This window comes from Anoxybacillus sp. FSL W8-0104 (assembly GCF_038004465.1).
GTDB classification, from domain to species: Bacteria; Bacillota; Bacilli; order Bacillales; family Anoxybacillaceae; genus Anoxybacillus; species Anoxybacillus flavithermus_G.
Genome location: NZ_JBBOQU010000001.1, coordinates 2207381 through 2265051, shown reverse-complemented (window position 1 = coordinate 2265051; position 57671 = coordinate 2207381). Strand labels below are relative to the sequence as shown.

The following is a 57671-nucleotide window of genomic DNA, read 5'->3' as shown; positions in this document are numbered from 1 at the left end:
AGCTCCGTGTTCGGACATGCCATCTTAGAGCTTCTTCTCGAGTCGTTTAGCTTAGACGAAATCAGTCAGATGGACGTGCAACAGCTCGCTGACTTCTTGCGCCAAAAAGGACGCAATCGCTTTGCCGATCCGGAATGCATCGCCAAGTCCATTCAAAAGGCGGCTCGTTCGTCGTATCGGCTTTCCAAATGTGTCGAGGATTCCATCGACTTGCTTTTAGGGCTATCGATTCAATCCATCCGTAGCCTTCAAGCGCAAATTAAAGAGCTAGATAAAGCGATTACTCGCCATTTGGAAGGCATCCCAAATACGTTACAAACGATTCCCGGCATTGGTCCGGTCTACGCCGCTGGCATCTTAGCCGAAATTGGACAAATCGAGCGCTTTGACAACCAAGCCGCCTTAGCAAAGTATGCAGGTTTGACTTGGTCTAAGCACCAGTCCGGTCGGTTCCAAGCCGAGGAGACTTCCCTCATTCGTTCCGGCAATCGCTATCTCCGTTACTACCTAGTGGAGGCTGCCAACTCGGTACAACGGCATGATGCGTCGTTTCGCACCTATTACCGGAAGAAGTATGAGGAAGTACCAAAGCACCAACACAAACGAGCCCTCGTCCTCACCGCTCGAAAACTCGTGCGTGTGATCGATGCGCTGCTACGCAACGGTCAAATCTACACGCCAAGAAAGGGGGAAGATCGATAGGGGTATCGATCTAACTGATTTTGCATTAAAACCCAGTTAATGACATAAGACAAGACTGGGCTTCTTAAGTATTGCCTTTTTTCGGGTCATCGGACAATCGAATTTCCAATTTCGATGATTTTTCACCTTGACATATTACCGCAGGACTTATGACAATGTATGAGCGAGTGCATCATTTGATACGTCAGGAATAATTGATTGACTTTATATTTTCTTTCGTTTATATTTAACTATGTTAAATATTTATATCGTTAAAAAGGTGGGGTGTGTATGGAGCGGACGCCGTTTACTGTACTCGTTGAGCGATTAGAGCATGCGTTTTCGTTAGCCCTTCGCAAATTGGCCGCGGATTTAGCAAAGGAGGAAATCGGCTTAACGAAACCGCAGTTTTTTATTTTAAATTTGCTTTCAAAGCGCGGGAAATGTACAGTAAGTGAATTAGCGGACGAAATGTTTGTTAAACCGAGCGCCATTACTACGATGATCGATCGCTTATATAAAAGTGGGTTTGTATTGCGTGATCGAGATGAAGAGGATCGGCGTGTCGTGTATGTGCAATTGTCTGAAAAGGGGAAAGAAATGCTTCAGCATGCACGAGCGGAGCGAAGAAAAATTATTGAGCGTTATTTAAGCCGATTACAATTTGATGAGCTTGAACAGTTTGTCTATATTATCGAAAAAATTGCTGCGATAAACGAAAAAGAGGAGAAGTGAGACGTATGAAAGAACAAGCAGCGATACAAACAAGTGTTGCGAATATACAACAAAAACGAGGTATTTTAATTACGGGGCTTCTTGTTGCCATGTTGTTTGGTGCACTCGATGGAACGATCGTTGGCACAGCGTTGCCGCGCATTGTCGGAGAACTTGGGGGACTGAGCATGATGGCATGGCTAACAACGGCATACATGCTCACATCAACAACGATTGTTCCCATTGCGGGAAAACTTGCCGATTTGTTTGGTCGAAAGTCGATTTATATTTCGGGACTAGCGATTTTTATCATTGGTTCTGCGCTATGCGGCATGGCGGATACGATGACCCAACTCATTATTTTCCGTGCTATTCAAGGAATTGGCGCGGGATTATGATGCCAATGGCGATGATTGTCATTGGTGATTTGTTTACAGGAGCAGAGCGTGCGAAATGGCAAGGCGTGTTCGGCGGCGTATTTGGATTAGCATCTATTCTTGGGCCACAAGTGGGTGGATGGATTGTCGATTCGTTAAATTGGCGTTGGGTATTTTACATTAATCTTCCTGTTGGTATATTAGCCATTGTTCTCATTTCGCTCGGTTTGCATAATCATCGCGTCGCTGAGCGAGTAAAGCTTGATTTGGCAGGCATGTTTACGATGGTTGTAGCCGTTGTTTCGTTGTTGCTTGCCTTAACGTTCGGTGGCGATAAATACGATTGGCTATCGTGGCAAATTATTTCTTTACTAGCTGGCTCGGTCGTTTTCTTTAGTTTATTTGTATTTGTAGAGCGAAAAGCAGAAGAGCCGATTATGCCGATTCATTTATTAAAAAATAAAACGTTTGTTGTGCTTAATAGCGTCGGGTTTTTTATGTCTGTCGGCATGTTTGGAGCGATTATGTTTGTACCGCTCTTTATGCAAGGCATCATTGGCATGAGCCCATCAGAATCAGGAACGATGATGTTTCCGATGATGTTTGCGCTTATTATCGCAAGTATGATCGGTGGACGACTTGTACAAAAAATCGGTGTTCGCCCGCAAGTGATTGTTGGGATGGTGCTTGTGGCGCTTGGCTTTTTCTTATTGTCAACGATGGATGTCAATACGAATAAATGGACAGCGATGTCATTTATGGCGACGCTCGGTTTTGGGTTAGGATTCGTCAACCCAGTTATCACGCTCGCGTTGCAAGAAGTATTTCCGAAGTCGCAGCTTGGCATTGTAACATCATCAAGCCAGTTTTTCCGACAAATTGGTGGAACGTTTGGAGCGACGTTGTTAGGAGCGATTATGAATCATCGTTCGAAAGATTTATTAGAAGCGAAGTTTCTTCCGTTGTTAGAACAATTGCCAGCGCAAGCGCAAGCGATGACAGATTCATTTAAGCAACTTGTTGAATCGAACCCGCAAAGCGTATATTCCGTCATTTTAAATCCGGATACGTTAAAAAAAATTCCTGAACAAATGCAACAAATGTTTGTGCCTATATTAAAACAAACGCTTGTTGATGCGTTGAGCGATGTATTTTTATATGGATTGATCTTCGTTGGCATCGGCTTTATTTTTGCGATGTTTATCGGTCGCATTACAATTTCAAATCGGACGAATAAAGTGAATGAAATGGAATAAAATTATAAGTATATAACAGGCAACGATGATCAATCGTTGCTTATTTTTGTTCGTATGTAAACCGTTTGCACACATAAAATGAAATTTTTTATGAAAAAGTGCAACTTCCTCTTTTAACGAGAGCGTTTGTGTATTAACATGAAAGAGTAGAGATTATTGAAAGCGATTTAGTTTGAATGGATTGAGGAGGTTTTTACGTGAAAAGAGCTTGGTGGAAAGAAGCGGTTGCATATCAAATATATCCGAGAAGCTTCATGGACTCGAACGGAGACGGGATCGGAGACTTACAAGGAATCATTCAGAAGCTTGATTATTTAAAAGACCTTGGAATCGATGTCATATGGATTTGCCCGATTTATAAATCGCCGAATGCCGACAACGGCTACGATATTAGCGATTATCAAGATATTATGGAGCAGTTTGGCACGATGGAAGATTTCAATCAACTGCTTGAAGAAATTCATAAGCGCGACATGAAAGTCATTTTAGATCTCGTTATTAACCATACGAGCGATGAACATCCTTGGTTTATTGAATCGCGTTCGTCACGCGACAATCCAAAACGCGATTGGTACATTTGGCGCGATGGAAAAAACGGCAAAGAACCGAACAATTGGGAAAGCATTTTTGGTGGCTCGGCATGGGAATATGACGAGGCGACGGATCAATATTATTTGCATGTGTTTGCAACGAAGCAACCGGATTTAAATTGGGAAAATGAAGATGTTCGTCGTGCGTTATATGATATGATTAATTGGTGGCTCGATAAAGGCATTGATGGGTTTCGTGTTGATGCGATTTCACACATTAAGAAAAAAGAAGGTCTCCCTGATTTACCAAATCCCAAAGGGCTTGACTATGTCCCTTCATTTGACGGACATATGAATCAAGAAGGGATTATGGACTATCTTCGTGAGTTGAAAATGCAAACGTTTGCGCGTTATGACATCATGACAGTTGGAGAAGCGAACGGAGTAACGGTCGAGGAGGCAAAAGATTGGGTCGGTGAAGAAAACGGCATTTTTAATATGATTTTTCAGTTTGAGCATCTTGGACTTTGGCAAAAAGGAACAGATGGCGGTGTTGATGTTCGGAAATTAAAACGTGTATTAACGAAATGGCAAAAAGGATTAGAAGGTGTTGGCTGGAACGCACTATTCCTTGAAAACCATGACCAGCCTCGTTCCGTGTCGACGTGGGGAAATGACGAAAAATATCTTGTTGAAAGTGCCAAAGCATTAGGAGCATTATATTTCCTTATGCAAGGAACGCCGTTTATTTATCAAGGGCAAGAAATTGGCATGACGAACGTCCGATTTGAAACGATTGATGAATATGACGATGTCGCCATCAAAAATTATTATCGTATTGAACGTGCTAAAGGGCGTTCACATGAAGAAGTGATGCAATGGATTTGGAAAAACGGCCGCGACAATTCACGCACGCCGATGCAATGGTCGGATGAAGAAAACGCCGGATTTACGACAGGAACACCGTGGATTGGTGTGAATGAAAATTATAAACAAATTAATGTCAAAAAACAGTTGCACGACCCGAACTCTGTGTTAAACTTTTACAAACGCATGATTCAACTAAGAAAACAGCATGACGTATTTGTTTACGGAACATACGATTTAATATTAGAAAACCATAAAGCAATTTATGCGTATACGCGCACGTTAGGTGATGAAAAAGCGATCGTCATCGTGAACTTAACAGACCGAAAAACAATGTATCGTTACGATTCATTGAAATTAAATAGCGAGCAACTTGTGTTAACAAACTACGATGTAAAACCGCATAAACATGCGACACGCTTTACATTGCGTCCGTATGAAGCGCGTGTATATTTGGTGAAATAATGAAAATCCCCTTTTCCGACATGGAAAAGGGGATTTTCACGTTTATTTGCGTGAATGCACTTCGTAAATGGCAAATTTCAAATAATCGCCTTCATCGGCGGCAAGTAGTTTTGGATGGTCATATCCTGCACCGCTCCAATGAATTTGACGTAAAATTTTCTTCGCATCAAACGCTGCTTCCGTAACCATCGCTTGGAACATATCAGGGTGCACATGGTACGAGCAGCTTGCGGTCACGAAAAAGCCGCCGTCTTTCACTAGCTTTAAGCCGTTTAAATTAATATCTTTATAGCCAGCAAGCGCCTTTGGCACCGCATGAGCGGATTTTGCAAACGCTGGTGGGTCAATAATGACGACATCCCATTTTTTCCCCTGTTGTACGCATTCGCGTAAGTAGTCAAACGCGTTCGCAACGACGAAATCCACATTTGTAAATCCGTTTAACTCTGCGTTTCGCTTTGCTGTTTCAATCGCATGTTCAGAAATATCGACAGCGGTCACATGTTTTGCTCCGTATAAGCAGGCGTTTAACATAAATGAACCTGTATGCGTAAAACAATCGAGCACGGTTGATTCGCTTGTAATCAGCGGCTTGATGGCAGCACGATTTTGACGTTGATCGAAGAAAAATCCTGTTTTTTGTCCGTTTTCGATATCGACAATGTATTTCACGCCGTTTTCTTCAATTTGTACGTTCGTATCGCACGTGCCGTACCAAAATCCTTTTTCTTGTTTTAATCCTTCTAATTCGCGCACGTGAACGTCGTTGCGCAAATAAATCGCTTTCGGTTGAAAAACGTCAAGAAGCGCTTGTAAAATCCATTCTTTTCTTTTTTCCATGCCGAGCGATAAAATTTGCACAACGAGCACATCTTCGTACTTATCAACGATGAGCCCAGGTAAAAAATCGGCTTCTCCATAAACGGCGCGACATGAACGAACGCCCGGAATCATCCGTTCGCGATACGCCCATGCTTGACGAATACGGTTCATAAAAAATTGCGCGTTTAATTCGTCGTTTGGATTTTGCGTTAACACGCGCACGATCATTTGTGATTTTGGATTAATGTATCCTTTCGCTAAAAAGTGACGTTGATGGTTATATACGTTGACGAAATCCCCCGGTTCAAAATCTCCTTCAATATAATCGACTTCGCTTTGAAACACCCACGGATGTCCAAGCTCGAGCCGCTTTTTTCTTTTTCGTTTTAAAAATACATTTGCCATACATCCCACTCCTGACTATATATTCGCTACTTTAGCATACAGGAAGAACACGATGCGCGCAAATGGTGGAGAAAAATATTTGACAATTCCATGAAATATGCTAATATTAGTGACAAAGTGAATGATGCAAATGTATTCCACTAGGGGGGCCTTTAGATAGGCTGAGATCAAAGTGTGCCTTTGAGACCCTTAGAACCTGATCTGGATCATACCAGCGTAGGGAAGTGGAAACGGTGCGAAGTGTGTCTTTTATTAATTTCCATCGTTTACAACCACTTTCTTTGCGCAAAGAAAGTGGTTTTTTATTTTTCTTAAGGGGGAGAGGTTATGTTGTTTTCAGAGCAGTTGCGCAAGGCTGTCGATCCGATTTGGGAAGCGAGCTTTCATCATCCGTTCGTGAAGGAGATCGGGGAAGGAACACTTGATTTACGTTGTTTTCGCTATTATGTATTACAAGATTCATATTATTTGACACACTTTGCAAAAGTGCAAGCGCTTGGCGGGGCGATGGCTGATGATTTACAAACGACCGCAAGCATGGCGCATCATGCGCAAAGTACGTATGAGGCTGAGCTTCGTTTACATGAAACGTTTATGAAAGAGCTCGGCATTACAGAAGAAGAAAAGGCTTCGTTTGTTCCTGCTCCAACTGCGTATGCGTACACGTCCCACATGTATCGCGCGTCGTTTGCAGGACGTTTTGGCGATGTATTAGCTGCCATTTTACCGTGCTATTGGTTGTATTACGAAATTGGTGAGCGGTTAAAACATTGTAAGCCGAATCATCCAATTTATGCACAATGGATTGAAGCGTACGGCTCTGACTGGTTCAAACAGCTTGTCGAACAACAAATTGCGCGTTTAAACGACATCGCAAAAACAGCTAGCGAAAAAGAGTTAGTGCGGATGAAGCAACACTTTGTGATCAGCAGTCAATATGAATATTTATTTTGGGAAATGGCGTACAAATTAGAACGTTGGCCAATTGAAGAGGAGGATGTTTATGCAAACGAAAGGGCTTAAATTAACAGACGTATTAACGACCGTTGTGGTGGCGATTGTGTTTGGGATTGTGTATAAAGTGTGGGGACCGCTTTACTATGCGGTGAAACCGCTTGGACTTCATCTTGATCAACTCATTTATGGCATGTGGTTTATTGCGGCAACTGTTGCCTATTTATTAATTCGTAAACCAGGAGTGGCGCTACTTGCGGAGGTGGCTGCGGCATCAGGAGAGTTTTTAGCTGGTTCTGAATGGGGGCTTGAGGTGCTATTTTACGGCTTTGTGCAAGGGTTACTCGCCGAGCTTGTTTTCGCTGCTTTCCGCTATAAACGTTTTGATGTGGCGGTTGTGTCGCTTGCAGCGGTTGGTTCAACGATCGCTTCATTAGTGCTTGATTTTTACAAAGGATATATCGACCAATTAGCATGGTGGAATTTAACGTTATTTATCGGTGCGCGTTTCATTGGAGCGATCATCATTGCTGGTGTATTTGCTTATTCGCTTGTGAAAGCGCTCGAAGCGACAGGTGTGACGCAATTGTTGCGTCCGACGACAAAAGAAGATTACGACTCACTTGATAAATAGGATGTGACATCATTGATCCATATCGAACAATTGCGCTTAAAATTTCCGGGGGCAGAAAAGCGGTTATTTACCGATGTATCGCTTTCGATTAAAAAAGGAGAAAAAGTGTTGCTTTTAGGCCCATCGGGATGCGGAAAATCCACGCTTTTGCAAGTGATGGCGGGCATTATTCCGCGCTCGATCGATGTGCCGATGAAAGCGAGTAAACTGCACATTCCAAATCGTGTAGGCTATGTGTTTCAAGATCCCGATGCCCAGTTTTGTATGCCGTATGTTGATGAAGAAATGGCTTTTGTTCTCGAAAATCTCGGTGTGCCACGTGCAGAGATGGAAGAAAAAATCGCGCGCATGCTTCGTCTTGTGCGCCTCCGTCTCCCGCACGTTCATGTACCGATTCAAACATTATCTGGAGGAATGAAACAGCGGTTAGCGATTGCGTCAGTTTTAGCGCTTGAACCTGATGTGTTATGTTTAGACGAACCGACAGCACTTCTTGATGAAGAAGGAACAAAAGCGGTGTGGGAAACGTTAAAAGAAGTGGTGGAGGATCGAACCGTTGTCATTGTTGAACATAAAATTGATCACATTCTCGACTTTGTCGAGCGCATCATTTTATTTAACGAACATGGTGAGATCATCGCTGACGGCGGAACGAATGAAATTTTTTCAACGTATCGTTCGTTTATTACAGAACAAGGGATTTGGCATCCAGACGTGTGGGAAACGTATAAAAAGCCAAAAACAGCGCAACAACCGTATGCACATGGGGATGTTCTTTTACATGTACAGTCGCTTCGCGGCTTTCGACAAAAAGAAGAAAAAATAGCGGTCGAAGAGTTAGTGATTCATTCGGGTGAATGGATTGCGGTTACAGGGGAAAACGGTGCAGGGAAAAGTACGTTGTTGCAAAGCTTAATGAAACTTATTCGAACAGAAGGTGATATGTATTGGCAAGGAGAGCTTGTCAAACATGAAGAATTGTTATATGACAACATTGCTTTTGTGTTCCAAAACCCCGAGTTTCAATTTGTTACAAATCGTGTAGATGATGAGTTAGCGTACTCTTTCCGTCTTGAAAAACGTCCAGAACATGAAGTAGCCGAGGAAGTCGAAAGATTGCTTAAACGGTTTCATTTGAGCGCGCAGCGTCATTTGCACCCGTATCAATTGTCGATGGGGCAAAAACGGAGGTTGAGTGTTGCTGCGTCGGTGACGGAGCAACATCGCCTATTGCTTCTTGATGAACCGACGTTCGGGCAAGATGCAAAAAATACGTTTGCGCTGCTCGAATGGCTTGAAGCATACCGGCAACAAGGAAAGGCAATTGTCATGGTAACACACGATGAACGTATCGTGTCTGAATTCGCGACAAGACGATGGATCATTGAAAGCGGAAAGCTTGTCGCTGATGAAATGATTGCACCGCGGATGCTTGTACGAGGTGAAATAGGATGAGATGGAGCATTGACCATCGCGAAACATGGTTGCATCAAACGAATCCGACAGCGAAATTGCTTTTCTTTTTGCCGATGTTTGTTGTGATTGTTTTTGTCCATAATCCGAACGTACTCATCAACTGGACAATCGGATTTACCGCCTTATTTATGTTGTTTAGCGGTTATCGGATGAAGCATATGCTTCTATTTTTTGCTCCGTTTTTGTTCATTTTCATTTCTACGTCGTCGTCGATGATTTTGTTTGGAAAAGGGGAGACGACGTGGTTTCATTGGGGGCTGATTCATATTACCGAAGAAAGTTTTTACCGCGGCGTTCACCTCGGCTTTCGTACGCTTTTGTTTGCGATTTTCGGATTAATGTTTGCGCTCACGACAAAGCCGGTGCTTTTATTTTACTCGCTTATGCAACAAGCGAAAGTGAAACCGAAATATGCGTATAGTTTTTTAGCAGCTATTCGTTTATTGCCGATCATGTTAGAAGAATTTCAAACGGTTCATCAAGCGCTAAAGGTGCGACGGGCTGCCAAAGCGAAAGGATTTCGCGGTAAACTTGAACTCATGAAACGATATGCCATTCCGCTTTTATCGCAAAGCATTCGCCGCGCTCAACGCATTGCGGTGGCGATGGAAGCGAAAGGGTTTACGAATGAGCGGACACGGACGTTTTATTATGAAGTGACGCTCGGAAGATATGATGTGTATTTATTTGTTGCCATGTGTGTCATTGTTGCTGTTGGCTACTACATGGCAGATGTGTTCCCATACGTTGCGATCAAGGATGTGCGGTAAGATGAAAGAACTTCATCTCATCTCAACAGGCAATCAGTCGATGGACACGTTTGTTCATATTTCATCGCTCGTCCATTCATATGTCGATTACATTCATATTCGTGAAAAGCATCGCTCAGCGAAAGAAATTAGCATGATTGTGGAAAAGTTGCTTGAAGCAAATGTGCCAACACAAAAAATTATCGTCAATGATCGAGTGGACGTCGCAGTCGTTTATGGCGTTGGCGGCGTTCAGCTCGCTCATCATAGTTTGGCGCCTAAACGAATAAAAGAGAAGTTTCCATTTTTGCGTGTCGGCCGATCTGTTCATACGTTGGAAGAAGCAAAACAAGCGGAAGACGAAGGAGCGGACTACGTCGTTTTCGGACATATATACGAAACGAATTGTAAAGAAGGCTTGAAGCCGCGCGGGCTTTCATCGTTGCAGCAGTTGGCGAGTTACATATGCATTCCTGTTGTTGCCATTGGAGGCATTAAACCTTATCATGTTCGTGATGTGTTCATGGCGGGGGCAAAAGGGATTGCGGTGATGTCTACTGTATTTGACGCGGATGATCCGCTGTATATGGTTCAACTATATCGGAAACAAATGGGGGCGAATACATGGACGTTTTAATTATTGGGGGAGGCATTATTGGCAGTAGCATCGCTTTTGAGCTAGCAAAAAGAGGAGCGCGTGTTGTCGTCATTGAACGAGGGGAATTGGCACAAGAAGCATCATCGGCGGCAGCTGGTATGCTCGGTGCGCACTCTGAGTTTGCGACAGATCATCCCATCATTCCGCTTGCTTTAGCGAGTCAGGCGTTATTTCCGAGCGTCATCGCTGAGTTGCAAGAGTTAACAAATATAACCGTTGGATGGAATGAAGCGGGAATGTTAAAAATGGCAACCACATCGGAAGAGTATAGCGAATTAACGAAACATTATGAATTTTGGAGGCGAATTCAACCGCAACACGTTCGCTGGCTAACCTCCGATGAAGTGACGCAACTCGAACCGCACGTACGAAGTGAATATGGGGCGATGTATACGATCGATCAACAAGTGGACGCAAAACAGCTTTCGCTTGCTTTCGCTCGGGCAGCGATGGCAAAAGGGACAAAGTTTTTACCGTATACGGAAGCGTACGATTTTATTGTTGAACAAGAACGTGTTGTAGGGGTAAAAACAACGAGTGGTTCGCTATATGCAAAGCGTATCATTATTGCGTGCGGGGCATGGACGCCAATGTTAGCTGAAAAGTTGCGGTTATCGCTACATATGTATCCGGTCAAAGGAGAATGTGTTTCGGTGATGACAGAAACCCCTCTTTTACAAGCTACTGTATTTGCGAAAAACGGCTGCTACATCGTGCCGAAAGCGAATAATCGACTTGTCATCGGAGCTAGTGCGATTGCACATTCATTTACGAAAAACGTGCAAACATGTAGTGTGCATCAATTGTTAACACGCGCAATGCAAATCGTTCCGGCTATTGCCCATTGCACATTCGAGAAAACTTGGGCAGGCATTCGTCCACAGACAAAAGACGGAAACCCTTATATCGGGGCTCATCCGCAGTATTCAAACGTGTTTGTTGTGACAGGGCATTATCGAAACGGCATTTTGTTAAGCGCCATCACAGGCCGATGCGTGGGCGATATGCTAGAAGGAAAAGAAGTTCCATTTGATATGACGCCGTTTTCGCTTACAAGAAAAGGGGGGGCTCATGCATTGCATCATTAATGGCGAGACAATCCATTTGCCGTCTCATGTGCGTACGGTCGCCCAATTGTTACGCCATTTTCACATTCATGAAAAGATTGCGATTGTTGAAATCAACATGGATATCGTTCCGAAAGAGGCCTATGAGAAAACAACAATTGCAGATGGTGATCGCATTGAAATCGTTCATTTTGTAGGGGGAGGATAATATGTTATAAATCGGGCCATATACATTTCAATCTCGCTTATTGCTTGGTACAGGGAAATATCCAAATATCGACATTCAAAAAGAAGCGGTTGAAGCGTCGGGGGCAGAAATTTTAACGTTTGCGGTAAGACGGATGAACATTTTCGCACCCGATCAACCGAATTTTTTAGAAAAAATAGATGTAACGAAATATAAACTGCTACCGAATACGGCAGGAGCAAAAACAGCAGAGGAAGCGGTGCGCATCGCTCGTTTAGCGAAAGCTTCTGGGCTTTGTGATATGGTGAAAGTAGAAGTGATTGGGTGCGATCAAACGTTGTTGCCTGATCCTGTCGAGACGTTAAAAGCGACAGAAGTGTTATTAGAAGAAGGATTTATCGTTTTGCCGTACACGTCAGATGATGTTGTGCTAGCGAAGCGACTGCAACAACTCGGTTGCCATGCGATCATGCCCGGCGCCTCACCGATCGGATCAGGACAAGGAATTATCAATCCGTTAAACATTCAATTCATTATTGAACAAGCAACCGTCCCTGTGATTATTGACGCAGGCATTGGCGGACCGGCAGATGCGGCATTGGCAATGGAATTAGGGGCGGATGGAGTATTGCTAAATACAGCTGTTGCTTCTGCGAAAGATCCGGTAAAAATGGCGAAGGCGATGAAGCTTGCGATTGAGGCAGGGAGACTTGGATATGAAGCAGGGCGCATTCCAAAAAAGAAATATGCTACAGCGAGTAGCCCGAGCGAAGGGATGAGCATCGTCTAATGGATCGTTATTCACGCCAACAACTGTTTGCTCCCATTGGGGAAAAAGGACAACAACACATTCGTGAAAAACATGTGCTCATTATCGGTGCTGGGGCGCTTGGAGCGGCAAACGCGGAGACGCTTGTACGAGCAGGGGTTGGAAAAATAACGATTGTTGATCGCGACTATGTGGAATGGAACAATTTACAGCGTCAGCAGCTATATACGGAAGAAGATGCAATCAAACGCCTGCCAAAAGCGATGGCGGCCGCTACGCATTTGCGCGCGATAAATAGCGACGTTGTTATCGAGCCGATCGTGGCGGATGCAGATGCGCGGTTGCTTGAGTATCTTGTGGCACACGATCGCCCTCATGTTATCATCGATAGTACCGATAATTTCGATGTGCGGATGATCATTAACGATGTTTCACAAAAGTATGCTGTGCCATGGATTTATGGGGCGTGTGTAGGTAGTTATGGATTAAGTTATGTGATTATCCCAAATGAAACGCCATGTTTACGTTGCTTTCTCGAAGATGTGCCACTTGGTGCTGCTACGTGTGATACAGTCGGAATCATTAGCCCTGTCGTCCATATGGTTGTTGCACATCAAACGGCTGAAGCATTAAAAATTTTAGTAGGTGATAAACGTATAAACCGCAAGCTCGTTTCGTTTGATGTATGGCACGGACAATATCGGATGATCGATGTGCACAAGTTAAAAAAAGACGCTTGTTCGTCGTGTGGTGAAAAACGAATATATCCAGCCCTCCAATATGAAAATGAAACGAAATTTGCGGTATTGTGCGGACGTGAGACGGTACAAATTCGCCCTGCGCAACGAGGGGAGCGCGAATGGACAACACTCATTTCTTTTTTACAGCAACAAGGCATTCGTATTGAACAAAATGAATATTTACTTGCGTTTACCATTCATCCTTATCGTTTTGTCGTCTTTTCCGATGGGCGTGTATTCATTCATGGGACAAATGATATTCAGGAAGCGAAGAGACTATATTATCAATATTTGGGGTGAAAGAATGGTATATAAAGCATTGACGATTGCCGGTTCCGATAGTGGAGGCGGAGCGGGCATTCAAGCGGATTTAAAAACATTTCATCAATTACACGTGTTTGGCATGTCAGCCATCACAGCTGTAACGGCGCAAAATACGCTCGGTGTACAAGGAGTGTACCCGCTCCCTCTTGAAGCGATTGAAAAACAAATGGATTCGGTTGCTGTCGATTTGCCGCCAGATGCAGTGAAAACAGGCATGTTATTTAATGAAGAAATTATTGAGCTAGTTGCTCGTAAAATAAAACAGTATGGCTGGGTTCGTGTCGTTGTCGATCCGGTGATGATTGCAAAAGGTGGTGCCCCATTGTTAAAGGAAGAAGCGATTGAAGCGTTCAAACGTCATATGTTGCCACTTGCTTATGTGTTAACGCCAAACATTCCAGAAGCGGAAGTGTTAACGAATATGCGAATTGAAACGTTAGAGGATCGAAAAGAGGCAGCAAAAAAGCTTCATGACATGGGCGTTCGGCACGTTGTCATGAAGGGTGGACATGGGGAAGGCAACGAACTTGTCGACATCTTATACGACGGTGAACAATTTTATGAATGGAAAAGCAAGCGGATCGATACAAAACATACGCATGGAACCGGCTGCACATTTGCCGCAGCGATTACAGCACAACTTGCAAAAGGAAAAACAATATATGAAGCAGTAGATGTGGCGAAACGATTTATCCACGCAGCTGTTGAACAAACGTTACAAATTGGCAGCGGGCATGGTCCGACGAACCATTGGGCGTTTCATGAATCAGAAAAATGTTCACATCATTGACAAACAAAATCGTTCCTACCATTGTTAAAATAAAAATGGGGAATATATTGATGGAGGGGACGAACAAGTGGAAGAACTTTCAATTACACTAAATATTACGTACGTATTGCTTTTAACTTTTTTTATCGGTACAATGTTGATCGAGTCATAATGAACGACTGCGCGTATGTGTGGTCGTTTTCTTTTTCAGTTAAATTTGGTATGATAAACGTATATATTTATAGTGAATCCATTTTTTTCATTAGGAGCGTGAATGTTCGTTGGGAGATCTGCCTCTGAGTTTAATTTTTTTACTCATTGTTTTAATTTTATTATCCGCTTTTTTTTCAGCTTCAGAAACAGCGTTTTCAAGCGTCAATAAAATTCGTTTAAAAAATTATGTCGATGAAAAACGACGCGGCAGTAAAAAAGCACTATATATTGCAGAAAACTTCGATCAAGCGCTCTCTACTATTTTAGTCGGGAACAATATCGTGAACATTGCCGCAGCATCTATCTCAGCTAAAGTGGCAACCGATTTGTTTGGTGGCAGCACAGGACTTGTCATTAGCACGGTTGGTATGACGATTTTAATTTTAATTTTCGGGGAAGTGTTGCCAAAGTCATTGGCGAAAGAACATGCCGAGTCGTTTTCGCTTCTTATTTCTGACGTGCTGTATATGTTAATCCAACTGTTTACTCCCGTTACAGCGCTACTTGTTATGTTGAAAAAAGTTGTATCGAAACTTGTTGGTCAGCGAACAGATGTACCTTCTGTGACAGAAGAAGAAATTAAAGTGATGGTGAACTTAAGTGAAGAAGAAGGAGTAATCGACAATAAAGAGAAAGAACTTGTTCATCGTTCGCTCGATTTTAACGACATTTTAGTTGGCGAAATTTTCACGCCACGTATCGATATGGTTGCAGTAGAAGTGAATCAACCAGTTGAAGAAATTCGCGATATTTTTTTACGCGAACGATATTCGCGCGTTCCTGTATATGAAGGAGACATTGATAACGTCATCGGAATTTTATCGGAAAGCGACTTTTTCAGTCAACTCGTACAAGGAAAAGAAGTAAACGTGCGCCAATTGTTGCGCACGCCGCTATTTGTCGTGGAGTCGATGCGCATTTCCACTTTGTTGCCGGAATTGCAAAAAAGTAAAGTGCATATGGCAATCGTCATCGACGAGTTTGGCGGTACGTCCGGACTCATTACGTTGGAAGACATTTTGGAACAAATTGTCGGCGAAATATGGGATGAACATGACGAAGCAGTGAAAACGTTTCAAAAAATTAATGATTACGAATATGAATTTAATGCAGAATTGCCGCTTGATGAGTTTTGCGACATTTTGGGCATTGATGAGTTAGAAAGTTCTTCCCATACGCTCGGCGGCTGGGTGTTTGAAATGTTTGAACGCATCCCTACCGTCGGCGAATCATTTGAATATGAGTCATTAACGGTCACTGTCCGTCAAGTTGAAAATCGGCGCATCCGAAAAGTGCTCGTCCGCATTCGTGAACCGATTGTGGAAAACGTGTAAAAAGGGAGCAATTTGCTCCTTTTTTTATGGGAAAATCGAACAACGGTTAATACGTCGTGCGATAAACGGATAAGGAGAGCTACAATGTTAGTTGTTGAAGGGTTGCGTAAAACGTTTGGAGATCGTCAAGTATTAAAAGTGATGAAAGATTTAGCGAATGAAGGGATGACGATGGTCGTTGTGACCCATGAAATGCGCTTTGCTCGTGAAGTGGCTGATGAAGTCATCTTTTTTGACGAAGGAATGATTATTGAGCGTGGTCATCCGGAGCAACTATTTACACATCCGAAACACGAGCGGACGCAACAATTTTTGCGACGTATTCAGTAAAACCCCCAAGCGAAGTGCTTGGGGGTTTTCAGCCATGTTATTTAGTTGTGTAAGATCCACCTAATTGTTGTTGCGCCATTGCAACAAGACGTTTTGTAATTTCGCCACCAACTGAACCGTTTGCGCGTGATGTTGCATCTGGTCCAAGGTTTACACCAAATTCTTGAGCGATTTCGTACTTCATTTGATCAATTGCCTGTTGTGCACCGTATACTAATAATTGGTTTGTTTTTGTGTTTGCCATGTTCAATCATCTCCTCGTTACATTTTTTTATGGTTGGGTTAGCTGGATTTGCACCAGCAACGCGTGATCGTTTTTCACGCTGCCAAGCTTGGCTTAACCCATCGAATGTTGTTTGCTTGCTTGTACTACTATTTTGGGGAAAAAACATGTTATTATTCTTTTTTTTATGTGGTAATTTTTTGTGTAGCGGGAAAGATAATGGAAAATAGCGAAGCGAGGGATGAAAATGAACATTTGTCCGTTATGTAATGCCTTGCGGACAATCGTTTTTTATTGTGATCAATGTGGGGAAAAATTAAAAGACGAAGGGAAATTAACAGATTATTTTGATGATTATAGTCCGTATATGGATGCAGATGTGATGAAAATGGTCGATGGATACGCACATACGAGAAAAAGACACGTATGTGTTCATTTGTTTCATTGTCGCCATTGCGATGATGATGTTGTTCGGTTTATTCAAGAATAAAAGCCCGCTCAAGCGAACGGGCTTTCCATTTATTTTTCACTATTTGAACGAATGCGCAATTCTGTATTGACATCGAAGAAATGTGCTTTATTCATATCTAACGCAAGGTCGATCGTTTGACCTGCTTTTACGTCTGTGCGCGCATCAACGCGTGCAACGAATTCTTGGCCGCTAATTTGTGAATATACCATAATTTCTGCGCCAAGCAATTCTGCGACTTCGACATGAGCGCTTACCTTTGTGTTTTGTGATGCTTCAAGAAATACAGGCTCATCATGGAAGTCTTCCGGACGAATACCTAAAATAACTTCTTTGCCCACGTAACCTTGCTCACGAAGCACTTTCATTTTTCCTTCTGGCACGGCAATTTTTACGTCACCGATCACGAATACGCCGTCTTGTAGGACGCCACGCAAGAAGTTCATCGCTGGTGAGCCGATAAATCCGCCGACGAAAATATTTTCCGGCTTTTCATACACTTCTTTTGGTGTACCGACTTGTTGAATGACGCCATCTTTCATAACGACAAGGCGCGTCGCCATCGTCATCGCTTCTGTTTGGTCGTGTGTGACATAAATAGTCGTTGTGCCTAAACGTTGATGAAGTTTTGCGATTTCTGCGCGCATTTGTACACGCAACTTTGCATCTAAGTTAGAGAGGGGTTCGTCCATTAAAAATACTTTCGCATCACGTACAATCGCACGTCCTAATGCCACGCGTTGGCGCTGACCGCCAGATAACGCTTTCGGCTTGCGGTCCAAATATTGCTCAAGACCGAGAATGCGTGCAGCTTCGCGAACGCGACGATCGATTTCATCTTTTGGGAACTTGCGTAATTTTAATCCAAACGCCATGTTGTCATATACGCTCATATGCGGATAAAGCGCATAGTTTTGGAATACCATCGCGATGTCACGATCTTTTGGTGCTACATCGTTCATCCGTTTTCCATCGATGTAAAAATCACCTTTTGAAATTTCCTCAAGTCCCGCAATCATCCGAAGCGTTGTTGATTTTCCGCAACCGGATGGACCGACGAATACGATAAATTCTTTATCTTGAATGTGTAAGTTAAAGTCTTTTACAGCTGTGACGTTGTTGTCATAAATTTTATACACATGTTCTAAACGAAGCTCAGCCATATGTATGCCTCCTTATGCAATCGATTTCATTTGATTTAAGCATATAGAAAAACGAACGAAGCGTAAATGGACAACGTGCACAAAAAAAGAAAACGTTTTCGGGCAATGTGCCTAATGGTGTTCGTGAAGCAAAATCGCTAAATATACAGTCAGTGCCCCTTTAAACTGTTTGATATCAATACTTGTTTTTTCGATAAACTTATCGATACGATATTGCAAACTATTGCGGTGCATATGAAGTTTTTTCGCTGCGAGCGAAACGTTTAAATTGCATTCAAAAAACGTCTTTATTGTTTTCAACATGTCGTGCTCTCGTTTTACCGCCTGTAAAAACATCGTCGCATATGTCATCTCCTCACCGCTAATAAGCAGAAGAGGAAAGATGTCTTCAATACAGTAAACACGTTGAGCGGGATTGTGTTTCAGCCCGACGTGAAAATATCGTTTTTCCGCTGCGAATATACGAGCAAGTTCAACGGAATGGAGGCATTTTTGTCCAATATATGCTCGCAATTGAATGTAAAAATCACTGCATAGCGTGTCGATCCATTCGTGAAGGGTAGAGGCAACGCTTTCTTCTTTTTGTTCAATCACGATCCATTGTTGTTCTGTTTCTGAAATAATCGTCACATCGTAAGGGAAAAGCGACTGGATCGCTTCCGTAAAATCACGTGTGTCAACTGTTCCTTTTTGTATGTAAAAGTAAATAAATCGTGTATGTGTCGAGGGAGGTAATTGTTCAAAAGCATGTTCCGCACCATGAATTAAAAAACGATACCATGCTTGTTGTTGTTTGTTCATCTGAGCAGTTACGGCTTCATACGGTGTAAACAATGTGGCTAATAGTGCACGTTCTTTTTGCGTGAGCATTTCTTTTTTGATACCGAAAAGCTCACCATGTTCTGTAGAAAACCACTCGTACGCATGTCGTTCATTCACTTGTCCATATTCAACAAGCGCATCTCGATAATATGCTCGTAATTTTTCTAACATGTATGTCCATTCCTTTCGTCTCTCCTCACGACTATTATACAAAAAGCGGCGAGAAAATGCTCGCCGCCTCATTTTACTTCATGTGGTGGTTGTTCCGCATAGCCATCAAGTTAAGCATTTGGGCCTTTGTACACCGTTAAAAACATGGTATCCTTTCTAGCGAATACTCTTCGTTAGAAAGGATTTTTTCTATGGAAAATCAAATGCAAGCATGGATGAAAACCATCCGCCAACTTTTCTCGCCTGAGACATTGACTCATCTTGCTCAAGAAACAGGATTTATCCAACGAAAACGAGCATTAACGGCAGAAGCATTTTTGACTCTTTGTGCATGGGGAGATGGCTCACTGGCACAACAATCACTCCAACGGTTATGTACGTCTCTCACGCTCCGCCATGACTGTTCCCTGTCCAGCGAAGGATTGAATCAGCGCTTTACCGAGCGAGCCGTGGCGTTTTTGCGAGAAGTGTTTTTCCTTCTCCTCCAACGACAACGCCCATTGCTTTGGTCCACCATCCAAACCTACCGGACGTGTTTTACTCGCTTGCGGATTTTGGATTCGACCAGTTTTTTGGTTCCTGCCGACTACGGGGAGGACTACCGAGGTTCCGTCTCATCAGGAGCGAAAATTCAGTTTGAATATGACTTGTTGTCTGGTGCCTGTCTTCAACTATGCGTTCAATCGGCCAATGACTCGGACGCCCGTTTTGCCTATCATGCCCAGCACACGATTTTGCCGAATGACCTATGTATTCGGGATTTGGGCTTTTTCTCCGTTGCCGCACTAACCGAGATCGACGCCCGAGGAGCGTATTATATTACTCGGCTCCGTTCCGATATGAAAGTGTATATCAAAGAGAATAGCCAGTGGAAGGAATGGGATTGGGAATCTCTTGGGAATCAATTAAAGGAAGGGGAATCAGTAGAAATGGAACATGTATACATCGGGCATGAGCGTTTGTATATCCCACGCTTGATTTTTCGACGTTTGACGGAAGAAGAATGGCAAAAACGGATGGCGTATGTGCGAAAAAGGGAAAAAAGAAAAGGGAAGGCGCTGACACGCCAAACCCTCGAACAAAAGAAATACCACATCTTACTGACTAATTTACCACAAGAGTCGTTTGATGGGCAACAGGTTTATGGGCTTTATTCTTTGCGGTGGCAAATTGAACTGCTGTTTAAAGCGTGGAAGTCCGTTTTTGATTTGGAGAAAGTGAAGAAGATGAAGAAAGAACGGTTCGAATGCCATGTATATGGGACGTTGATTGCCATTTTGGTGACTCAAACCTTTCTGTTTCAAGCTCGAACGTATTGGCAACAAACAGAAGGGATTCAAATCAGCGAACGGAAAGCACTAGATGTTCTCCAATCCTATTGGCAACAACTGCTTTTGCGCCTATCCAAGGAAGAAATCAGCCTTTCTTCTCCCCTCCTTCTATTGAGAAAACATGGAAGAAAGGATCGAAGGAAAGGAAAAGAAACGGCATCGGATCTCTTGGTTAAATTGGGTATTTATTGATTAGATTCATAAAAACGCCAAATAACCCTCTCCAAGAGGGTTATTTGGCATGCCTAAAACATGTGGTATTCTTTTTCTTCAGCTAATGATCACAAACATTGCGTATGGACACAACGACCCTTAACACTAAACTTGACGGGTATGGTGGTTGTTCCGTTTGTACATCACGCGCTTCTTCAATATTCGTGGCGCGATGGCATGAATATACATAGCCTCCCGCCATGCCTTCATTGATCATACGATCGATGTCCCATTCATAATTATCGCGTTCTTTCATCATACATGCCCCCTTATTCATTATTTTGTATGAACGGAAAAAAAGTATACATCATTCACGTTGTGCGCACATATATTCATAACGAGAGGTGAAAATGATGATTGTTCAGCTTTTACATGCATTGACGAATTACGATTTAGATGAAGAGGAAGAAGCGCTTATTCGTTATTTATATGTACTGCACATCGGAAAAGAATGGGATAGAGAAAAGAAAGAGAAAAAAGATGATTGGCGACAACAATTTGAGAAAATGAACATATATAAAGAAGCATGGTGTGCATCAGAACATGCGACAGAACGAGAAGTATTCCGGTTGTTGTTATGTAAATGTTTGAAACAGTTGCATAAGCAGTTATCGCACATTTGCGCTCATAGCGGACAAGCCCTATAATGAATGGTTAGAATAGCTTATTGGCAGAAGGGAGATCGTTATGGGGCTTTTTCTTTATTTATTATTTATGATCGTGGTTGGAGCATTTATTGGGGGAATGACAAATTCCCTTGCGATTAAAATGCTTTTTCGACCGTATCGTCCGATATATATTGCAGGAAAAAGACTACCATTCACACCTGGACTTATTCCGAAACGGAGAGAGGAATTAGCGGAACAACTTGGACGTATGGTTGTGGAACATTTATTAACAGCGGAAGGGTTGCGTCGAAAATTAAACGACCCATCGTTCGTTCAAGATATGACGAACTACGTGCAAGAAGAAGTAGAAAAATGGCTACAATCAGATCGAACTGTTGAACAATGGCTGAAGCAATTCGGGATGCCAGATCCGAAACAAACGGCAGAAACATGGATAGAAACGAAATATAAAACGTTCATGTCGCAATATCGTCAACGTTCGCTTCATGAAATCATTCCAATTGAGGTATTACAAAAAATAGATCATGCTATTCCTTCGATTGTCGATCGCTTATTGCTCCGTTTGCGCACGTATGTTGAGAGTGAGCAAGGAGAACGTCAAATTGAGCATATGATCAATGAATTTTTACAAAGCCGAGGCATGTTTGGCAATATGCTTCAAATGTTTCTTGGCAACGTTAGTTTGGCGGAAAAAATTCGCCCGGAAATCGTGAAATTTTTACAAAGTGAAGGAGCAAAACAGCTGCTTGTGCAACTATTCATAAACGAATGGGAAAAAGTGAAGGAGATGCGTATACATGAGGTGGAGCAAATAATCGATCAAGAAAAAATCGTCGTATGGGTGAAACGTCTCACCGCATTCATTGTACAAGAGCCGCTCCAAAAACCGCTTGGTGCACTCGTTGCACCTTATGTGCGGCATTCATTACCGACGCTCGTTCGCTTCCTTTTACAATTTGCTTCCGAACGCATCGAACGATGGATGAAACAGCTTCATTTGCAAGATATCGTTCGTGAAGAAGTCGCATCGTTTTCTGTTGAACGGCTAGAAGAAATGATTTTAACAATTTCGCGCCGTGAATTTAAAATGATTACGTATTTAGGGGCTTTGCTAGGTGGGATCATCGGGCTCATTCAAGGTTGTATCACGTTTTTCGTTCAAATGTAGACATACAGCGGCCGCTTCGATCATAGGGTAAAAAGAAAAGGAAAATGAGAGGAGTGTGCCGCATGGACGTCCTTCAAGCCATTCACGAGCTTTCAATAGCGATTCGTACAAGTGAGCCATTTGCCGAGCTTCGCCGCGCCTACGAGCAAGTGCAGCGCGATCCGACAGCGCATCAGTTATTCACGAAATTTCGTGCGCTACAAAAACAGCTCCAACAAAAACAAATGAGCGGATTCCCGGTCAGCGATGCAGATGTCGAATTGTTGCAACAACATTTACATATTATTGAAATGAATGAAAACATTGCGCGGCTCATTCATGCCGAAGAACGTTTAAACGAGTTGTTTGCCAAAGCGATGAATGCGATGATTCAGCCAATTGACGAACTATATGACGGACACTCATAAAAATGGGTGTTCTTTTTTTTCCCCCCTTGTCATACGTATGAATGAAGCCAAGACATCGAGGGGGGACGTTCATGTATAAATTACTTGCGCTAAATATTGACGGAACATTATTAAAATCGAATGGCAAGTTGGAGAAAAAAACGAAAGAAGCGATCGATTTTGTGAAGAAAAAAGATGTGTATGTGACTTTGATGACGTCAAGAAACTTTTTATCAGCGAAAAAAGTAGCGAAGGCGTTGAAGCTAGATTCGTATTTAGTGACGTTTCGAGGGGCGCTTGTTGCAAAGTCGTTAGAAGAAAGGCTACACGCCTCTGTCATTCCAGCGCAAAAAACGTTCGATATTGTACACGTGCTTGAGCATTTCAATTGCAACGTACGCTTGCTTCACGAACGGTATTCGATCGGAAATCGAAAAAAAATAAAAAACAACATGATTGCGAAGACAATTTTAGGAGATCCATTTTTTTATCCGGCACAATTTGTTGACTCGTTAAGTGACGTGTTGCGCGACGATCCGATTGATGTAATGAAAATCGATGTGTTTTACTCGAAAGAAGATGAATGTGATGAAATTGTTGAAACGATCACACATGCATTTCCAGACGTTTCTCTCAGCGTGAGCGATGGAAAAATTGAATTGTTGCCAACAAACGTTTCAAAACTAAATGGGTTAATTCGGCTTGGAAACGAGCTCGGCATTTCGTTAAAAGAAATGGTCGTCATCGGTGACCATTTGGACGATATGCCAGCCATTGAAGCGGCCGGTCTTGGCGTTGCGATGGGAAATGCTTCAAAAGAAGTCAAAGCTGTTGCTGACTGGGTGACGCGTTCAAACGACCAACTTGGTGTCGCATATATGATTAAAGAACATTTTCGGAAACAACATCGTCCTCAGTTTTTACGTCAAATTCGCACAATCGAGAAAAAATAATTTCCGTTTCTTGACGAGCTTTTCGCTTCTTCTGTACACTTAAATGAGTTTAATACTTCGAAGCGAAAGGTGATTTCATTGCGTATTCATATTTGCGGACTTGAGCCGGTGGATCGTTTTCAACGTTCCCTTGAGGTCATTACCGGTTTATTTTTTGAAGAGGCAACGCTCTCTTTTATGGCGACAGAAGAAGCGGAAGTACGTGTGACGATGGATATACAACAAGGAGACCGCCTTGTTGTTAGTGGTACGTTGCAACATGAACACGGTCGCACGTATGAGGCTTATCACGCACGATCGTGGAAGACAGAAGAAGAAAAAGGACGCATGAAACAAGTGAAACATGCGGTTTCCTATATATATTTATCTCTTATGCAGCAATATACAGACTTTGTGCAACAATGGGGTATTTTAACAGGTGTTCGTCCAGTGAAATTATTGCATCAAAAATTGCGCTCTGGCTTAACGAGAGAAGAAGCACATCGCGAGTTGCGCGAAGATTATTTAGTGACGGATGAAAAAATTCAGCTTATGCAACAAATTGTTGATCGTCAGTTGACAGTTGTTCCAGATCTTTACGATTTATCGAACGAAGTAAGCATTTATATTGGCATTCCGTTTTGTCCGACGAAATGCGCGTATTGTACATTCCCAGCCTACGCGATTCAAGGAAAACAAGGATCTGTTGATTCCTTTTTATTCGGATTGCATTACGAAATGGAACAAATCGGGAAATTTTTAAAAGAGCGCAACATTCCGATTACGACTATTTATTACGGTGGCGGCACGCCAACAAGCATTACGGCAGAGGAAATGGATGCACTATATGCGCACATGTATCGTGTGTTTCCAAACGTTGAACGCGTACGTGAAATTACAGTTGAAGCTGGAAGACCAGATACAATTACACCGGAGAAGCTTGCGGTGTTAAAAAAATGGAACATCGACCGCATTAGCATTAATCCGCAATCATATATTCAAGAAACGTTGCGAGCAATTGGGCGTCATCATACGGTGGAAGAGACGATTGAGAAATTTCATCTTGCCCGCGAGGCAGGGATGAACAATATTAATATGGATTTAATTATCGGCTTGCCAGGAGAAGGTGTTGAACAGTTTTGTTATACGCTTGAGCAAACGGAAAAGCTCATGCCGGAGTCGTTGACGGTGCATACGTTGTCGTTTAAGCGTGCGTCGGAAATGACGAAAAATAAGGAAAAGTATAAAGTAGCGGATCGTGATGAAATTAATGAAATGATGAAACGTGCGGAACGATGGACGAAAGAAAAAGGGTATGTGCCGTATTATTTATATCGCCAAAAAAATATTCTCGGCAATTTAGAAAACGTCGGTTACGCTTTACCGGGTCAAGAAAGCATTTATAACATTATGATTATGGAAGAGCAACAGTCGATCATCGGGCTGGGATGTGGAGCGTCAAGCAAATTCGTGCATCCAAAAACAAAAGCGATTACGCATTTTGCCAATCCGAAAGAGCCGAAAGCGTATAATGAAAATTACGAACATTACACAAACGAAAAATTAAAAATGATGGCACAATTATTTTAGCCCCGAGATGATCGGGGCTTTATCGATGAAATAAAATCAATTTGCCGCTCGATGTTGTACAGCGATGCGTTTTATGTTCAAATTGTTTTTCTTTTAATTTTTGCTCGCCGATTCGTTTTGCTTCTTCATCATTTGCGGCAGTAAATGTTTCATCAAGCAGTTTTTCTCCTGTTTTTTCAAAGACAGTAAGCGTATATGTCTTCATCTTCCCCACCCCTTTCCTTTGCATGTATTCGCTCATTCACGCTTATTTCCTTCTTTATACGTCTATTTTTCTAGTTGTTTGCATATGTGTAAAGTAAGACAAGCTTAAAGGAGGATGCACATGCTTATTACATTGCTTCTTGCAGGCATTATCATTAGCGGATATATGGCGATTCGCACAGCAAGAGAAGAAAGGAAAATAGATGAAAAGCTGTTAGAAAAAGAAGGAGAAGTGTATATGGAGCGCATTCGGCAAGCGCGCGAGCAACGTCAGAAGGCCTTGGAATAAACAAGGTCTTTTATTTTTTTAAAAAATTCACAAAAATTTTTCTTCATTTTTTTATGTTTCATGTTAGGATATATATTATTACATATATGAGGGGGAGAAAGTCGTGAAGCGAGCGTACAATTTTAACGCAGGACCATCTGCTTTGCCGCTTGCTGTGTTAGAGCGAGCGCAAAAAGAATTGCTCAACTTTCAACAAACAGGTATGTCTATTATGGAGTTAAGCCATCGAAGCAAAGAATATGATGCGGTGCATGAGCGCGCAGAAACGTTGTTGCGCAAACTGATGAACATTCCTGATACGCATGATGTGCTTTTTTTACAAGGAGGAGCTAGTTTGCAATTTTCGATGGTGCCGATGAACTTGTTAAAAGAAGGGGAAGTCGGTAACTATGTGTTAACAGACTCATGGTCGGATAAAGCGATGAAAGAAGCGAAAAAAGTAGGGGCAACGCACGTGGCAGCTTCGTCGAAAGAAGAACAATATACATATATTCCGACGAATATCGAATTGTCTGAACGCGCTGCGTATTTGCACATTACATCAAACAACACGATTGCAGGGACACAATGGCGTGAATTTCCTAATGTAGCTGTCGATTTAATTGCAGATATGTCGAGCGATATTTTAAGCCGCAATATTGATGTAAGCCGTTTTGCTCTTATTTATGCGGGGGCGCAGAAAAATTTAGGCCCTTCAGGCGTGACGGTTGTCATCATTCGGAAAGATTTGCTCGCAAAAGGAGACGATCATTTGCCGACAATGTTAAACTATCGCACATATAGCGAAAGCCGTTCGTTATATAACACGCCACCAACGTTTGCGATTTATATGTTATCGCTCGTTCTTGAATGGGTAGAGGAACAAGGTGGTGTTCAAGCGATTGAAAAGAAAAATGCGGAAAAAGCTGCGATATTGTACCGTTGTATTGATGAAAGTGAAGGTTTTTACAAAGGGCATGCAAAAAAAGAAAGCCGCTCGCATATGAACGTAACGTTTACGTTGCCGAATGAGGAGCTTACAAAGAAGTTTTTAGCGGAAGCGAAAGAAAAAGGATTGATTGGATTAGCTGGTCATCGATCTGTCGGTGGATGCCGGGCATCTATTTATAACGCAGTAGATATGGAAGCGTGTGAAGTACTTGTACAGTTTATGGAAACGTTCCGAAAAAATATTTTTTGAAAATTTTTATTTTACCTTGGCACTTTAAAGTGCTATAATGTTATTAAACTTGTTTACAAGCTGAGAAGAGAAAAGAATGAGATGAGGAGAGATGAGAAATGAATACGAGAACGTTAGTATTGTTGTCGCTTTTTGTAGGCATTGGCGCAGTGTTGCATACGGTTATTCCGGGGTTTTTCTTCGGGATGAAGCCAGATATGATGTTGACGATGATGTTTTTAGGCATTATGCTTTTTCCGAACAAAACAGCCGTTAGTTTATTAGCTATTGCCACAGGCATTATTTCTGGAGTGACAACGAGTTTCCCAGGAGGGTTTATCCCGAACATCGTTGATAAAGTTGTGACGGCTGCGATCTTTTTCGGCTTGTTTACGTTACTAAAGGCGAAAGCGACGCCAATAAAGGCGGCATTGCTTACGGCTGTGGGCACGTTCATTTCCGGTGCGACGTTTTTAGCTGTTGCGCTAATCATTGTTGGGTTGCCGGGAGGAGCAACGTTTGGCGGGCTGTTTATCGCTGTTGTCATTCCGACAGCGTTTGTCAATACGATTGCAATGATCGTCATTTATCCGATCGTACAGTCGCTCATGAGACGAACATATACAGTTCCGCAACAATAATAAAAAGAACCCGATCGTTTCTGGTCGGGTTTTCCTTATATCGTTCTTACTGTATACGCATGAGCAAAAGAGTGACAGCGATAAAAAAAATAGCAAGACTTCCGAACACGCTTATGCGTTGCTTTAACACTTTTTTTGGGGGATACATGCGTGCTCTATTCAACATAGAAAACGTGGCAATCGTCAAATATAAAAAAATGAACCCAATCGTCGCCATCGCGATGATCATGTTTGTTCCTCCTAATTTGAAAAGTTATATATTTCAATTTATTAAAAAATTTTAATATTTAACACTTTATTATTTATTGTTTTACTGGCATAATAAAAGATAAAAAGAAGGAAATACGAAAAAGTGGGTGGAGAGATGAAAAGCACGGGACGACATTATTCTGTTAAAGAGGCGATGTTATTTAGTCAAAGGGTTGCCCAGTTAAGTAAAGCGTTATGGAAATCAATCGAAAAAGATTGGCAACAATGGATTAAACCGTTTGATTTAAACATTAACGAGCATCATATTTTGTGGATTGCCTACCATTTGAAAGGGGCTTCCATTTCTGAAATCGCCAAGTTTGGTGTCATGCACGTATCGACGGCATTTAACTTTTCAAAAAAATTAGAGGAACGTGGCTTGTTGTCGTTTTCGAAAAAAGAAGACGATAAACGAAATACGTACATTGAACTGACGGAAAAAGGAGAAGAAGTTTTATTAAAATTAATGGAGTCGTACGATCCAAAACGGACGTCTGTGCTCCAAGGCATTCAACCTTTATATGAATTGTATGGTAAATTTCCAGAAATGTTAGAAGTGATGTGTATGATCCGAAATGTGTACGGGGACGATTTTATGGAAATTTTCGAACGTTCTTTTCAAAACATCGAGCAAGAGTTTGTTGAAGAAAGCGGGAAGTTAAAAAAGAAAGATGAGCAGCAAAAAGAAGTAGCTTCATTCGTTGAGCGTATGTAATAAACGTTGAAACTCTGTCATAAGCGGAACGAATAGCTGTTGTTGTTTTAACGCATCAATCGTCTCAGCAAGGGGAAGGTTCGGATGAAGCGCATTCGCAAACTGTGTAAAAAGCGAGGTGAAGATGACGAAACCTTCCTCTTTTTGTTGTTTATATTGCTCGCTTAGTTGTTCGCACAGGCGCAATATGCTTTCCACTTCTTCTTTTGTTAAGCCATAACGGATGACGAGCGCGTAAAACGGCTTTTTTTCCGGTGCGATCATGTCTAACATGAGCGAACAGTAATACTCCAGCTTTTCAATACGTTGTTCAATGCTCATCTTTCGAAACTCCTTTAGCGTACTTATGTGTATTATTTTACAGGAATTGTTGCATAAATGAAATGTCCATTATTGATTTATCGAAAAAATCGTTGTAAAGTAGGGGAGTAAATACATAAAAACAGGAGGGGACTCGTTTGGCGCTTTATTTTATACCCCTTGCGACAGTTATTCTTTTTATCATTAATCAGCTAACAAATACGCTTTGTATTCAAAAAGAAATTCCAGAAGAGAAACAGCCAAAAGTATTTCGTACCATTAATGTCCTTATTACCATTTTACTTATTTCTTCCTACGTCGAAGTGTTGTTTGCGTAAAGAAGCTGACAGTGTCCCTGTCAGCTTCTTTCATTTAGTATAACCAAGCGGCACCAACGATAATTAATAAAATAAACAACACAACGATTAACGCAAACCCGTTTGCATAACCTGCTCCTGCACCCATAGACGACACCTCCTTTCGTATATGAAGGCGTTGCGACGCTTTGACAATGTATTGTATGTCAAAAGGAGCAAAAAGGTATGGGCGCAGCTTGCTTTATTTTAGCTTTCGGAAAAAATATGGTATAGTATGTTTTGTGTATATTTAAAGATAGGAGTTGTGAGAACATGAAAAAATGGACAGTTGCCATGTCGACGGCAGCGATGCTTGCGCTTTCGGCTTGCAATAACGGATCAGAAGTTGTTGTTGAAACGAAGGAAGGCAACATTACAAAGGAAGAATTGTACAACGAAATGAAAGAACGTTACGGCAAAGACGTGTTACGCGATCTCGTACATGAGAAAGTGTTAAGTAAAAAGTTTAAAGTAACGGATGAAGAGCTAAATAACGAGATCGAAAATTTAAAAGAAATGTACGGTACGCAATATGATTTAGCGGTGCAGCAAAATGGCGAAGAAGCGATTCGCGATATGGTAAAGCTTGATTTGTTGCGCCAGAAAGCAGCGATGGAAGACATGAAAGTAACCGATGAAGAATTGAAAAAATACTACAATGAATATAAGCCGAAAGTGAAAGCAAGCCACATTTTAGTCGACGATGAAAAAACAGCAAAAGAAATTAAAGCAAAGTTAGAAAAAGGTGAAGACTTTGCGAAATTAGCAAAAGAATATTCAAAAGATACAGGTTCAGCACAAAATGGCGGCGATTTAGGCTGGTTTGGTCCTGGAAAAATGGTGGAAGAGTTTGAAAAGGCAGCGTATGCGTTAAAAGTCGGTGAAATTAGTGATCCAGTGAAAACACAATTTGGCTACCATATCATTAAAGTAACGGATAAAGAAGAGAAAAAGTCATTTGACGAAATGAAAGAAGAAATTGAATTCGAAGTGAAAAAAAGCAAACTCGATACATCGAAAGTACAATCGAAGCTTGATGAGCTGATGAAAGAAGCAAATGTCGACATTAAAGACAAATCGTTAAAAGACGCATTAAAAAGCGAGTAATAATGACGAAAGAAGGTGTCCGCGCGGGACACCTTCTTTTCATAAAGCTTGTTTGATTTGTGCAGCGATGTGTTGTAACTCATCAAACGTATAGTTGCTTTGATTGGATTTCCACACAGCTCCAAATCCGTCTCCTTTACTGTACCGCGGAATGATATGCATATGATAATGGAAAACGGTTTGGCCTGCAATTTCTCCGTTGTTGTTTAAAATATTGATGCCTTCTGGGGAAAACTGTTCACGAATCGCGTTGGCGATTGTAGGAACAACTTCAAATACACGTTGCGCAAGTTCAGGTGTTAGCTCGTAAATGTTTTCTTTATGTATTTTCGGTACAACGAGCGTATGCCCCTTTGTCACTTGACTAATGTCTAAAAAGGCGATGACATGTTCATTTTCAAATACTTTTGCACAAGGAATGTCGCCGTTTATAATTTTACAAAAAATACAGTCGCTCATGTTGATGCCACCTTTCTTTCCATTTTGTCTTTATTTTACCACACGATCGTCGTTTCGAAAAACGGAAAGAGCAGGATGCGTATCGCATCCTGCCCATTGAAGAGGGATCTTTATGATTACGTGTCTTTTGGGAACACCTCATTTACGAGTAGAATCAGTTACGCGTTTGTGAGTGCGACATTGTTCAAGATGACCATCCCCTTTTCAAGGGAGTGCTTTCGTTGTTACAGGCTAGCTAATGTGCGGCCCGTAGACACCTCATTTCATCATGTTCTTGAACTTGCTTTGTTGCTCACTGCGACTTGCTACTTGTTTGTCCCTCTTCGCTACTTATCATAACCCGTTTTTCTTTTTATTATTCATTTGTTAAAATAAAAAATAATGACGGAAGAAAGGAAAGCGATGATGGCACTATTACAAGTTCAGCATATATTCGGGGGCTATACGAACAAAGATATTTTAGATGACGTATCGTTTACCGTGCAAAAAGGGGAAGTTGTCGCGCTGATCGGGTTAAATGGAGCAGGAAAAAGTACGACAATTAAACATATTATCGGATTGATGCAACCGCGTAAAGGAACAATTACAATAAACGGTATGACGTTTCAAGATGATCCACAAGCATATCGCACACAATTTACATACATTCCGGAAATGCCTGCGCTATACGAAGAATTGACGCTTGAAGAACATTTACGTCTCACCGCCATGGCGTATGGTGTGACGGATCGAGCATACGAACAGCGCGTGCCACAGTTGTTGAAGGCGTTTCGGCTTGAGAAAAAGTTAAGTTCGTTTCCTGCATTTTTTTCAAAAGGAATGAAACAAAAAGTAATGATTATGTGCGCTTTTTTAGTCGATGTACCGCTTTATATTATTGATGAACCATTTGTTGGATTAGATCCGCTCGCCATTCAAGCGCTACTTCAGCTTATTGAGGAAAGAAAAAAGGAGGGAGCGGGTGTGCTGTTGTCGACGCACATTTTAGCGACAGCCGAGCGGTATTGTGATTCGTTTATCATTTTACATGATGGGCAAGTGAAAGCAAGCGGATCATTGCCAATGCTTCAAGAGCAGTTACATATGCCTCATGCTACGCTTGATGATATATATATCGAATTAACGAAGGAAGAGACGAACGATGATTGATGGACAGCAGTTATGGAAAAAGCGGATGATTGCTCATCTCGCCGAGGTGAGACGGTACGGTCGTTATATGTTCAACGATCATTTGTTGCTTGTCTTATTTATCGGAATCGGGGCAAGTGCGGTATTTTATAAGCGAGCAGTTGATGAACTGGTGTCTTTTCCTTATGCTGTTGTTGCTTCGCTTCTGCTCGCTTTTGCGGTGACGCAAGGTGGAGTGCGGACGTTTGTTAAAGAAGCAGATGCGGTATTTTTTCTTCCGATCGAGCGACGGCTTCGTCCGTATTTTTGGCGTGCTGCGGTGTACAGCTTCTTTCTGCATTTGTACGTTTCGTTTATTGTATTTGTCGTCCTTTTGCCTTTGCATTTTCAATTTTCATCGCAGCCGTTGTTTATCGTCTTGTTGACGATTGTGTTTTTAACAGGATGGAATATGTTCGTTCAATGGCAAGAGGAGGCACGAATTGGGCGAGATCATTTTCATACGTTTGTTCGCTTTTTAACGAATGCAGCGTTTTTTTATTTTTTATTTCTCCAACAATATGTGTGGATGTTTGTCCCTTTGCTGTTTATGGTTATCCTTGCGCGATACGTGGAGCGAAAAGGACGCAAAAATGGGCTTCAATGGGAGCAATTGCTTGCTGATGAACGGCGACGAATGCAAGCGTTTTATCGGCTCGCCCACGCGTTTGTTGATGTTCCTCACATGAAACATACGGTGAAAAAACGAACGTCACTTCGTTTCCTTTTCCGTTTGTTCGATCGTTGGCATATGCGACCGTATACGTATTTGTATGTACGTACATTTTTCCGTGCGGGCGATTATTTCGGTTTGTTCGTTCGCTTGACTGTGATCGGTAGCGTCTTTATTTTTACATTGCCTCGCGGTGTGGAGTGGTTTGCTCTTTTATGTTCGTATGCAACAGCGGTACAATTGCTTTCGCTTCGCTTGCACCATCGCGGGCATCCGCTTCTCTCCCTTTATCCGATCTCGTCTGTTGAGGCGCACCGATCGTTTATGAGTGTGTTATTGACTATTGGGGTGAATCAAGCGTTTATTTTTGGTATGGTTGCATATATCGCTCATGGCGTTTTCACTATGTTATCGACGTTTTTCATTGTTTTCATATGCTACGGTGTGGTTATGTTCTATGTCGGAAAAAAAGGAGCGGCTTGAACCGCTTCTTTTACTTTTCCGTATATTGAATGGCTGCAAGACCGAGTGTTTTCGCTGCAATAAGCATCGCACGTTCATCAAAGTCAAATTTCGGATGATGATGCGGATAAGCGATTGTTGTTGTTTCGGCTTTTGCCCCTGTAAAGAAAAACGTTCCTTTTACACGTTGTAAATAATAGGCGAAATCTTCTCCGCCCATATGCGGAGGAATTTCGACGACGTCGGTGACTTCATCTATTTCATGGGCGATAGAGGCGAGAAATTTCGTTTCTTCTTCATGGTTCACAACAGGCGGATAACCGCGGGTGTACGTGTATTCATACGTACAACCGTTGGCGATGCATGTACCTTTAACAATTTGCTCAATTTCTTGTTCAATATCGTCACGTACTTGCTCAGAAAATGTTCGCACTGTTCCGATTAATGTGGCGCGATCGGCGATGACGTTAAATGCGTTGTCGGAAACGAAAGAGCCGATAGAGACGACAGCAGGTTCAAGCGGATTGACGCGACGGCTAACGATTTGCTGCAAATGTAGTACGAGTTGCGAGGCGGTAACGATTGCATCTTTTGTTTTGTGCGGCTCTGCTCCGTGACCGCCAGAACCTCGGATGACGACTTGGAATCGGTCTGCCGCTGCCATAATCGGTCCTGTCCGATATTGAATGACACCTGTTGGCGCTGTCGCCCATATATGTGTGCCGAAAATGGCATCTACTCCTTCTAAACAGCCGTCTTCAATCATCGCCTTTGCCCCGCCTGGCGCGTATTCTTCTGCATGTTGATGGATGCAAACAATCGTACCTCTCCAATGTTCACGTAATTCATATAGCGCTTTGGCAAGAACGAGAAGCGTGGCCGTATGCCCATCGTGTCCACATGCGTGCATGACACCTGGGACGGTTGATTTATATGGTACATCTTTTTCATCTTGAATCGGAAGGGCGTCAAAATCCGCCCGAAGCGCTACTGTTTTTCCGCCTTGTTGGCCATGAATAGTTGCGACGATCCCGTTTCCTCCAACATTTGTTCGCACAGGAATGCCAAGTTGTTTATAGTAATTGGCAATATATGCGGCTGTTTTATACTCTTGAAACGATAGTTCGGGATGTTGATGCAAATAACGGCGAATCGTAACCATTTCGTCGTAATATTCACGAAGCTTAGCAAATAGTAATGTTTTCACGTGAACCGCTCCTTCTGTTTTTTTCCATTATACCATCGTTGACAAATGATCGAAAACGGGTTAATATACCCATATACGTATTTAGGAGGAGCATATATGGGTACATGGATTAATGTCGTTCTCATCATTTTGCTTATTTATTTTGTTGCGGCAAAAATATTAGCGAAAAATGGATTTGAGCGCGTCGTGAACGTGCGCGGCGGCATGAACGCTTGGAATGGATAAGGCTGACGATGTGTCAGCCTTCTTTTACAACTGCATATGTTGTCACATAGGATGGACGCGGAAAAATGGACCGTTGTTGATCGATTGCTTTTTCTGTGCCACGTTTTTCATGCGCTTTTTCGTAAGCTTTAGACTGTTGCCAACGACGAAAGGCACTTTCATTTTCCCACATCGTCATAATGACGTATGTATCGCTTTTTAACGGACGTAACACGCGAATGGCGACAAATCCAGGCTCTTTTTCAATTAAGCGCGCCCGTTGTTGAAAACGATGTTCAAATAACGGTCTTCCTTCATCAGTAACAGGAATATTATTGCAAACAACAAATGATCCACCTAATGGGCCAACCGCATCAAGTACTTCGTATGGACGCGGCTCGTGAAAGACGCTTGTTCCTTCTGTTTCGTGAATAAGCATACCATTGTCTTCATCGTATACAAGCAACATACGCTCATTTGCATATTGGCTACGCAATCGTTGCAAATAGTCGATTGTGCCATTTGTCATAAATACGTACACCGATATCATCCCCTTCCTTTTCTTGTTCATATTTTACCACTTTCTTTTCTTCTTGGCGATTTCATGAACGTTGCGTAATATTACTACCCAGACGGTGAAAAAATCGGTATAGTTGTGTTAGTGGAAACAAATCAGCCGTTTCGTTATATAAGCGATTACATAACATGAAAGGATGGACATGATGATTAAAAACGATACATTTTTACGTGCCTGTCGCGGAGAAGCGACGGAATACGTTCCTGTTTGGTATATGAGACAAGCAGGGCGTTCGCAACCGGAATACCGCGCGTTGAAAGAAAAATATTCGCTTTTTGAAATTACACACCAACCAGAGCTATGCGCCTATGTGACGCGTTTGCCTGTTGAACAATATAACGTCGATGCGGCCATTTTATATAAAGATATTATGTCACCGCTCCCAGCGATCGGTGTCGATGTCGATATTAAAGCGGGTATCGGACCAGTCATCGACAACCCGATTCGTTCGCTTGCGGATGTGGAGCGCCTTGGAGAAATTGATCCAGAGAGCGATGTGCCGTATGTGCTTGAAACGATTCGTCTATTGACGAAAGAGCAACTGACTGTTCCGCTCATTGGTTTTGCTGGTGCACCGTTTACTTTAGCAAGCTATATGATTGAAGGTGGGCCTTCGAAAAACTATAATAAAACGAAAGCGTTTATGTATGCGGAACCGAAAGCATGGTTTGCCCTTATGGATAAGCTAGCGGATATGACAATTCGTTACGTGAAAGCGCAAATTCGTGCCGGCGCAAGCGCTATTCAAATTTTTGATTCTTGGGTTGGTGCAGTCAATGTTTCTGATTATCGTCAATTTATTAAACCGACGATGGAGCGTATTTTTGCAGCGCTTCGTGACGAAAACGTTCCGCTTATTATGTTCGGTGTCGGAGCAAGCCATTTAGCGAAAGAGTGGCATGACTTACCGCTTGATGTCGTCGGTTTAGATTGGCGCTTATCGATTCGTGAAGCGCGCGAGATGGGACTGACAAAAGCACTGCAAGGCAATTTAGATCCAGCCGTATTGCTTGCCCCATGGGAAGTTATCGAAGCGCGCGTCAAACAAATTTTAGACGAAGGCATGGCGCATGAAGGTGGGTACGTATTTAACCTAGGGCACGGCATTTTCCCACAAATCAAGCCAGAAACGTTAAAACGACTTACAGCGTTTATCCACGATTATTCAGCAAAAAGAAAAGGATGAATAAACGATGTCAAAAAAAGTAATGGGATTGCTTGTCATGGCGTATGGCACGCCGTATAAAGAGGAAGATTTAGAGCGATATTACACGCACATTCGTCATGGTCGCAAACCGTCAGAAGAGATGCTAGCCGATCTTCGCGAGCGTTACGAAGCGATCGGGGGCATCTCACCGCTTGCAGCTATTACAAAACAACAGGCGGAAAAACTTGCCGAGCGACTTAATGAAGTACAAGATGAGATTGAATTTCGCATGTATTTAGGATTAAAGCATATTGAGCCGTTCGTTGAAGATGCCGTTCAGCAAATGCATGAAGATGGGATAAAAGAAGCGGTTTCGATCGTATTAGCGCCGCATTTTTCGACATTTAGTGTCAAATCATATAACGGACGAGCAAAAGAAGAGGCGGCCCGTTTAGGTGGACCGAAGTTGACGTGTGTGGAAAGTTGGTATACTGAACCGAAATTTATTCAATATTGGGCAGAACGGGTAAAAGAAACGTATGCTTCGATGTCTGAACGAGAGCGGGAAAAAGCGGTGTTGATCGTTTCCGCCCACAGCTTGCCTGAAAAAATTATCGCAATGGGAGATCCGTATCCAAAACAACTACAAGAAACAGCCGATTTCATTGCGAAAGAAGCAAGTGTTTCGGAATACGTCATTGGTTGGCAAAGTGCAGGCAATACGCCAGAGCCTTGGCTAGGTCCTGATGTGCAAGATTTAACGCGACAACTATATGAAGAAAAAGGGTACGAGGCATTCGTATACGTTCCAGCAGGATTTGTGTCCGATCATTTAGAAGTGTTGTACGATAACGACATTGAATGTAAACAAGTAACAGATGAACTTGGCGTCAGTTACTATCGCCCGCCGATGCCAAACGCCCATCCACAGTTTATTGACGCCCTTGCAACTGTTGTTTTAAATCATTTACGTAAAGAAGGCGAGTCATTATGAAAAAGAAAGTCGTCATTATTGGCGGTGGGATGACGGGACTTGCGGCAGCGTATTACTTGCAAAAAGAAGCGCGCGAAAAACAGCTGCCCATTTCGTGTGAATTAATTGAAGCGAGTCATCGACTTGGCGGAAAAGTACAAACGGTGTATCGCGATGGTTTTGTCATTGAGCGCGGACCGGATTCTTTTTTGGCACGAAAAATGAGCGCCTCACGCCTTATTCACGAAGTCGGGCTTGAGAAAGAGCTCGTGCATAATACGGCAGGTCAATCGTACATTCTCGTTAATCGAACGCTTCACCCAATTCCAGGCGGAGCGGTGATGGGCATTCCGACGAAGCTTGCACCGTTTGTTGTAACGCGGCTGTTTTCGCCATTTGGAAAGTTGCGAGCTGCAGCTGACTTTGTTTTGCCACCGTTAAAAACGAAGGGGGACGTATCGCTCGGGCAATTTTTCCGCCGTCGTCTCGGAAATGAAGTGGTGGATCGCCTCATTGAACCTTTATTATCAGGCATTTATGCAGGCGATATTGACCAGCTTAGCTTAATGGCAACGTTCCCTCAATATTTCCACTTAGAGCAAAAACACGGAAGTCTCGTGCTCGGCATGAAGCGGTCGATGCCGAAACAAAAAACGAAACAAAAAAGCGACAAAGGCATTTTTCAAACGTTAAAAACGGGGTTGGCTTCGCTTGTCGATGCGATTGAGCAAAAGTTAGAAAAAGGAACGGTGCATAAAGGGGTGCGAGTCGAGCATATCGAAAAGGTCGATGACAAATACGTTTTAACGTTAAGCAACGGAGAGAAAAAAGAAGCGGATAGCGTCGTTATTGCTGTTCCGCATCAATCATTAACATCGCTCTTTCCAAATGAAACATTGTTTTCCTCTTTTAAAACGATGCCATCGACGTCTGTTGCAACGGTCGCATTAGCGTTTCCGAAAGAAGCGGTCGCGAAGGATATGAATGGAACGGGATTTGTTGTTTCGCGTGATAGCGATTATACGATTACCGCATGTACGTGGACGCATAAAAAATGGCCACATACGACACCAGAAGGTTATGTTTTGTTGCGTTGTTATGTCGGACGTCCTGGGGATGAGGCGATTGTTGATCAAACAGACGAAGATATCGTTCAAGTCGTGATGGACGATTTAAATAAAGTGATGAATATTACGATGAATCCGATGTTTTCGATTGTGACACGTTGGAAACAATCGATGCCGCAATATACGGTCGGTCATCGTGAACGGATGGAACGGGTGAAACAACATATGCAACAACATCTTCCAGGCATCTTTTTGGCAGGAAGTTCGTATGAAGGGCTTGGGCTCCCGGATTGCATCGATCAAGGGGAAGAGGCAGTTAAAAAAGTATTGCATTATTTAGCTTATACGAAAGAAAAGGTGTCGCTATAAAAGGCACCTTTTTTCTTGCAACTACAGATCATATGTGTTACGATATAAAACGAAATGACCAAAATGTTCATTTAGTCAAAATAAAGGATGAACGCCTATGTCAGATAAAAGAAAACAAATTATTGAAGCGGCAGCAAAGTCATTTTCGTTATTCGGTTATAAGGCAACAACGATCGATCAAGTGGCAAAAATGGCGAATGTCGGAAAAGGGACGATTTACACGTTTTTCAAAAGCAAAGAAGAGCTGCTAGAAGACATCGTTTCTTCTATCATTTCTGAAATTAAGCGTGAGGCAGATGCCGCGATTGATCATCGCTTATCGTTTAATGAAAATGTGCAACGTGCTTTGCAACGCATTTTTACGTTTCGCAAAGAACATGAATTGACGATTAAGCTGTTACAAGAAGTGCGCGATATCGGCACACCAGCTGTACGTGATGTGATGAAGCGACTTGATCGCGAAATGATCGCTTACGTTCGTGAAAAAATTGAAGAAGCGATGGCAAAAGGTGAAATTCGTTCGTGCGATGCGGAATTAACGGCATTTTTAATGTTTAAAATGTATATTGCTTTAAACGTCGATTGGGAAAAAGAACACGAACCGTTGCCACAACAAAAAATTGCTGAACTGTTTGATTTGTATTTATTGAAAGGATTATTTCCACGATGATCCTTCTCTTTTTTGCACGAAATGACTAAATGAACAAATTGGTCAATATTTTAAAAAGGGGGTTGAGTATGTGCATACATTTCGATTATTGATGCAAGAAATAAAAGCAGTCACGTCCAATCGGAAAGTGCTTATTCCGATTATCGCTGTTTTATTTATTCCGCTTTTATATAGCGGTATGTTTTTATGGGCGTTTTGGGATCCGTATGATCATTTAGACGATTTGCCTGTCGCTGTTGTTAATAATGACAAAGGCGCGACATTTGAAGGAGAAGAGCTCCATATTGGTGATGATCTCGTCGACAAGCTAAAAGAAAAGAAACAGTTTGATTGGCATTTTGTAAGCCGAAGTGAAGGGGAAAAAGGATTAAAAGAGCAACGGTATTATATGCTGATTGAAATTCCTGAAGATTTTTCTAAAAACGCAACGACGTTACAAGATGATCACCCGAAAAAGCTTCAACTTATTTACAAGCCAAATGAAGGGTTTAACTTTTTATCTGCCCAAATCGGTGGAACAGCAGTAGAAAGAATTAAAACAGAGGTAGCAAAAACATTAACCGAAACGTACGCCGAAAACATGTTTGAAAACGTAAAAACGTTGGCGGACGGATTAACAAAAGCGAGCGACGGAGCAAAGCAATTGCATGACGGATTGATAGATGCAAAAGACGGAACGAACAGGCTATATGATGGGATGAACAAAGCGCAAGATGGCTCCAATGAATTGTATCGCCATTTAGCGACGCTTGCTGAAAAATCAATTACATTTACGGACGGTTTGCATCAAGCAGCTGACGGTTCAATGCAAGTTCAAACCGGTGTTCAAACGCTTCATGATGGAATGAAGCGCATGGTAGATGGGCAAGGACAATTGCTTGCAGGAGCACAGCAAGCAAAAGAAGGAACAGTAAAACTGGCTTTAGGTACAAATCGTGTACTTGAAGGAATGAAAGCTCTCGATGCTCGCATGCCACAACTTTTACAAGGCTCAGAACAATTGAGCGGCGGAACAGAAAAGCTAGTTACATCGCTTGCCGAGTGGCAACAAGGAGCTACGCAAGTTCAAACGGGTGCCACGCAAGTGACAAGCGGGTTAGAGCAACTCGCTGCACAGCTTAATACGCTTATTGCGCAAACGTCAGATCCGGCCCAAAAAGCGGTGTATGAGCAATTAAAACAAAACGTTGTGCAACTATCACTTGGAAGCAAGCGAGTACAGGGTGGAGTTGCGCAGTTAAACGATGGAGCAAAAGCGTTACAAGAGGGAGCGGCATCGTTAAGCGCAGGGGCAAAGCAACTACATGAAGGGCATGCGGCTCTCGATAGCGGCGTAAACGAACTGCTTGCTGGACAACAGCAACTCGCCGATGGCGCAAATGCATTAGTGAACGGACAAGAACAGCTTGTTTCGGGCATGCATACGTTACATGAAAAAATGCAAGAAGCGAAACAAGGGACAGAGAAGCTCGCAAGTGGTGGTCAAACACTTGCTTCTGGTTTGCAAGCTCTTGCGAATGGAGGCGACCAACTGCAAGATGGTACGCATCGGTTAGCGGATGGTGCACAACAATTAGCGAACGGAATGAATGAACTAACAAACGGAACCGAAGCATTACAAGCTGGAATGAATCAGCTTGCAGACGGTTCAGGAGAACTAGCAGATAAATTGAAAGAAGGTGCTGAAAAAGCAAGCAACGTTAAAGCAAACGAAGACGTATATAACATGTTTGCCGAACCGGTGAAAGTAAAAGATAAAAAAATCAATGAAGTGCCAAACTACGGAACAGGGTTTACACCATATTTCTTGTCGTTAGGATTGTTTGTCGGTGCGCTTTTACTTTCGATCGTCTTTCCACTTCGCGAACCGGCTGGAGTGCCACGCTCACCATTTCAATGGTTTTTTGCGAAGTTTGGTGTACTCATTGGTGTGGGTGTGTTACAAGCGCTTCTTGCGGACAGCGTATTGCTTTTCGGGCTTGATTTACAGGTGAAAAGCGTTCCGTTATTTCTTTTGTTTAGCGTGGTGACAAGCATTACCTTTTTATCAGTTATTCAATTTCTCGTGACCGTTTTTGGTGATCCGGGACGATTTATCGGGATTGTCGTCTTAATTTTACAATTGACAACGAGTGCCGGAACGTTCCCGCTTGAGTTAATTCCACGTTCGTTGCAACATTTTAACGCATGGCTTCCAATGACGTATTCTGTTTTCGGATTAAAAGCTGTCATTTCAAGCGGTGATTTCTCGTTTATGTGGGAAAACGTCGGCAAATTGCTTATGTTTATCGTCGTTATGATGGCAGGAACGATGACGTATTTTACGATTCAACATCGTCGCCAATTCACAACAATTGTGGAACAAGCTTCTGAAGCGTAATAGGCTTCAGAAGCTTTTTTTGATGAAAAAATTTTTTAAAAATTAATTTGCATATACAAGGTGATGTGCGTATAATACGAGTATGAGAACGATTTCATTCGTTTCTTTTCGATTGGAATGAGGGGGGGCTGGGAGGATGGCGACGATTGAAGATGTCGCCAAGCTAACAGGGCTTTCACGGACGACGGTTTCGCGCGTCATTAACAATCACCCGTACGTGTCAGAAGAGAAACGAAAGCTCGTGCTTGAAGCGATGGAAAGGCTAGGGTATGTACCGAATTCATCGGCTAGAAGTTTGCGGAATCAAAAAACGAGCATTTTAGCGCTATTTATTCCGCGTATTACAAATCCTTTTTTCAGCGAGCTTGTGGAAGCGACAGAAATGGCAGCAGCAGAACATGGTTATCAGCTTATTATTTGTCAGACGCGCTATTCGCCAGAAAAAGAATTAAACTACATGAATTTATTAAAAACAAAACAAGTTGACGGGGTTATTTTAGCCTCCATTCAAAACGAGTGGAAAAAGCTGAAACCTTTTTTGCAATACGGGCCGATTGTCCTTTGCAATGAGTTTGATGATCGTGCAAACGTTCCAACCGTTCGGCTCGATCAAGTATACGGGGGATACATAGCGACAAAACATTTGCTCGAACAAGGCCATACGAAAATTGCCTATTGTTCCGGCGGTTATCGAAGCAATGTGGCAAAGTCGCGTGAAATCGGTTTTAAAAAGGCGCTGGCGGAGTATAAAGTTTCATTTCATGAGCAGTATGCTTTTCGCGATGCGTTTCATATCGCAGACGGGAATCGTGTATTCCATCAAATGATGGCGCTTTCAGAGCGACCGACGGCTGTATTCACCGGAAGCGATGAAGTGGCGGCCGGCATTATATCGGAAGCGGTGAAATGCGGCTATCGTATCCCTGAAGACTTAGCAGTCGTCGGTTTCGATAATCAAGCTATTACAGAGTTAACGAATCCGACAATTACGACGGTGCATCAACCGGTGAAACAAATGGCGCAAAAAGCAGTGGATGTGATCGTTGAAAAAATTCAAACAAAAAAATATGAAACAAAGGAAATTTACGAGTTTCCACTTCAGCTTATTGTGCGCGCATCAACGATTGGTAGCGAGCTTCGTAAAGGCTAACTCTTTATGAAGCGACAGTGATTGTGACGATTCCGCTCGTCATTATGGTATTATTATTCCAACGCCACATCGTATCGGGCTTAACGTCCGGTTCAGTAAAAGAATAATGGAGAGGGGAGAAGAAGATGGAATCGATTCCAAAAACGAAACAATGGTGGAAAGAAGCAGTTGTATACCAAATTTATCCGCGCAGTTTTAAAGATTCAAATGGGGACGGAATTGGCGATTTGCGCGGCATTATTGAAAAATTAGATTATCTGCAAGAGCTTGGCGTCGATGTCGTTTGGCTGTCGCCTGTTTATAAGTCGCCAAACGACGATAACGGCTACGACATTAGCGACTATCAAGACATTATGGACGAGTTTGGTACGCTCGCTGACTGGGACGAACTGCTTCACGAAATGCATGCCCGCGGGATGAAATTAGTGATGGATTTAGTCGTCAACCATACGTCCGATGAACATCATTGGTTTATTGAATCGCGCAAGTCAAAAGACAATCCGTATCGCGACTATTACATTTGGCGTCCGGGGAAAGATGGGAAAGAGCCGAACAATTGGCAATCGTTTTTCAGCGGTTCTGCTTGGCAATATGATGAAGCGACAGGGGAATATTACTTACACTTATTTTCAAAAAAACAACCAGATTTAAACTGGGAAAACGAAAAGGTGCGCGAAGAAATTTTCAACATGATGACATGGTGGTTAGATCGTGGCATTGACGGATTCCGGATGGATGTTATCAACTTATTATCAAAGGTAGAAGGTTTGCCAGATGCGCCGGTGACAAATCCAAACGATCGTTATCAATGGGGTGGTCAATATTTTGTGAACGGTCCGAAATTAATGGACTATTTGCGTGAAATGAAAGAGAAAGTGTTAAGTAAATATGACATTATGACAGTCGGCGAAACACCAATGGTCACAACAGACGATGCCATTCGGTTTACGAACGAGCAAGATGGCGTAATGAATATGTTGTTTCAATTTGAGCATATGGATGTCGATACAAAGCCGGGAAGTCCACTTGGAAAATGGGACATTCAACCGTGGAAATTAACCGATTTGAAAAAAATTATGAGCAAATGGCAAGTTGAACTGCACGGGAAAGGTTGGAACTCTCTTTATTTAGAAAATCACGATCAACCGCGTTCTGTTTCGCGTTTTGGTGACGACAAAACGTATCGTGTAGAAAGCGCAAAAATGTTAGCGACATGGCTACATATGATGCAAGGAACGCCATACATTTATCAAGGACAAGAAATCGGTATGACGAACGTTTCTTTCCCGTCCATTGAATATTATCGTGACGTGGAAACGATTAACTTATGGAACGATGTTGTAGTAAACAAAGGGTATGATCCAGACAAAATATTAAAGGCGATTCATTACCGCGGTCGCGATAATGCGCGCACACCGATGCAATGGGATGCGACAGAACATGCAGGCTTTACGACAGGCACGCCGTGGATTAATGTAAATCCGAATTATCGCGACATTAACGTCGAACAAGCGTTGAAAGATGAAAACTCGGTGTTTCATTATTACAAAAAGCTCATTCGTCTCCGAAAAGAGCATCCGATTATTGTGTACGGTTCATACGAGTTACTTCTTGAAGATGATGAACAAATTTATGCATACGTGCGCAAGTTCAACGATGAGCAGCTGCTTGTCATCACAAACTTTAGCAGCGAGCAGCCAACGTTTACATTGCCGTCACATATCACGTTTACCGAAAAGCAATTGCTTATTAGCAACTATACGGTCGATGAAAATGAATCGATTGACACGATTGTGCTAAAACCGTATGAAGCACGTGTATATAAGTTAAAGTAAAAAGCAGCCGCGCAGGCTGCTTTTTTACTTTAACAAGAAACGTTTAAACATTGCGCACAAACGTTTCCGTAACATTCATGTTGTTCTTCCATTTCTTCGCCGCACTCGCAACATGTTTTCGGTGGTAACTTTTTATAAAATTCAGACATTTTTTCTAACATAACTCCCCATCCCCTTTGCTTTTGTTGATTTCATTGTATTATAACAGATATATATTTGCCAATAGTTGTTTTATAACATTTGTATATGTGAAATTTGTTCAGAAATTTGGTATTGTGTAGTTGTACACATTTTTGTAAGGAAGGTGAATACATATGAAAGTGACAGTGATCGGCTATTGGGGGGCGTTTCCGAAAAAAAATGAAGCAACGTCATGTTATTTGTTTGAACACGACGGTTTTCGCCTGTTAGTCGACTGCGGAAGCGGGGCGTTAGCGCAACTTCAAAACGTCATTGACATTGAGCAAATTGATGCGGTTATCATATCGCATTATCATCACGACCATGTCGCAGATATTGGACCGCTTCAATACGCGCGACTCATTAAGAAAAATTTAGGCGCACATTTGCCTGAGCTTCCTATTTATGGACATTCGTTTGATCGGGATGGATTCGCACGCCTTGCTCATAAAGGAGTGACGAAAGCGGTGGCGTACGATCCGAACGATGAGCTTCATATCGGTCCATTTACGATTACGTTTATGCCGACAGAACATCCAGCTGTTTGTTATGCGATGCGCATTCATGCGGGAGAAAAAACGGTCGTATACACAGCAGATTCTAGTTATTTGCCTGAGTTTGTTCCTTTTGCAAAACATGCGGACGTACTGATTTGCGAATGCAACTTTTATGCCGGGCAACATGCGAAACAAGCCGGGCATATGACGAGCGAGGAAGCGGCAACGATCGCGCGCGACGCTGGCGTTAAAACATTGCTACTAACGCACTTACCTCATTTCGGTAACGTTGAACAACTTGTCGACGAAGCAAAAACGATTTTCCATGGCGATGTGCAATTAGCAAAAACAAGATGGACATGGGAAGGGTAGCGATCAGCTACCTTGTTTTTATAATTAAAATTCAGAAAATTTTTAATATAAACTTGACGATGAATCGGAAAGGAGGGAAAATGTAAGTGATAACGCTTACAAAATAATCGGAAATTAACCGTCTGAGATAAAACAGCGTCTGTGCAAACAGATGCTGTTTTTATAAGGGAGGGGAATGAATGCATCCGTTATTTAGCGGTGTTTCAAAACAAGAGATGGAAAAACTTCTTGCTGAGTGCGAACAAAAAACGTTTGAAAAAGATGAAATGATTTTAGGAAAAAATGAGCGACGTAAAGGTCTTGTCTTGTTGCTTGACGGGGTAGCGGAAGTGTACGTCGAGCATGAAGGATATGATGAAGTGCTTGAAGTTGTGCAAAAAGGGGGATTGATCGGATTTTCAAGCTTAGCCCATTTTTTAGGTGTATCGAAAAGCGATGGAAAAGAAGAGCTCGTTGCGGTACGGGCGGCGGAACGATGTGAAGTGCTTGTCATGCCGTTTTCCGTGTTAACACGGTTATGGGATGATCCGAATGTACACGATTACTTGCTTACACAGGCGTGCGTCCGTTTAAAAGATGTATACGTTTCGCTTGCAGAACAAATAAAGCAGGCGCGTAAATTTGGCGATTCAACATCATTTGTCGTTCCCGTACAAGATTTAATGGTTCGCGATGTCGTCACTTTACCGCCCACCGCAACGGTACAAGAGGCGGCGAAAAAAATGGCGGCGACTCATATTAGTTCGATCGTCGTGACAGACGAACAAACGTTATGTGGAATTTTAACGGAAACGGATCTTGTCGAACGAGTGCTCGGACAGTCTCTTCCGTACGATACGGTTGTTGAACAGGTGATGACAAAAGATGTGGCGACGATTTCGCGCTTTGCGTATTATTACGATGCGCTTGCGATGATGATTGAGCGTGGAGTAAAGCATTTACCTGTTGTTGATGACGGAAAAGTAGAAGGAATTGTGACATTTTCCGATTTAATGCGAAAGAAAAACGAAAGCATCATGCGTACCATTCAACAAATTGATTATGCAGATGAACGGACGTTACCAAAAATGAAAACTGCCATTTACGAGTTATTAGCGACGATGCTACGCGATCAAGTACCAATTGCACAATGTTTAAATATGATTACGAAATTATACGATCGGCTCGTATGGCGTTGTATGGCGTTAGCGCTAAACGAAGTAGGGGAGCCGCCGTGTCGCTTTGCTTTTTATTTAATGGGTTCAGGTGGACGGAGAGAGCAATTTTTATTGACCGATCAGGACCATTTTCTCGTCTATGAAAGCGACGAATATGCTTCGTATTTTGCTCAGCTTGGTGAGGCGATGGTGCGCTTTATGGAGAAGGCTGGATATGAGCGATGCAAAGGAAAAATGATGGCGAGTGAAGAAGCGTGGCGCGGTTCTCTTGAAGTGTGGAGAGGCAGGCTGCGCGAGTGGATGATTCATGCGACAAATGACAATTTGTTATTGGCGCAAAACTTTTTTTCATATCGGTTTGTATATGGGGAAATAGAGTTGCATCGCGCGTTTGAACAGATGATTCGCGAACAGTTGAACCGTGCGAAAATGTTTTTCTTCCGCCTTGTCGAAGTGGAAAGGCAGCATGAAATTCCAACGCTTGATCGCCCGATTCGCTCGCTCTTTGGGCTCGAACGGAAAACGATTGATATGAAAAAAGAAGTGCTGTTTCCATATCACCATAGCGTGCAAATTTTAGGACTCATTTACGGGGTTGTGTCTGGCACACCGTTCGAACGGATTGAGAAGCTAAAAGACAAACATGCGTTGTCTCCGTCGTTTGCGAAAGACGTACAAAAAGCTGCCGAAAACGTATTAGCCATTTACGTTCGTTATAAATGGAATCAATATAAAGCAAATCAACAAGCATCATCGGTTTTATCGTTTACGACAATGACAACGCGAGAGAAAGATGAATTGATTTTAAGTTTAAAAACGTTGAAACAACTACAAACGCAGCTATTGTCTCGTTTTTAAGGGGGATGAACATGTTTTTTTTACGAAAGGCGATTGACTGCAAGTTGAACGACAACATCCCGTTATCGACACCGATCGATGATATTATTTTTACCGTATTTGATACAGAAACGACGGGATTTGATGTCGCAACGACCGATCGATTAATTGAAATTGGTGCGGTGCAAGTGAAAGGAACGACGGTGCTTGAAAATGAGACGTTTCATACGTATGTGAATCCAAACCGCGACATTCCGCCTGTCATTGTAGAGTTAACAGGCATTACGGAAGAAAAAGTGCGACATGCCCCCATCGCAATCGAGGTGTTGCAACAATTTTTCCAGTTTGTTGAACAAAAACAAAGCGCCTGTTTTGTCGGCCATTACATTCCATTCGATTTATTGGTCATCAAACATGAATTGCGCCGCGAAAAAATGAAATTTCACAAGCCGACGTTTATTGATACGCTCGATTTAATTGGCTTTATTGCGCCATCATATGATATGCGCGATTTAGAGCGCTATGCACAAGCGTTCGGTACGCGCATGTACGAGCGACATTCCGCCCTTGGCGATGCGCTTACGACCGCGTATTTATTCGTTGAGCTATTAGAACAATTTCGCATGCACGGTTATCGAACATGGGGAGAACTGTTGCGAGCAACAGATAGCCAAATGCGGTCGTTGTCATTTTAACGGGGAGAGCCCCCGCTTTCTTTTTTTACCCACCTAGGAGAGGCAAGACGTGATCGTTTGCACGACAATGTCCTACTTGCTTGTTTTTTTATTTTAAAATATAATACATTTAGAATTTTTTTAATTTTAAAATGAATGACTATTCATTCATTAAGAGGGGTGGGGAGAAAATGAATTTAGTTTCACGGTTAGAACAAATCGCATCACAAAAGCCGGACAAGCGAGCATACGTGTTTGAAACAACTGAGGCGACGTATGGCGAGTTGAACGGAGCAGTTATGAAGTTTGCGAGCGGTCTAGCAAAGCTCGGGGTAAACAAAGGAGACCATGTGGCGTTGTTATTAGGCAATTCACCGTATTTTATCGTCAGTTTGTACGGTGCGATGCGCGCCGGGGCGACAGTCATTCCAATTAATCCAATTTATACAGCTGATGAAATTCATTACATTTTAACGAACGGCGATGTAAAAGTTGTCATTGCGCTTGATCTAGTCATTCCGACGCTGATGAAGCTTGACGGACGCTTACCGAGCGTCGAGCATATCATTATTTGCGAAACGCCGCAAGGAAAAGAACATGGAATCGTTTTGCCCGAAAAAATGAAATCGTTTACAACGGTGTTAGCGACAGGTGAAGTTCCGTTTTTCGGGCCAGAGCTTCACGATGACGATGTAGCAGTTATTTTATATACATCAGGGACGACTGGAAAGCCGAAAGGAGCGATGTTGACGCATAAAAATCTTTACAGCAACGCTCAAGATGTAGCTGATTACCTAAAAATAAACGAAGATGACCGCGTCATTGCGACGTTGCCGATGTTTCATGTGTTTTGTTTAACGGTTGCGCTTAATGCACCGCTTACGAATGGCGGAACGGTGCTGATTCTTCCGAAATTTAGCCCAGCGGAAGTGTTTAAAGTAGCGCGTGAACAAAAAGCGACGGTGTTTGCAGGCGTACCGACGATGTATAACTTTTTATATCAGTATCCAGACGGAAAAGCGGAAGACTTTGCACATATGCGTCTATGCATTTCAGGCGGTGCGTCAATGCCTGTTGCATTATTGAAAAACTTTGAGAAAAAGTTTCAGGTGATCGTTTCCGAAGGGTATGGACTTTCAGAAGCTTCGCCAGTTACATGTTTTAATCCGCTCGATCGTCCGCGCAAACCAGGCTCGATCGGAACGAGCATTATGAATGTCGAAAATAAAATTGTCAATGAATTAGGAGAAGAAGTACCTGTTGGGGAAGTGGGGGAACTCATCGTACGCGGTCCGAATGTGATGAAAGGATATTATAAAATGCCGGAAGAAACGGCGCATACGATTCGCGACGGTTGGCTATATACAGGCGACTTAGCAAAAATGGATGAGGAAGGATATTTTTATATTGTCGATCGGAAAAAAGATATGATTATCGTCGGTGGGTACAACGTATATCCACGTGAAGTGGAAGAAGTATTGTACAGCCATCCAGATGTTGTTGAAGCGGCTGTCATTGGCGTCCCTGATCCGAATTTTGGTGAAGCGGTGAAATGTTACGTTGTGAGTAAAAATAAACAGTTGACTGAACAACAGCTCATCGCGTATTGCAGCGAGCATTTAGCGAAATATAAAGTACCGAGTTCAATTGAATTTTTAGATGAATTGCCAAAAAATACGACAGGAAAAATTTTAAGACGCGCATTAAAAGAACAAGTCGTCTCCCAAAGCGGTGCACAATAAGCACCGTTTTATTTTTTATGAAAATTTCAAGAATTTACTTGATATTTAGAAAATATATTTGTATAATTTAACGCATAAAAGCGAAACAGCGAAAAAGTAAGGGGGATACAAATGAAGTGGTTGAAAACGTGTGGGGCGTTGTTGCTTGCCGGCAGCGTGCTTGCTGGATGTTCCGGAGAGAAAACGACGAAAGAAACGAGTGGGGAAAAAGAAAAAACGTATAAAGTCGGCGTGACGCAAATTGTTGAACATCCATCGCTTGATGCGGCGTTTAACGGATTTAAAAAGGCGCTTGAAGATAAAGGATTAAAAGTGGAATACGATGTGCAAATTGCGCAAGGAGATATGAACAATAACCAAACGATCGCAAACAACTTTGTGGCAGATGGCGTCGATTTAATCTTCGCGAACTCAACACCGAGTGCGCTTGGTGCATTAAATGCAACGAAAGATATTCCGATCGTCTTTACGTCTGTGACGGATCCGGTTGGCGCGAAGCTTGTACAGTCGATGGAACAGCCGGGCGGAAACGTGACAGGGACGACAGATACACATCCAGACGCCATTCCGAAAACGGTGCAATTTATTGATCAATTTGTTGATGGAAATCGCGTCGGGATGATTTATAACGCTGGTGAACAAAACTCCGTCGCGCAAGTGGATGCGGTGAAAAAAGCGATGGAGGGAACCGATTTAACGATCGTACCTGTGTCGGTGTCGACATCGGCGGAAGTGAAACAAGCAGCGGAATCGTTAGTCGGCAAAGTGGATTGTTTTTATGTTATTACAGACAATACTGTTGTTTCTGCACTTGAATCCGTCATTCAAGTTGCAAACGATCAAGACATCCCGCTTTTTGTTGGGGAGTTAGACTCGGTAAAACGCGGTGGTTTTGCGGCATACGGCTTTGACTACTACGATATCGGTTATGAAGCAGGAGTGATGGCAGCTGACATTTTAGAAGGAAAGAAAAAACCGTCCGAACTTCCAGTGCAATATCCGCAAAAGTTAAAGCTTGTCATTAATAAAAAAGCAGCGCAAGAGATGGGTGTGGAATGGAGAAGCGAATGGGATAGCATGGCGGAATTCATTGAATAACGTAAAGGATGGATCGTATGATTACAGCATTGTTTAGTTCTGTAGAAGCAGGATTGTTATATGCGCTTATGGCGCTTGGTGTGTATATATCGTTTCGTATTTTAGATTTTCCCGATTTGACGGTGGACGGAAGCTTTGTGACGGGAGCGGCTGTTGCTTCCGTCCTTATCGTCGCTGGTGTCAATCCGTTTATTGCTTCGCTTGCAGCGCTTGGGGCGGGCTTTCTTGCAGGATGTATGACAGGTCTTTTGCATACGAAAGGAAAAATTAATCCGTTGTTGTCCGGCATTTTAATGATGATCGCTTTATATTCAATCAACTTGCGCATTATGGGGAAACCGAACGTTCCGCTTTTGCAGCAAGAAACTGTGATGACGATGGTGACAGCTCAATTTCAACGAGTGGATGCAGCGCTAGCGATGATCGTTCCGTTCGCTCCGAAAACATGGGCGGTTATCGTTTTTGGAACGTTGTTAGTAGTGATCGCTAAAGTCGTTATTGATTTATTTTTAAAAACGGAAGTCGGGTTAGCATTACGAGCAGTTGGTGACAATAAAAAAATGATTGCTAGTTTTTCAGGCAATACAGACCGTTTAACTATCATCGGGCTTGGCTTGTCAAACGCACTTGTCGCATTCTCAGGGGCGTTGATTGCGCAATATAGCGGATTTAGCGACATTGGCATGGGCATTGGAATGATCGTCATCGGTTTAGCGTCAGTTATTATCGGGGAAGCGCTGTTTGGGGCGAAAACGATTGTACGGGCGACGCTTGCTGTCATTTTAGGGGCGATCGTATATCGCATAGTCATTACGCTGGCGTTACGTGTCCAATTTTTAGAAACAGGTGATGTAAAGCTCATTACCGCCTTCATCGTCATTTTAGCGCTCGTTGTTCCGCAAATGGTCGCAGCGCGTGCGGAAAAACAGCGAAAAGCGAGAAAGCGAGGTGCAGCCGTTGCTTCAACTCAAGCAGATTACGAAAGTATTTAACGAAGGAATGCTTGATGAAAAAATCGCGTTAAAACATATCGAGCTGTCGCTTCAGCCGGGTGATTTTGTTACAATTATCGGCAGCAACGGAGCGGGGAAATCGACGTTGATGAACATTATTTCAGGGCGACTGGCGCCAGATACAGGGGAAGTAGTGATTGATGGAAAAGATGTGACAATGATGAGTGAACATGAGCGAGCGCGCTATATTGGGCGTGTCTTCCAAGATCCGATGGCAGGAACCGCGCCAAATATGACGATCGAGGAAAACTTAGCGATCGCTTATAACCGAACAGAAAAGCGGACACTTCGTTTCGGTGTGACGAAAAAGCGACGCGAATTTTTTAAAGAAACGCTTGCTACGCTTCAGCTTGGATTAGAAAATCGTCTGCACGCCAAAGTCGGTTTGTTATCTGGTGGGGAGCGGCAGGCGTTGTCGCTACTTATGGCGACGTTTACGAAGCCGCATGTGTTGTTGCTTGATGAACATACGGCAGCGCTAGACCCAGCGCGCGCCCAACTCATTACTGATTTAACGAAACAAATTGTTGAACAACATCGCCTTACGACGTTAATGGTGACGCATAATATGGAGCAAGCCGTCCAATTAGGAAATCGGCTTATTATGATGGATGGTGGACAAATTATTTTTGAAGCAAGTGGAGAAGAAAAGAAAAAACTGACGGTTGAAAAGCTTTTACAAGAGTTTCAACGCATTCGCGGCAGTCAGTTCGCGAGCGATCGCGCCGTGCTCGTATAAAAAATCCCCGAGTTACATCGGGGATTTTAATTAACTAAATTGGCTACAATTTTAGTTGCACAACCCATTCGATACTGTGCTGGTAAATAGCCAATGCTTCTTGTATAGGGATATTTAATGTGTTTGTCAAGTCGCTTATTTTTTTTGTATCGTTTGTTTCTAATGCGATAACAAGGTCGTATAAAAGTGAATAAATACAAGGATAGCCATTTAGTCCTTGTTGAATTGCCTCGTCAACGTGTAGTTCTTGTAATATTTCATGTAATGGGCGATGAAGTAATAAATGTAAAGACGAACAAATACCCATAAAAAATAAAACATCTTTTTCATCACACAAATGAATAAGTTCAGCTAGTTGCTCCAATGTTTTTGCACGTACAAGACAATTAATAATTACTTCATTTCTAAATGGCTCGTTTGGCTCTTGTAACGTTAAAACGGTAAGCCAGCTTTTTAAGTGGTTTGTTCCTAATAAAATCGCTGCATGTCGAATTGATTTGATTTTTGGAGTAGAAGATAAAAAAAACGAATTAACGGTTTTTAATAGCCGATATGTTAAAGAAGGATCGCTTTCGATTGTTGCAACGATTTCTTCAAAGTTTAGTTCGTTTTTATTTAATTGACTGTAGTTGAGCAATTTTCGTTACAATAATTACCATTTAAAAAGAGACAAACAGGGTACCCCTTATGCCACGTGGAGCTGTTTTTTCACGGTATCAATGGGAATATTTTGTTTCGCTGCACGGTAAATGAACTCCACGAGGCTATGTCCTTTTCTCTTGCGCAGGAGATCGAGCCCATCCGAAAAATCACTGTTCGACTCGAACATGCTGTACATATACGCAAGTTGCACCAAGATCCAATACCGTTTCACCGCCCGACGCCCGCGAACGCGGTATCCATCGAGTTTCAGCTGGTCTTTCGCTTGACGGAAAAAACATTCGATCGACCAACGTGCAGCATAGTAGCGCAAGATCTCTTCATCGCTTAGCTCGCGATCGGTGCTCAAGACGCAATGAAGATGTTTCGGCGTCATCGGCTGATCGGCTTTCCATGCGAGCAGCACCACGGCATCCTTGAGACCGTTCAGAGCGCCTTCGTAGCGATACACCCGATAACGCTCTTTTCCCACCGTGACGAGGCGGGTATCCCGTGGCTCCATAGATTTGGCAAATTCTTTTGCTTGAATGGCCGTCCCTTTTGGATAGAGAATCCGATTCGTCTTCAGCATCGCGATGACGTGGAACCCTTTTTTCAAGCAGGCTCCCACGAGGGTTTTCGATGGATACCAAGAGTCCATGAGCACATAAACGGGGCGACTCACATCCAACGAAGAAAGCATCTCGATCGCGAGTTCCCCTTTGCTTTTCCCCGCCGTCTTGTCGTAGAGGCGAAAGGCAAAAGGAAACGCTTGAGTCATCGTATGAACCATGAGCCAAACGAGAGAATGTCCCCAAATCGATTTTTTCTCTGCGTGACAATAGTGCCAATCACACCCTTGAATGGCGTGTGTTGCCCGTGACGAGGGCTTCGTTTTTTGGCAAATCGTATCATCGATCGAAACAAAAATGGGTTGATTCTCTCGTTTCGAGCTGCGTTCGACACGATGAAGCACCCACTGTTGGAGTTTGCGAAGCAGCGTCTCTTCCTCCCATGGGCTTTTCGTGAAAAAATGGCTCAGTGTCGTGCGATGGTTCGGATGAAAACTCCCATGATGTAGATCGGTCAGCGTTCCCGAAAAGCCCTTTGTAATCATCGCATCCACGATATGAACGAGATGCTTCATCACAGGTTTCGAGAAATAAAGCGCCAACCCTAACGTTATGTATGAGTAAAATGTTTGTGGGAGAAAAAAAGACAGGTTCCTGATTTGGTATAATAAGGAACCTGTCAGATATGTAAGCAAAATAGATGAAAAACGGGCTCTCCTCCTGGTAAGGTAGTAAGTGTGAAAAAAAAATACAACCAAAGAAAGGAGTGGAGCCCATGCAGGATTATATCACAAACGGCTTGACATTAAAAGAGATCGAACAGTCTTTATTTAGACATATGCAAAAACAATATGGTCATCTCCTTCAACAGGTGTTGGAGGAGATCGACCGCACATTGGCAGAACAGAGGGACAAGAAACGATATGCGCTCAAAGATAAGCGGACGATCCGACTCCAAACGCTATTTGGAGAGGTGGAAGTGAAGCGAAACTACTACTTTGACCGTGAAAAAAAGGTGTATACGTCTTTACTCGATGTCTTTCTCCAGTTCGATGGGGCGCATGGAGTGAGTCCGCTATTAGAGGAGACAGCGATTCATCTCGCCGTGACGGGTTCTTCGTATCGACAGGCTGCGCAGTCGCTTGAAAAGCTGGTGGGGTATGCATGTATGAGTCACGAAACGATTCGCCAGTCCATCATCGAGGCAGAGGTGGAAGGGCACCGTGCGATGGAGAAAAAAGGGCGCGTGTTTTTTATCGAAGCAGACGGGTTGTACGTGAAACGTCAACGAAGCCGCATCAAAGGAAAAGAAGAAAAGATCATCACGATTCACCAAGGATGGGAGAAAAACGGGAAACGCGTATCCTTAGTGAATCGACGGTATATGGTTCATCAAACGAATGAACCGATTTGGGAAGCTGTAGAGAATTTTCTGATGAAGGAATACAGCTATGATCCGTTTGAGGATTGGGTGGTCATCAATGGAGATGGAGCCCCATGGATTACAGCGTGTCGAGAATATTTCGGGGACAGGGGGTACTTTCAGCTTGATCGGTTCCATGTGGCAAGAGAGATTCGTCAATTGTTCCGAGGTCATGCGAGATATCGGGTGATTCGAAAGAAGTTAGCATCATGGGATGAAGAAGGTGTGTTACGAGAACTCACAAGTGCCATCGGTACGTTAGAACATGAGGAGAAGGAAAAGCAACTCGAGGCGCTTGTTCGTCGAATCGAGGAGATACCAGGATGTTTACGTGACTATCGCGTATGGTTGAAGGAAAAAGGGATTGACACGACAAACATGAGGGCGATGGGGAGTGCGGAAGGAACGATGCATGTGTTTGCGAAACGAAGTAAAAACGGTCGAAGTTGGAGGGATGCAGGGATTGAAGCGATGTTGCGAGCGATCGTCGCGATAAAAGATACGTTACTCATTCGGACACGCGATGGAGTGATGTATGGCGTGGAAGAACGAGAAGAAACGAAACGAGAAACGATCGTGAAAAAGGCACTGAAGCGCGTGCAAACGCAAATGACAGAAGTGGTACGAGATAACATCCCATACCTTCGCCAATCTTCAGGGACACCGATTTACGAGGCATTGCAAGCATTGAAAGGTTTTTAAAACGAGAGAAAACGCACATACCTACAGGATGAGAGTAAGTAAAAGCGCTTACATATAACGATTTTATAAAACCATATATAACCAAAAAAATCGGTCGAGAAAAAAATCTCCCACAAAGTCTTGACTCAAACTAACGTTATGAAAAACTTGTGGATTCCTTGATGATGTGCTAATCTATTCATGAGACATGAACCTCCTTGTGGATAGTTGTGGCACATCTATTTTAACCAAGGAATCGGGTTCATGTCTCCTTTTTTGTTTGGTTGTAAATTTATGTTAGCGAATTTGCTCATCTACAGTAATTGAGTAATTAAAGATAAACGAGATGTGTATGCGATTTTTGGCAACGACTTTTCTTTTACTATAATCGGTTTGCTGAAAAAATAACCTTGAAAATAAGAGAAACCGTTACGAACTGCTTCTTCTAATTGATCACTTGTTTCAATTTTTTCTGCGAGCAAGTGAATATGGTACATATCAATGTATGGTCTGAATCGTTTATAATCATTTTGCTTTGAGAAATCAATTTTTATTATATCAATGTATGGAAAAAGAGGGATATATTGCTCGAAAAAAATAAAATCATCAAGAGCAATCATATATCCTTCGGCTTTTAGTTTCCTGCAAATGTCTAGCAATCCTTCTGAATATGGGATGTTTTCTAAAATTTCGACGACGACTAAATTTTTCGGAAAATGAAAGGGTAATTGCTTTTTTAATAAAGTTTCTGTAAAGTTAATAAAACAACGAGCACCATTCGTTAATTTTTCAATACCGATGTTCATAAAACTGTTGATCAATACATCAATGGTAGCTTTGTCTCCGTCGATCGCATCATAAAAATTTTTGTCTCCACTTCGATATAGCAATTCGTATCCGATGACTTCATAATTTTTATTAAAAATCGGTTGTCTACCTACGTAAATGTCCATATTTTATCCCCCAATTTATAAAAAATGGCTAAATTTTGCGATCAACTGCGAACGACGTCCTACCTCAAGCTTTTGAAAGACGCTATTAATATGATTTTTAATTTAGGAAAAACATTCTATTTTATAGTGCCATACTGTAATAATGTAGGCGTTGATATACGAAGTGAATCTTCTTTTATTGTCGATTCATTTTTGTAAAAAAAATATTTCACAAGGTAGATCAGCCGATGGCTGATCTACAAGGTGAAGCGTTGAATGAGTTGTTGTAGCTTCGTCGAAATATGCGCAAGTTGTTTTGCAGATTCATCTAGTTGTT

62 protein-coding genes, 3 pseudogenes and 1 riboswitch (2 of these 66 running past the window's edge) are annotated in these 57671 nt (G+C 42.5%); of the genes and pseudogenes, 48 read left to right on the top strand and 17 right to left on the bottom strand.

Features of this window, described 5'->3' with window-relative positions:
* From NST18_RS11895 to NST18_RS11880, 4 genes and pseudogenes are all read left to right on the top strand, one after another.
* A protein-coding gene (locus tag NST18_RS11895) for an IS110 family transposase (RefSeq protein WP_064214420.1) crosses the window boundary here: on the top strand, window positions 1-702 show its 3' portion. It extends 528 nt beyond the left edge of the window; the window shows 702 of its 1230 coding nt (coding positions 529-1230); its start codon lies off the left edge, out of view; it ends in the stop codon at window positions 700-702.
* Window positions 703-972: 270 nt separating this feature from the next.
* Complete coding sequence (locus tag NST18_RS11890) at window positions 973-1416, top strand: MarR family winged helix-turn-helix transcriptional regulator (RefSeq protein WP_004892190.1); 444 nt, start codon at window positions 973-975, stop codon at window positions 1414-1416.
* Window positions 1417-1421: 5 nt separating this feature from the next.
* Window positions 1422-3028 (top strand): annotated as a pseudogene (locus tag NST18_RS11885) (MDR family MFS transporter).
* Between the two features lie 197 nt (window positions 3029-3225).
* On the top strand, window positions 3226-4890 hold the full coding sequence (locus NST18_RS11880; RefSeq protein ID WP_004892189.1) for a glycoside hydrolase family 13 protein: 1665 nt from the start codon (window positions 3226-3228) through the stop codon (window positions 4888-4890).
* 42 nt (window positions 4891-4932) lie between these two features.
* Here the strand turns inward: NST18_RS11880 and NST18_RS11875 are convergent, their stop codons facing one another.
* Complete coding sequence (locus tag NST18_RS11875) at window positions 4933-6117, bottom strand: class I SAM-dependent rRNA methyltransferase (RefSeq protein ID WP_064214224.1); 1185 nt, start codon at window positions 6115-6117, stop codon at window positions 4933-4935.
* Window positions 6118-6249: 132 nt separating this feature from the next.
* A riboswitch (TPP riboswitch) is annotated at window positions 6250-6357 on the top strand.
* Window positions 6358-6444: 87 nt separating this feature from the next.
* On the opposite strand from NST18_RS11875, the gene tenA reads away from it, so the two are divergent.
* The 12 genes and pseudogenes from tenA to NST18_RS11815 all read left to right on the top strand — a co-directional run.
* A complete protein-coding gene (tenA, locus tag NST18_RS11870) occupies window positions 6445-7140 on the top strand; it encodes a thiaminase II (protein WP_004892183.1) in 696 nt (231 codons plus the stop codon).
* The gene (locus NST18_RS11865; RefSeq protein WP_012575849.1) at window positions 7115-7705 is read left to right on the top strand and encodes an ECF transporter S component; all 591 of its coding nucleotides are present in this window, start codon (window positions 7115-7117) and stop codon (window positions 7703-7705) included. Before tenA ends, NST18_RS11865 begins: the two co-directional genes overlap by 26 nt.
* Before the next feature lie 3 nt (window positions 7706-7708).
* A complete protein-coding gene (locus NST18_RS11860; protein WP_004892178.1) occupies window positions 7709-9160 on the top strand; it encodes an ABC transporter ATP-binding protein in 1452 nt (483 codons plus the stop codon).
* Window positions 9157-9951: an energy-coupling factor transporter transmembrane component T family protein gene (locus tag NST18_RS11855; protein WP_004892175.1), complete on the top strand. Its 795-nt coding sequence runs from the start codon at window positions 9157-9159 to the stop codon at window positions 9949-9951. Before NST18_RS11860 ends, NST18_RS11855 begins: the two co-directional genes overlap by 4 nt.
* 1 nt (window position 9952) lies before the next feature.
* On the top strand, window positions 9953-10567 hold the full coding sequence (gene tenI / locus NST18_RS11850; RefSeq protein ID WP_004892172.1) for a thiazole tautomerase TenI: 615 nt from the start codon (window positions 9953-9955) through the stop codon (window positions 10565-10567).
* Entirely contained in the window at window positions 10555-11676 is a 1122-nt protein-coding gene (gene thiO / locus NST18_RS11845) for a glycine oxidase ThiO (protein WP_004892170.1), read from the top strand. The genes tenI and thiO overlap by 13 nt, the downstream gene beginning before the upstream one ends.
* A complete protein-coding gene (thiS, locus tag NST18_RS11840) occupies window positions 11660-11863 on the top strand; it encodes a sulfur carrier protein ThiS (protein WP_004892168.1) in 204 nt (67 codons plus the stop codon). The genes thiO and thiS overlap by 17 nt, the downstream gene beginning before the upstream one ends.
* 10 nt (window positions 11864-11873) lie before the next feature.
* Window positions 11874-12632, top strand: coding sequence for a thiazole synthase (locus NST18_RS11835; RefSeq protein WP_230456260.1), 759 nt, complete (start codon window positions 11874-11876; stop codon window positions 12630-12632).
* Window positions 12632-13651, top strand: a complete 1020-nt coding sequence (locus tag NST18_RS11830) for a MoeB/ThiF family adenylyltransferase (RefSeq protein WP_340721463.1) — start codon at window positions 12632-12634, stop codon at window positions 13649-13651. The genes NST18_RS11835 and NST18_RS11830 overlap by 1 nt, the downstream gene beginning before the upstream one ends.
* 4 nt (window positions 13652-13655) lie before the next feature.
* A complete protein-coding gene (gene thiD, locus NST18_RS11825; protein ID WP_064214225.1) occupies window positions 13656-14465 on the top strand; it encodes a bifunctional hydroxymethylpyrimidine kinase/phosphomethylpyrimidine kinase in 810 nt (269 codons plus the stop codon).
* Window positions 14466-14725: 260 nt separating this feature from the next.
* Window positions 14726-15991 carry a hemolysin family protein gene (locus NST18_RS11820; protein WP_004892161.1) on the top strand — a complete coding sequence of 422 codons (1266 nt, stop codon included), beginning with the start codon at window positions 14726-14728 and terminating at the stop codon, window positions 15989-15991.
* 126 nt (window positions 15992-16117) lie between these two features.
* Window positions 16118-16321: pseudogene (locus tag NST18_RS11815) on the top strand (amino acid ABC transporter ATP-binding protein); the annotation flags it as partial.
* 37 nt (window positions 16322-16358) lie between these two features.
* Here the strand turns inward: NST18_RS11815 and NST18_RS11810 are convergent.
* Window positions 16359-16565: an alpha/beta-type small acid-soluble spore protein gene (locus tag NST18_RS11810; protein WP_004892158.1), complete on the bottom strand. Its 207-nt coding sequence runs from the start codon at window positions 16563-16565 to the stop codon at window positions 16359-16361.
* A gap of 226 nt (window positions 16566-16791) precedes the next feature.
* Here NST18_RS11810 and NST18_RS11805 point away from each other — a divergent pair, with 226 nt between their 5' ends.
* Complete coding sequence (locus NST18_RS11805; RefSeq protein WP_035018872.1) at window positions 16792-17034, top strand: hypothetical protein; 243 nt, start codon at window positions 16792-16794, stop codon at window positions 17032-17034.
* A 29-nt stretch (window positions 17035-17063) separates the two neighbouring features.
* On the opposite strand, the gene NST18_RS11800 is transcribed toward NST18_RS11805, so the two are convergent.
* Both NST18_RS11800 and NST18_RS11795 read right to left on the bottom strand, forming a co-directional pair.
* Window positions 17064-18176: an ABC transporter ATP-binding protein gene (locus NST18_RS11800; RefSeq protein ID WP_004892155.1), complete on the bottom strand. Its 1113-nt coding sequence runs from the start codon at window positions 18174-18176 to the stop codon at window positions 17064-17066.
* Window positions 18177-18287: 111 nt separating this feature from the next.
* The gene (locus tag NST18_RS11795) at window positions 18288-19169 is read right to left on the bottom strand and encodes a PucR family transcriptional regulator (RefSeq protein ID WP_064214226.1); all 882 of its coding nucleotides are present in this window, start codon (window positions 19167-19169) and stop codon (window positions 18288-18290) included.
* Window positions 19170-19360: 191 nt separating this feature from the next.
* Between NST18_RS11795 and NST18_RS11790 the strand changes: the two genes are divergently transcribed.
* Window positions 19361-20692, top strand: a complete 1332-nt coding sequence (locus NST18_RS11790) for an IS4 family transposase (RefSeq protein ID WP_340720650.1) — start codon at window positions 19361-19363, stop codon at window positions 20690-20692.
* 82 nt (window positions 20693-20774) lie between these two features.
* Here the strand turns inward: NST18_RS11790 and NST18_RS11785 are convergent, their stop codons facing one another.
* A complete protein-coding gene (locus tag NST18_RS11785) occupies window positions 20775-20969 on the bottom strand; it encodes a hypothetical protein (RefSeq protein ID WP_340721462.1) in 195 nt (64 codons plus the stop codon).
* A 97-nt stretch (window positions 20970-21066) separates the two neighbouring features.
* On the opposite strand from NST18_RS11785, the gene NST18_RS11780 reads away from it, so the two are divergent.
* The 5 genes from NST18_RS11780 to NST18_RS11760 all read left to right on the top strand — a co-directional run bounded on the left by NST18_RS11780 (window position 21067) and on the right by NST18_RS11760 (window position 25418).
* Window positions 21067-21360, top strand: coding sequence for a hypothetical protein (locus NST18_RS11780; RefSeq protein ID WP_194947784.1), 294 nt, complete (start codon window positions 21067-21069; stop codon window positions 21358-21360).
* A 67-nt stretch (window positions 21361-21427) separates the two neighbouring features.
* The gene (locus tag NST18_RS11775) at window positions 21428-22510 is read left to right on the top strand and encodes a DUF445 domain-containing protein (protein ID WP_241738711.1); all 1083 of its coding nucleotides are present in this window, start codon (window positions 21428-21430) and stop codon (window positions 22508-22510) included.
* Between the two features lie 62 nt (window positions 22511-22572).
* Window positions 22573-22917 (top strand): YlbF family regulator, encoded by a 345-nt coding sequence (locus NST18_RS11770; protein WP_004892149.1) that lies wholly within the window; start codon window positions 22573-22575, stop codon window positions 22915-22917.
* Between the two features lie 71 nt (window positions 22918-22988).
* Window positions 22989-23849: a Cof-type HAD-IIB family hydrolase gene (locus NST18_RS11765; protein ID WP_004892147.1), complete on the top strand. Its 861-nt coding sequence runs from the start codon at window positions 22989-22991 to the stop codon at window positions 23847-23849.
* A 69-nt stretch (window positions 23850-23918) separates the two neighbouring features.
* Window positions 23919-25418 (top strand): coproporphyrinogen III oxidase, encoded by a 1500-nt coding sequence (locus tag NST18_RS11760; RefSeq protein ID WP_080601168.1) that lies wholly within the window; start codon window positions 23919-23921, stop codon window positions 25416-25418.
* Between the two features lie 19 nt (window positions 25419-25437).
* On the opposite strand, the gene NST18_RS11755 is transcribed toward NST18_RS11760, so the two are convergent.
* On the bottom strand, window positions 25438-25623 hold the full coding sequence (locus tag NST18_RS11755; protein ID WP_035018868.1) for a YhzD family protein: 186 nt from the start codon (window positions 25621-25623) through the stop codon (window positions 25438-25440).
* Window positions 25624-25743: 120 nt separating this feature from the next.
* On the opposite strand from NST18_RS11755, the gene NST18_RS11750 reads away from it, so the two are divergent.
* The 3 genes from NST18_RS11750 to NST18_RS11740 all read left to right on the top strand — a co-directional run bounded on the left by NST18_RS11750 (window position 25744) and on the right by NST18_RS11740 (window position 27711).
* Window positions 25744-25911: a sporulation YhaL family protein gene (locus tag NST18_RS11750; RefSeq protein WP_004892137.1), complete on the top strand. Its 168-nt coding sequence runs from the start codon at window positions 25744-25746 to the stop codon at window positions 25909-25911.
* A gap of 103 nt (window positions 25912-26014) precedes the next feature.
* Complete coding sequence (gene serC, locus NST18_RS11745; protein ID WP_004892134.1) at window positions 26015-27091, top strand: 3-phosphoserine/phosphohydroxythreonine transaminase; 1077 nt, start codon at window positions 26015-26017, stop codon at window positions 27089-27091.
* A gap of 98 nt (window positions 27092-27189) precedes the next feature.
* Window positions 27190-27711: a tryptophan transporter gene (locus tag NST18_RS11740; protein ID WP_004892132.1), complete on the top strand. Its 522-nt coding sequence runs from the start codon at window positions 27190-27192 to the stop codon at window positions 27709-27711.
* A 46-nt stretch (window positions 27712-27757) separates the two neighbouring features.
* On the opposite strand, the gene NST18_RS11735 is transcribed toward NST18_RS11740, so the two are convergent.
* Window positions 27758-27940: a hypothetical protein gene (locus NST18_RS11735; RefSeq protein WP_064214227.1), complete on the bottom strand. Its 183-nt coding sequence runs from the start codon at window positions 27938-27940 to the stop codon at window positions 27758-27760.
* 135 nt (window positions 27941-28075) lie between these two features.
* Between NST18_RS11735 and NST18_RS11730 the strand changes: the two genes are divergently transcribed.
* Complete coding sequence (locus tag NST18_RS11730) at window positions 28076-28675, top strand: HTH-type transcriptional regulator Hpr (RefSeq protein WP_192948531.1); 600 nt, start codon at window positions 28076-28078, stop codon at window positions 28673-28675.
* On the opposite strand, the gene NST18_RS11725 is transcribed toward NST18_RS11730, so the two are convergent.
* Window positions 28655-28996, bottom strand: coding sequence for a YhaI family protein (locus NST18_RS11725; RefSeq protein ID WP_004892128.1), 342 nt, complete (start codon window positions 28994-28996; stop codon window positions 28655-28657). The genes NST18_RS11730 and NST18_RS11725 overlap by 21 nt on opposite strands.
* A 137-nt stretch (window positions 28997-29133) precedes the next feature.
* On the opposite strand from NST18_RS11725, the gene NST18_RS11720 reads away from it, so the two are divergent.
* Complete coding sequence (locus tag NST18_RS11720; protein ID WP_004892125.1) at window positions 29134-29313, top strand: hypothetical protein; 180 nt, start codon at window positions 29134-29136, stop codon at window positions 29311-29313.
* Between the two features lie 34 nt (window positions 29314-29347).
* Here NST18_RS11720 and NST18_RS11715 read toward each other — a convergent pair whose 3' ends face one another.
* Window positions 29348-29440: a YjcZ family sporulation protein gene (locus tag NST18_RS11715; RefSeq protein ID WP_019417055.1), complete on the bottom strand. Its 93-nt coding sequence runs from the start codon at window positions 29438-29440 to the stop codon at window positions 29348-29350.
* Between the two features lie 164 nt (window positions 29441-29604).
* Between NST18_RS11715 and NST18_RS11710 the strand changes: the two genes are divergently transcribed.
* Window positions 29605-30438 carry a peptidylprolyl isomerase gene (locus NST18_RS11710; RefSeq protein ID WP_004892124.1) on the top strand — a complete coding sequence of 278 codons (834 nt, stop codon included), beginning with the start codon at window positions 29605-29607 and terminating at the stop codon, window positions 30436-30438.
* 39 nt (window positions 30439-30477) lie between these two features.
* On the opposite strand, the gene NST18_RS11705 is transcribed toward NST18_RS11710, so the two are convergent.
* The gene (locus tag NST18_RS11705) at window positions 30478-30897 is read right to left on the bottom strand and encodes an HIT family protein (protein ID WP_004892121.1); all 420 of its coding nucleotides are present in this window, start codon (window positions 30895-30897) and stop codon (window positions 30478-30480) included.
* Between the two features lie 402 nt (window positions 30898-31299).
* Between NST18_RS11705 and NST18_RS11700 the strand changes: the two genes are divergently transcribed.
* Both NST18_RS11700 and NST18_RS11695 read left to right on the top strand, forming a co-directional pair.
* Complete coding sequence (locus NST18_RS11700) at window positions 31300-32046, top strand: ABC transporter ATP-binding protein (protein WP_192948501.1); 747 nt, start codon at window positions 31300-31302, stop codon at window positions 32044-32046.
* Entirely contained in the window at window positions 32039-33220 is a 1182-nt protein-coding gene (locus tag NST18_RS11695) for an ABC transporter permease (protein ID WP_004892116.1), read from the top strand. Before NST18_RS11700 ends, NST18_RS11695 begins: the two co-directional genes overlap by 8 nt.
* A 10-nt stretch (window positions 33221-33230) precedes the next feature.
* On the opposite strand, the gene NST18_RS11690 is transcribed toward NST18_RS11695, so the two are convergent.
* Complete coding sequence (locus tag NST18_RS11690) at window positions 33231-34406, bottom strand: M20 family metallopeptidase (protein WP_004892114.1); 1176 nt, start codon at window positions 34404-34406, stop codon at window positions 33231-33233.
* Window positions 34407-34502: 96 nt separating this feature from the next.
* On the opposite strand from NST18_RS11690, the gene NST18_RS11685 reads away from it, so the two are divergent.
* On the top strand, window positions 34503-34631 hold the full coding sequence (locus NST18_RS11685) for a rhodanese-like domain-containing protein (protein ID WP_128356769.1): 129 nt from the start codon (window positions 34503-34505) through the stop codon (window positions 34629-34631).
* 13 nt (window positions 34632-34644) lie between these two features.
* On the opposite strand, the gene NST18_RS11680 is transcribed toward NST18_RS11685, so the two are convergent.
* Window positions 34645-35151, bottom strand: coding sequence for an antibiotic biosynthesis monooxygenase family protein (locus NST18_RS11680; protein WP_080601167.1), 507 nt, complete (start codon window positions 35149-35151; stop codon window positions 34645-34647).
* A gap of 172 nt (window positions 35152-35323) precedes the next feature.
* Between NST18_RS11680 and hemE the strand changes: the two genes are divergently transcribed.
* The 8 genes and pseudogenes from hemE (at window position 35324) to NST18_RS11640 (ending at window position 44778) form a co-directional block, all read left to right on the top strand.
* A complete protein-coding gene (gene hemE / locus NST18_RS11675) occupies window positions 35324-36373 on the top strand; it encodes a uroporphyrinogen decarboxylase (protein ID WP_004892111.1) in 1050 nt (349 codons plus the stop codon).
* A 7-nt stretch (window positions 36374-36380) separates the two neighbouring features.
* A complete protein-coding gene (hemH, locus tag NST18_RS11670; RefSeq protein ID WP_004892110.1) occupies window positions 36381-37328 on the top strand; it encodes a ferrochelatase in 948 nt (315 codons plus the stop codon).
* Window positions 37325-38743 (top strand): protoporphyrinogen oxidase, encoded by a 1419-nt coding sequence (gene hemY, locus NST18_RS11665; protein ID WP_004892107.1) that lies wholly within the window; start codon window positions 37325-37327, stop codon window positions 38741-38743. Before hemH ends, hemY begins: the two co-directional genes overlap by 4 nt.
* Window positions 38744-38840: 97 nt before the next feature.
* On the top strand, window positions 38841-39413 hold the full coding sequence (locus tag NST18_RS11660; protein ID WP_004892104.1) for a TetR/AcrR family transcriptional regulator: 573 nt from the start codon (window positions 38841-38843) through the stop codon (window positions 39411-39413).
* Between the two features lie 91 nt (window positions 39414-39504).
* Window positions 39505-41793, top strand: coding sequence for a YhgE/Pip family protein (locus tag NST18_RS11655; RefSeq protein ID WP_445290571.1), 2289 nt, complete (start codon window positions 39505-39507; stop codon window positions 41791-41793).
* Window positions 41794-41929: 136 nt separating this feature from the next.
* Window positions 41930-42943: a LacI family DNA-binding transcriptional regulator gene (locus NST18_RS11650; protein WP_064220947.1), complete on the top strand. Its 1014-nt coding sequence runs from the start codon at window positions 41930-41932 to the stop codon at window positions 42941-42943.
* Between the two features lie 11 nt (window positions 42944-42954).
* Window positions 42955-43050: pseudogene (locus NST18_RS11645) on the top strand (carbohydrate ABC transporter permease); the annotation flags it as partial.
* An 18-nt stretch (window positions 43051-43068) separates the two neighbouring features.
* Window positions 43069-44778 carry a glycoside hydrolase family 13 protein gene (locus NST18_RS11640; protein WP_088223476.1) on the top strand — a complete coding sequence of 570 codons (1710 nt, stop codon included), beginning with the start codon at window positions 43069-43071 and terminating at the stop codon, window positions 44776-44778.
* 29 nt (window positions 44779-44807) lie between these two features.
* Here the strand turns inward: NST18_RS11640 and yhfH are convergent, their stop codons facing one another.
* On the bottom strand, window positions 44808-44939 hold the full coding sequence (gene yhfH, locus NST18_RS11635) for a protein YhfH (protein WP_064498958.1): 132 nt from the start codon (window positions 44937-44939) through the stop codon (window positions 44808-44810).
* A gap of 153 nt (window positions 44940-45092) precedes the next feature.
* On the opposite strand from yhfH, the gene NST18_RS11630 reads away from it, so the two are divergent.
* The 7 genes from NST18_RS11630 to NST18_RS11600 all read left to right on the top strand — a co-directional run bounded on the left by NST18_RS11630 (window position 45093) and on the right by NST18_RS11600 (window position 53087).
* Window positions 45093-45827: an MBL fold metallo-hydrolase gene (locus tag NST18_RS11630; protein WP_088223475.1), complete on the top strand. Its 735-nt coding sequence runs from the start codon at window positions 45093-45095 to the stop codon at window positions 45825-45827.
* A 179-nt stretch (window positions 45828-46006) separates the two neighbouring features.
* The gene (locus NST18_RS11625) at window positions 46007-47842 is read left to right on the top strand and encodes a DUF294 nucleotidyltransferase-like domain-containing protein (RefSeq protein ID WP_340721458.1); all 1836 of its coding nucleotides are present in this window, start codon (window positions 46007-46009) and stop codon (window positions 47840-47842) included.
* Window positions 47843-47853: 11 nt separating this feature from the next.
* Complete coding sequence (locus NST18_RS11620; protein WP_035018859.1) at window positions 47854-48516, top strand: 3'-5' exonuclease; 663 nt, start codon at window positions 47854-47856, stop codon at window positions 48514-48516.
* Window positions 48517-48686: 170 nt separating this feature from the next.
* Entirely contained in the window at window positions 48687-50237 is a 1551-nt protein-coding gene (locus NST18_RS11615; protein ID WP_004892086.1) for a fatty acid--CoA ligase family protein, read from the top strand.
* A 111-nt stretch (window positions 50238-50348) separates the two neighbouring features.
* Window positions 50349-51335, top strand: a complete 987-nt coding sequence (locus tag NST18_RS11610) for an ABC transporter substrate-binding protein (RefSeq protein WP_004892083.1) — start codon at window positions 50349-50351, stop codon at window positions 51333-51335.
* 17 nt (window positions 51336-51352) lie between these two features.
* Window positions 51353-52327: an ABC transporter permease gene (locus NST18_RS11605; RefSeq protein ID WP_004892080.1), complete on the top strand. Its 975-nt coding sequence runs from the start codon at window positions 51353-51355 to the stop codon at window positions 52325-52327.
* Complete coding sequence (locus NST18_RS11600) at window positions 52293-53087, top strand: ABC transporter ATP-binding protein (RefSeq protein ID WP_004892077.1); 795 nt, start codon at window positions 52293-52295, stop codon at window positions 53085-53087. Before NST18_RS11605 ends, NST18_RS11600 begins: the two co-directional genes overlap by 35 nt.
* Before the next feature lie 43 nt (window positions 53088-53130).
* Here the strand turns inward: NST18_RS11600 and NST18_RS11595 are convergent, their stop codons facing one another.
* Both NST18_RS11595 and NST18_RS11590 read right to left on the bottom strand, forming a co-directional pair.
* Window positions 53131-53724: an HDOD domain-containing protein gene (locus NST18_RS11595; RefSeq protein ID WP_241737079.1), complete on the bottom strand. Its 594-nt coding sequence runs from the start codon at window positions 53722-53724 to the stop codon at window positions 53131-53133.
* A gap of 48 nt (window positions 53725-53772) precedes the next feature.
* Window positions 53773-54948 (bottom strand): IS701 family transposase, encoded by a 1176-nt coding sequence (locus NST18_RS11590; protein ID WP_340721642.1) that lies wholly within the window; start codon window positions 54946-54948, stop codon window positions 53773-53775.
* A gap of 125 nt (window positions 54949-55073) precedes the next feature.
* Here NST18_RS11590 and NST18_RS11585 point away from each other — a divergent pair, with 125 nt between their 5' ends.
* Window positions 55074-56423, top strand: a complete 1350-nt coding sequence (locus NST18_RS11585) for an ISLre2 family transposase (protein ID WP_075039588.1) — start codon at window positions 55074-55076, stop codon at window positions 56421-56423.
* 293 nt (window positions 56424-56716) lie between these two features.
* Here NST18_RS11585 and NST18_RS11580 read toward each other — a convergent pair whose 3' ends face one another.
* Window positions 56717-57355 carry an EAL and HDOD domain-containing protein gene (locus NST18_RS11580; protein ID WP_340721455.1) on the bottom strand — a complete coding sequence of 213 codons (639 nt, stop codon included), beginning with the start codon at window positions 57353-57355 and terminating at the stop codon, window positions 56717-56719.
* A gap of 236 nt (window positions 57356-57591) precedes the next feature.
* Window positions 57592-57671, bottom strand: the 3' end of a protein-coding gene (locus NST18_RS11575; protein WP_192949499.1) for a methyl-accepting chemotaxis protein. 2026 nt of this gene lie beyond the right edge of the window; only the last 80 of its 2106 coding nucleotides appear in the window; its start codon lies off the right edge, out of view — the gene reads right to left on this strand; the stop codon is at window positions 57592-57594.

Coding starts and splice junctions, on each gene's coding strand:
- NST18_RS11890 (WP_004892190.1), top strand. CDS start 973: ATGGAGCGGACGCCGTTTACTGTACTCGTTGAGCGATTAGAGCATGCG.
- NST18_RS11875 (WP_064214224.1), bottom strand. CDS start 6,117: ATGGCAAATGTATTTTTAAAACGAAAAAGAAAAAAGCGGCTCGAGCTT.
- tenA (WP_004892183.1), top strand. CDS start 6,445: ATGTTGTTTTCAGAGCAGTTGCGCAAGGCTGTCGATCCGATTTGGGAA.
- NST18_RS11865 (WP_012575849.1), top strand. CDS start 7,115: ATGTTTATGCAAACGAAAGGGCTTAAATTAACAGACGTATTAACGACC.
- NST18_RS11855 (WP_004892175.1), top strand. CDS start 9,157: ATGAGATGGAGCATTGACCATCGCGAAACATGGTTGCATCAAACGAAT.
- tenI (WP_004892172.1), top strand. CDS start 9,953: ATGAAAGAACTTCATCTCATCTCAACAGGCAATCAGTCGATGGACACG.
- thiO (WP_004892170.1), top strand. CDS start 10,555: ATGGACGTTTTAATTATTGGGGGAGGCATTATTGGCAGTAGCATCGCT.
- thiS (WP_004892168.1), top strand. CDS start 11,660: ATGCATTGCATCATTAATGGCGAGACAATCCATTTGCCGTCTCATGTG.
- NST18_RS11830 (WP_340721463.1), top strand. CDS start 12,632: ATGGATCGTTATTCACGCCAACAACTGTTTGCTCCCATTGGGGAAAAA.
- thiD (WP_064214225.1), top strand. CDS start 13,656: ATGGTATATAAAGCATTGACGATTGCCGGTTCCGATAGTGGAGGCGGA.
- NST18_RS11810 (WP_004892158.1), bottom strand. CDS start 16,565: ATGGCAAACACAAAAACAAACCAATTATTAGTATACGGTGCACAACAG.
- NST18_RS11805 (WP_035018872.1), top strand. CDS start 16,792: ATGAACATTTGTCCGTTATGTAATGCCTTGCGGACAATCGTTTTTTAT.
- NST18_RS11800 (WP_004892155.1), bottom strand. CDS start 18,176: ATGGCTGAGCTTCGTTTAGAACATGTGTATAAAATTTATGACAACAAC.
- NST18_RS11795 (WP_064214226.1), bottom strand. CDS start 19,169: ATGTTAGAAAAATTACGAGCATATTATCGAGATGCGCTTGTTGAATAT.
- NST18_RS11790 (WP_340720650.1), top strand. CDS start 19,361: ATGGAAAATCAAATGCAAGCATGGATGAAAACCATCCGCCAACTTTTC.
- NST18_RS11785 (WP_340721462.1), bottom strand. CDS start 20,969: ATGAAAGAACGCGATAATTATGAATGGGACATCGATCGTATGATCAAT.
- NST18_RS11780 (WP_194947784.1), top strand. CDS start 21,067: ATGATTGTTCAGCTTTTACATGCATTGACGAATTACGATTTAGATGAA.
- NST18_RS11775 (WP_241738711.1), top strand. CDS start 21,428: ATGATCGTGGTTGGAGCATTTATTGGGGGAATGACAAATTCCCTTGCG.
- NST18_RS11770 (WP_004892149.1), top strand. CDS start 22,573: ATGGACGTCCTTCAAGCCATTCACGAGCTTTCAATAGCGATTCGTACA.
- NST18_RS11765 (WP_004892147.1), top strand. CDS start 22,989: ATGTATAAATTACTTGCGCTAAATATTGACGGAACATTATTAAAATCG.
- NST18_RS11755 (WP_035018868.1), bottom strand. CDS start 25,623: ATGAAGACATATACGCTTACTGTCTTTGAAAAAACAGGAGAAAAACTG.
- NST18_RS11750 (WP_004892137.1), top strand. CDS start 25,744: ATGCTTATTACATTGCTTCTTGCAGGCATTATCATTAGCGGATATATG.
- NST18_RS11740 (WP_004892132.1), top strand. CDS start 27,190: ATGAATACGAGAACGTTAGTATTGTTGTCGCTTTTTGTAGGCATTGGC.
- NST18_RS11735 (WP_064214227.1), bottom strand. CDS start 27,940: ATGATCATCGCGATGGCGACGATTGGGTTCATTTTTTTATATTTGACG.
- NST18_RS11730 (WP_192948531.1), top strand. CDS start 28,076: ATGAAAAGCACGGGACGACATTATTCTGTTAAAGAGGCGATGTTATTT.
- NST18_RS11725 (WP_004892128.1), bottom strand. CDS start 28,996: ATGAGCATTGAACAACGTATTGAAAAGCTGGAGTATTACTGTTCGCTC.
- NST18_RS11715 (WP_019417055.1), bottom strand. CDS start 29,440: ATGGGTGCAGGAGCAGGTTATGCAAACGGGTTTGCGTTAATCGTTGTG.
- NST18_RS11710 (WP_004892124.1), top strand. CDS start 29,605: ATGAAAAAATGGACAGTTGCCATGTCGACGGCAGCGATGCTTGCGCTT.
- NST18_RS11705 (WP_004892121.1), bottom strand. CDS start 30,897: ATGAGCGACTGTATTTTTTGTAAAATTATAAACGGCGACATTCCTTGT.
- NST18_RS11700 (WP_192948501.1), top strand. CDS start 31,300: ATGATGGCACTATTACAAGTTCAGCATATATTCGGGGGCTATACGAAC.
- NST18_RS11695 (WP_004892116.1), top strand. CDS start 32,039: ATGATTGATGGACAGCAGTTATGGAAAAAGCGGATGATTGCTCATCTC.
- NST18_RS11685 (WP_128356769.1), top strand. CDS start 34,503: ATGGGTACATGGATTAATGTCGTTCTCATCATTTTGCTTATTTATTTT.
- hemE (WP_004892111.1), top strand. CDS start 35,324: ATGGACATGATGATTAAAAACGATACATTTTTACGTGCCTGTCGCGGA.
- hemH (WP_004892110.1), top strand. CDS start 36,381: ATGTCAAAAAAAGTAATGGGATTGCTTGTCATGGCGTATGGCACGCCG.
- hemY (WP_004892107.1), top strand. CDS start 37,325: ATGAAAAAGAAAGTCGTCATTATTGGCGGTGGGATGACGGGACTTGCG.
- NST18_RS11660 (WP_004892104.1), top strand. CDS start 38,841: ATGTCAGATAAAAGAAAACAAATTATTGAAGCGGCAGCAAAGTCATTT.
- NST18_RS11655 (WP_445290571.1), top strand. CDS start 39,505: ATGCAAGAAATAAAAGCAGTCACGTCCAATCGGAAAGTGCTTATTCCG.
- NST18_RS11650 (WP_064220947.1), top strand. CDS start 41,930: ATGGCGACGATTGAAGATGTCGCCAAGCTAACAGGGCTTTCACGGACG.
- NST18_RS11640 (WP_088223476.1), top strand. CDS start 43,069: ATGGAATCGATTCCAAAAACGAAACAATGGTGGAAAGAAGCAGTTGTA.
- yhfH (WP_064498958.1), bottom strand. CDS start 44,939: ATGTTAGAAAAAATGTCTGAATTTTATAAAAAGTTACCACCGAAAACA.
- NST18_RS11630 (WP_088223475.1), top strand. CDS start 45,093: ATGAAAGTGACAGTGATCGGCTATTGGGGGGCGTTTCCGAAAAAAAAT.
- NST18_RS11625 (WP_340721458.1), top strand. CDS start 46,007: ATGCATCCGTTATTTAGCGGTGTTTCAAAACAAGAGATGGAAAAACTT.
- NST18_RS11620 (WP_035018859.1), top strand. CDS start 47,854: ATGTTTTTTTTACGAAAGGCGATTGACTGCAAGTTGAACGACAACATC.
- NST18_RS11615 (WP_004892086.1), top strand. CDS start 48,687: ATGAATTTAGTTTCACGGTTAGAACAAATCGCATCACAAAAGCCGGAC.
- NST18_RS11610 (WP_004892083.1), top strand. CDS start 50,349: ATGAAGTGGTTGAAAACGTGTGGGGCGTTGTTGCTTGCCGGCAGCGTG.
- NST18_RS11605 (WP_004892080.1), top strand. CDS start 51,353: ATGATTACAGCATTGTTTAGTTCTGTAGAAGCAGGATTGTTATATGCG.
- NST18_RS11585 (WP_075039588.1), top strand. CDS start 55,074: ATGCAGGATTATATCACAAACGGCTTGACATTAAAAGAGATCGAACAG.
- NST18_RS11580 (WP_340721455.1), bottom strand. CDS start 57,355: ATGGACATTTACGTAGGTAGACAACCGATTTTTAATAAAAATTATGAA.